This window comes from Leifsonia sp. 10L418 (genome assembly GCF_056395445.1).
In genome coordinates this window covers 1-57,671 of the sequence record NZ_JBFTJN010000010.1, presented here as the reverse complement: position 1 = coordinate 57,671, position 57,671 = coordinate 1, and the positions used below count along the sequence as shown (strand labels likewise).

Annotated in this window: 43 protein-coding genes (1 of these 43 running past the window's edge); 27 read left to right on the top strand and 16 right to left on the bottom strand. The window is 65.9% G+C overall.

The features are described from left to right. Positions 1 to 686, bottom strand: partial view of a LacI family DNA-binding transcriptional regulator gene (locus AC1DCF_RS17475; protein WP_477212089.1) — the 5' portion only. Its footprint begins 310 nt before the window's first position; the window shows 686 of its 996 coding nt (coding positions 1-686); its start codon is at positions 684 to 686; its stop codon lies beyond the left edge, outside the window. 181 nt (positions 687 to 867) lie between these two features. Between AC1DCF_RS17475 and AC1DCF_RS17470 the strand changes: the two genes are divergently transcribed. From AC1DCF_RS17470 to AC1DCF_RS17440, 7 genes are read left to right on the top strand one after another with little or no spacing between them, the layout of a single operon-like run. Then, on the top strand, positions 868 to 2,145 hold the full coding sequence (locus AC1DCF_RS17470; RefSeq protein WP_477212088.1) for an adenosylhomocysteinase: 1,278 nt from the start codon (positions 868 to 870) through the stop codon (positions 2,143 to 2,145). Further along, positions 2,142 to 3,377 (top strand): adenosylhomocysteinase, encoded by a 1,236-nt coding sequence (locus AC1DCF_RS17465; protein ID WP_477212087.1) that lies wholly within the window; start codon positions 2,142 to 2,144, stop codon positions 3,375 to 3,377. The genes AC1DCF_RS17470 and AC1DCF_RS17465 overlap by 4 nt, the downstream gene beginning before the upstream one ends. A gap of 18 nt (positions 3,378 to 3,395) precedes the next feature. After that, positions 3,396 to 4,706 (top strand): ABC transporter substrate-binding protein, encoded by a 1,311-nt coding sequence (locus tag AC1DCF_RS17460; RefSeq protein WP_477212086.1) that lies wholly within the window; start codon positions 3,396 to 3,398, stop codon positions 4,704 to 4,706. Between the two features lie 42 nt (positions 4,707 to 4,748). Next, positions 4,749 to 5,825, top strand: coding sequence for a carbohydrate ABC transporter permease (locus tag AC1DCF_RS17455; protein WP_477212085.1), 1,077 nt, complete (start codon positions 4,749 to 4,751; stop codon positions 5,823 to 5,825). After that, the gene (locus AC1DCF_RS17450) at positions 5,822 to 6,652 is read left to right on the top strand and encodes a carbohydrate ABC transporter permease (RefSeq protein ID WP_441792026.1); all 831 of its coding nucleotides are present in this window, start codon (positions 5,822 to 5,824) and stop codon (positions 6,650 to 6,652) included. Before AC1DCF_RS17455 ends, AC1DCF_RS17450 begins: the two co-directional genes overlap by 4 nt. Continuing rightward, positions 6,642 to 7,967: an amidohydrolase family protein gene (locus AC1DCF_RS17445; RefSeq protein WP_477212084.1), complete on the top strand. Its 1,326-nt coding sequence runs from the start codon at positions 6,642 to 6,644 to the stop codon at positions 7,965 to 7,967. The genes AC1DCF_RS17450 and AC1DCF_RS17445 overlap by 11 nt, the downstream gene beginning before the upstream one ends. Before the next feature lie 4 nt (positions 7,968 to 7,971). Continuing rightward, positions 7,972 to 8,373: a hypothetical protein gene (locus tag AC1DCF_RS17440; protein ID WP_477212083.1), complete on the top strand. Its 402-nt coding sequence runs from the start codon at positions 7,972 to 7,974 to the stop codon at positions 8,371 to 8,373. Between the two features lie 59 nt (positions 8,374 to 8,432). Here AC1DCF_RS17440 and AC1DCF_RS17435 read toward each other — a convergent pair whose 3' ends face one another. After that, the gene (locus AC1DCF_RS17435) at positions 8,433 to 8,840 is read right to left on the bottom strand and encodes a hypothetical protein (RefSeq protein WP_441792029.1); all 408 of its coding nucleotides are present in this window, start codon (positions 8,838 to 8,840) and stop codon (positions 8,433 to 8,435) included. 221 nt (positions 8,841 to 9,061) lie between these two features. Here AC1DCF_RS17435 and AC1DCF_RS17430 point away from each other — a divergent pair, with 221 nt between their 5' ends. Beyond that, on the top strand, positions 9,062 to 10,117 hold the full coding sequence (locus AC1DCF_RS17430; protein ID WP_477212082.1) for an ATP-binding cassette domain-containing protein: 1,056 nt from the start codon (positions 9,062 to 9,064) through the stop codon (positions 10,115 to 10,117). Continuing rightward, entirely contained in the window at positions 10,114 to 10,980 is an 867-nt protein-coding gene (locus tag AC1DCF_RS17425; RefSeq protein ID WP_477212081.1) for an ABC transporter permease, read from the top strand. Before AC1DCF_RS17430 ends, AC1DCF_RS17425 begins: the two co-directional genes overlap by 4 nt. A 137-nt stretch (positions 10,981 to 11,117) precedes the next feature. Here the strand turns inward: AC1DCF_RS17425 and AC1DCF_RS17420 are convergent, their stop codons facing one another. After that, a complete protein-coding gene (locus AC1DCF_RS17420; RefSeq protein WP_477212080.1) occupies positions 11,118 to 11,915 on the bottom strand; it encodes a LysR substrate-binding domain-containing protein in 798 nt (265 codons plus the stop codon). A gap of 86 nt (positions 11,916 to 12,001) precedes the next feature. Here AC1DCF_RS17420 and AC1DCF_RS17415 point away from each other — a divergent pair, with 86 nt between their 5' ends. After that, positions 12,002 to 12,439 (top strand): DUF5997 family protein, encoded by a 438-nt coding sequence (locus AC1DCF_RS17415; protein WP_477212079.1) that lies wholly within the window; start codon positions 12,002 to 12,004, stop codon positions 12,437 to 12,439. Between the two features lie 110 nt (positions 12,440 to 12,549). On the opposite strand, the gene AC1DCF_RS17410 is transcribed toward AC1DCF_RS17415, so the two are convergent. Beyond that, the gene (locus AC1DCF_RS17410) at positions 12,550 to 13,203 is read right to left on the bottom strand and encodes an alpha/beta hydrolase (protein WP_477212078.1); all 654 of its coding nucleotides are present in this window, start codon (positions 13,201 to 13,203) and stop codon (positions 12,550 to 12,552) included. Between the two features lie 150 nt (positions 13,204 to 13,353). Between AC1DCF_RS17410 and AC1DCF_RS17405 the strand changes: the two genes are divergently transcribed. Next, entirely contained in the window at positions 13,354 to 13,935 is a 582-nt protein-coding gene (locus tag AC1DCF_RS17405) for an NUDIX hydrolase family protein (RefSeq protein WP_441792035.1), read from the top strand. A 117-nt stretch (positions 13,936 to 14,052) separates the two neighbouring features. Here the strand turns inward: AC1DCF_RS17405 and AC1DCF_RS17400 are convergent, their stop codons facing one another. After that, positions 14,053 to 15,513: a carboxylesterase/lipase family protein gene (locus AC1DCF_RS17400; RefSeq protein ID WP_477212077.1), complete on the bottom strand. Its 1,461-nt coding sequence runs from the start codon at positions 15,511 to 15,513 to the stop codon at positions 14,053 to 14,055. Positions 15,514 to 15,698: 185 nt separating this feature from the next. Here AC1DCF_RS17400 and AC1DCF_RS17395 point away from each other — a divergent pair, with 185 nt between their 5' ends. From AC1DCF_RS17395 to AC1DCF_RS17385, 3 genes are all read left to right on the top strand, one after another. Further along, positions 15,699 to 16,319, top strand: a complete 621-nt coding sequence (locus tag AC1DCF_RS17395) for a TetR/AcrR family transcriptional regulator (protein WP_477212076.1) — start codon at positions 15,699 to 15,701, stop codon at positions 16,317 to 16,319. Between the two features lie 111 nt (positions 16,320 to 16,430). Then, positions 16,431 to 17,705 (top strand): MFS transporter, encoded by a 1,275-nt coding sequence (locus AC1DCF_RS17390; protein ID WP_477212075.1) that lies wholly within the window; start codon positions 16,431 to 16,433, stop codon positions 17,703 to 17,705. Positions 17,706 to 17,796: 91 nt separating this feature from the next. Beyond that, on the top strand, positions 17,797 to 20,034 hold the full coding sequence (locus AC1DCF_RS17385) for a glycoside hydrolase family 3 C-terminal domain-containing protein (protein WP_477212074.1): 2,238 nt from the start codon (positions 17,797 to 17,799) through the stop codon (positions 20,032 to 20,034). Positions 20,035 to 20,131: 97 nt separating this feature from the next. On the opposite strand, the gene AC1DCF_RS17380 is transcribed toward AC1DCF_RS17385, so the two are convergent. From AC1DCF_RS17380 to AC1DCF_RS17370, 3 genes are all read right to left on the bottom strand, one after another. After that, positions 20,132 to 21,088: a nucleoside hydrolase gene (locus tag AC1DCF_RS17380; protein WP_477212073.1), complete on the bottom strand. Its 957-nt coding sequence runs from the start codon at positions 21,086 to 21,088 to the stop codon at positions 20,132 to 20,134. 201 nt (positions 21,089 to 21,289) lie between these two features. Further along, positions 21,290 to 21,781 carry a GNAT family N-acetyltransferase gene (locus AC1DCF_RS17375; protein ID WP_441791612.1) on the bottom strand — a complete coding sequence of 164 codons (492 nt, stop codon included), beginning with the start codon at positions 21,779 to 21,781 and terminating at the stop codon, positions 21,290 to 21,292. Positions 21,782 to 22,098: 317 nt separating this feature from the next. Beyond that, entirely contained in the window at positions 22,099 to 23,661 is a 1,563-nt protein-coding gene (locus AC1DCF_RS17370; RefSeq protein ID WP_477212072.1) for a DEAD/DEAH box helicase, read from the bottom strand. 433 nt (positions 23,662 to 24,094) lie between these two features. On the opposite strand from AC1DCF_RS17370, the gene AC1DCF_RS17365 reads away from it, so the two are divergent. Continuing rightward, positions 24,095 to 26,398 carry a HelD family protein gene (locus tag AC1DCF_RS17365; protein WP_477212071.1) on the top strand — a complete coding sequence of 768 codons (2,304 nt, stop codon included), beginning with the start codon at positions 24,095 to 24,097 and terminating at the stop codon, positions 26,396 to 26,398. A 162-nt stretch (positions 26,399 to 26,560) separates the two neighbouring features. Here the strand turns inward: AC1DCF_RS17365 and AC1DCF_RS17360 are convergent, their stop codons facing one another. Continuing rightward, positions 26,561 to 27,196, bottom strand: a complete 636-nt coding sequence (locus AC1DCF_RS17360) for a DUF1684 domain-containing protein (RefSeq protein WP_441791615.1) — start codon at positions 27,194 to 27,196, stop codon at positions 26,561 to 26,563. Between the two features lie 111 nt (positions 27,197 to 27,307). Then, positions 27,308 to 27,904 (bottom strand): hypothetical protein, encoded by a 597-nt coding sequence (locus AC1DCF_RS17355; protein ID WP_477212070.1) that lies wholly within the window; start codon positions 27,902 to 27,904, stop codon positions 27,308 to 27,310. Positions 27,905 to 27,946: 42 nt separating this feature from the next. Between AC1DCF_RS17355 and AC1DCF_RS17350 the strand changes: the two genes are divergently transcribed. From AC1DCF_RS17350 to AC1DCF_RS17340, 3 genes are all read left to right on the top strand, one after another. After that, complete coding sequence (locus AC1DCF_RS17350) at positions 27,947 to 28,387, top strand: EVE domain-containing protein (RefSeq protein ID WP_477212069.1); 441 nt, start codon at positions 27,947 to 27,949, stop codon at positions 28,385 to 28,387. 396 nt (positions 28,388 to 28,783) lie between these two features. Next, the gene (locus AC1DCF_RS17345; protein WP_477212068.1) at positions 28,784 to 30,058 is read left to right on the top strand and encodes a coiled-coil domain-containing protein; all 1,275 of its coding nucleotides are present in this window, start codon (positions 28,784 to 28,786) and stop codon (positions 30,056 to 30,058) included. A 201-nt stretch (positions 30,059 to 30,259) separates the two neighbouring features. Beyond that, on the top strand, positions 30,260 to 30,829 hold the full coding sequence (locus AC1DCF_RS17340) for a 2-phosphosulfolactate phosphatase (RefSeq protein ID WP_477212067.1): 570 nt from the start codon (positions 30,260 to 30,262) through the stop codon (positions 30,827 to 30,829). A gap of 134 nt (positions 30,830 to 30,963) precedes the next feature. Here AC1DCF_RS17340 and AC1DCF_RS17335 read toward each other — a convergent pair whose 3' ends face one another. The 5 genes from AC1DCF_RS17335 to AC1DCF_RS17315 form a co-directional block, all read right to left on the bottom strand. After that, complete coding sequence (locus AC1DCF_RS17335; RefSeq protein ID WP_477212066.1) at positions 30,964 to 31,728, bottom strand: CGNR zinc finger domain-containing protein; 765 nt, start codon at positions 31,726 to 31,728, stop codon at positions 30,964 to 30,966. Positions 31,729 to 31,759: 31 nt separating this feature from the next. Continuing rightward, positions 31,760 to 32,254: a SprT-like domain-containing protein gene (locus tag AC1DCF_RS17330; RefSeq protein ID WP_477212065.1), complete on the bottom strand. Its 495-nt coding sequence runs from the start codon at positions 32,252 to 32,254 to the stop codon at positions 31,760 to 31,762. Then, positions 32,254 to 33,504 carry a PQQ-dependent sugar dehydrogenase gene (locus AC1DCF_RS17325; protein WP_477212064.1) on the bottom strand — a complete coding sequence of 417 codons (1,251 nt, stop codon included), beginning with the start codon at positions 33,502 to 33,504 and terminating at the stop codon, positions 32,254 to 32,256. Before AC1DCF_RS17325 ends, AC1DCF_RS17330 begins: the two co-directional genes overlap by 1 nt. 129 nt (positions 33,505 to 33,633) lie before the next feature. After that, positions 33,634 to 34,197, bottom strand: coding sequence for a tetratricopeptide repeat protein (locus AC1DCF_RS17320; protein WP_441791623.1), 564 nt, complete (start codon positions 34,195 to 34,197; stop codon positions 33,634 to 33,636). Between the two features lie 85 nt (positions 34,198 to 34,282). Beyond that, the gene (locus AC1DCF_RS17315) at positions 34,283 to 35,152 is read right to left on the bottom strand and encodes a spermidine synthase (protein ID WP_441791624.1); all 870 of its coding nucleotides are present in this window, start codon (positions 35,150 to 35,152) and stop codon (positions 34,283 to 34,285) included. Positions 35,153 to 35,564: 412 nt separating this feature from the next. Here AC1DCF_RS17315 and rpoB point away from each other — a divergent pair, with 412 nt between their 5' ends. From rpoB to AC1DCF_RS17270, 9 genes are all read left to right on the top strand, one after another. Further along, the gene (gene rpoB, locus AC1DCF_RS17310; RefSeq protein WP_477212063.1) at positions 35,565 to 39,056 is read left to right on the top strand and encodes a DNA-directed RNA polymerase subunit beta; all 3,492 of its coding nucleotides are present in this window, start codon (positions 35,565 to 35,567) and stop codon (positions 39,054 to 39,056) included. 43 nt (positions 39,057 to 39,099) lie between these two features. Beyond that, positions 39,100 to 43,014, top strand: a complete 3,915-nt coding sequence (locus tag AC1DCF_RS17305; protein ID WP_477212062.1) for a DNA-directed RNA polymerase subunit beta' — start codon at positions 39,100 to 39,102, stop codon at positions 43,012 to 43,014. 163 nt (positions 43,015 to 43,177) lie between these two features. Beyond that, the gene (locus AC1DCF_RS17300) at positions 43,178 to 44,320 is read left to right on the top strand and encodes a serine/threonine-protein kinase (protein WP_477212061.1); all 1,143 of its coding nucleotides are present in this window, start codon (positions 43,178 to 43,180) and stop codon (positions 44,318 to 44,320) included. Continuing rightward, positions 44,321 to 50,317 carry an Ig-like domain-containing protein gene (locus tag AC1DCF_RS17295; protein WP_477212060.1) on the top strand — a complete coding sequence of 1,999 codons (5,997 nt, stop codon included), beginning with the start codon at positions 44,321 to 44,323 and terminating at the stop codon, positions 50,315 to 50,317. Between the two features lie 24 nt (positions 50,318 to 50,341). Then, complete coding sequence (locus AC1DCF_RS17290; RefSeq protein ID WP_441791629.1) at positions 50,342 to 51,307, top strand: AAA family ATPase; 966 nt, start codon at positions 50,342 to 50,344, stop codon at positions 51,305 to 51,307. Continuing rightward, positions 51,304 to 52,653 carry a DUF58 domain-containing protein gene (locus AC1DCF_RS17285; protein WP_477212059.1) on the top strand — a complete coding sequence of 450 codons (1,350 nt, stop codon included), beginning with the start codon at positions 51,304 to 51,306 and terminating at the stop codon, positions 52,651 to 52,653. Before AC1DCF_RS17290 ends, AC1DCF_RS17285 begins: the two co-directional genes overlap by 4 nt. Beyond that, positions 52,653 to 55,211 (top strand): TgpA N-terminal domain-containing protein, encoded by a 2,559-nt coding sequence (locus AC1DCF_RS17280; RefSeq protein WP_477212058.1) that lies wholly within the window; start codon positions 52,653 to 52,655, stop codon positions 55,209 to 55,211. Before AC1DCF_RS17285 ends, AC1DCF_RS17280 begins: the two co-directional genes overlap by 1 nt. Further along, positions 55,212 to 56,486, top strand: coding sequence for a DUF5684 domain-containing protein (locus AC1DCF_RS17275; protein ID WP_477212057.1), 1,275 nt, complete (start codon positions 55,212 to 55,214; stop codon positions 56,484 to 56,486). Between the two features lie 278 nt (positions 56,487 to 56,764). Next, positions 56,765 to 57,127 (top strand): hypothetical protein, encoded by a 363-nt coding sequence (locus AC1DCF_RS17270; RefSeq protein ID WP_477212056.1) that lies wholly within the window; start codon positions 56,765 to 56,767, stop codon positions 57,125 to 57,127. Between the two features lie 187 nt (positions 57,128 to 57,314). Here AC1DCF_RS17270 and AC1DCF_RS17265 read toward each other — a convergent pair. Beyond that, positions 57,315 to 57,671: HNH endonuclease signature motif containing protein (locus AC1DCF_RS17265; RefSeq protein ID WP_477212055.1), on the bottom strand; the 357-nt coding region annotated here is incomplete at its 5' end.

Genomic DNA, 57,671 nt, shown 5'->3' with positions numbered 1-57,671 from the left:
ACGGCTGATTCGGCGTCGAAACGATCGTAAGAAACGCGGCGCAGGCGCCCTTCGGTGGGCAACCCTGCCTCGGTGAGAGCGCGCAACCAGCCCAGTTCACGCCGGCCGGCCGGCCCGACGTCGTTGGGCCCGGTCAGGCAGTGGATGTCGGTGTAGCCGTGTTCGATCAGGTGGTTGACCGCCGCATAGGCCCCGCCGGCATCGTCAAAGAGCACGCGCGGCCCCTCGGAGCCGATGGGGGCGGAGTGCAGGTAGATGCGCGGGCAGTCGTCGGCATCGGCGCCGCCCTGGCCGACGCTCGTGACGAAGATTCCGCGGGCACGCAGGTCGGAGAACGCGTTCTCGTAGTCGATCTCGGTCTCGCGCTTGTAGGCGGTGTTGCCGAGCAGCGTGAGCAGCCCGCGGCGGCGGCCCTCGGCTTCCAGATGGCGGGAGAGCTCGCTGAAGAACGCGTTGGACGAGTCGGGCACGAGCAGACCGACGAGGTTGGAGCGCCCGGCGCTGAGCGCGCTGGCGAGCGGGTTGCGGCGGTAGCCGAGTGTGGCGATCGCGCTCTCGACTTTGGCCCGGGTGGTCGGCGATACCGTGCGCGGCCCGTCGTTGATGACATAGCTGACCACCGCCGTCGAAATACCGGCCAGGCTGGCCACATCGGCCAGCGTCGGTCGTCGTGTCGGTGTGCTCACGCAGACCACTCTAGTCATCGCGAGCCCCCGAAAACCGTCTTGACAATGGTGAATCTAAGCGCTTAGTATTTCGATCAGTTTCCCGAATCCTCCTGCTGTGCCGACGCGTTTGTGGCGCCCGGGAGTTTTTCTCACCGACGAGAAGGCGGGCGAGAAGACCGACGAGAAAGTCGAAAGATCGATGAACGAAGTAGCCGCGACGCTCAGTGAGTCGACGACGTCCCCCGTGGGAGACGCATCCGTCGGCCAAGCCAAGATCGAATGGGTTCGGCGCCACTCGCCCGTGCTCAACGGATTCGTTCGCGAGACACTCGCCGACGGAGCCCTGACCGGCGTGCGCATTGCCGTCGTCGTTCACCTCGAAGCCAAGACGGCGTTCCTCGCCACGGTGCTCGCCGACGCCGGAGCCGAGGTCATCGTGGCAGGCAGCAACCCGCGCACGACCAACGGCGACGTCGTCGAGGCGCTGCGCGCACAGGGCCTGACCGTTGTCGCCGAGCCGGATGGCGACTACGACAGCTGGGAGCGCGAGCTTCTCGCCGCAGCCGACTACGCGCCCGACTACATCATCGATGACGGTGCAGAGCTGACGATGCGGATGGCGCAGTTCCGGCCCGAGCTGTACCAGCGTCTGCAGGGCGTCTCCGAAGAGACCACGACCGGCACCTCCCGCCTGCACGCCATGTCGGCGGCCGGCAAGCTGCCGTTCAAGACGCTCACCGCCAACGACGCGCGCTGCAAGCACCTTTTCGACAACAAGTTCGGCACCGGACAGACCACGCTGCAGGCGATGCTCAACCTGACCAACCGTCAGATTGCCGGCGCCCGCGTCGTCGTCGTCGGCTACGGCTACGTCGGCCGCGGCATCGCCCAGTACGCCCAGGCGATGGGCGCTCGCACCTTCGTGATGGAAACCGACCCGGTGCGCGCACTCGAAGCGCACATGGACGGCCACACCATCGGTTCGGCCCACGACGTGCTGCCGACCGCGACGATGGTCATCACCGCCACCGGCGGCATGCGCGCCATCAGCGAGGCAGACTTCCCCTACCTGCGCGACGACGTCGTGCTGGCCAACGCAGGTCACCATGACCTCGAGGTGGATGTCGACGCGCTCGCCGCCGCATCCAGCCTGACCACGGAGCCGCGCACGAACATCGTCACCTACCGTCTCGGCGACCGCGACATCCACGTGCTGAGCGGCGGCGCCCTGGTCAACATCGCCGGCGGCAGCGGCCACCCGGTTGAGATCATGGACCTCACCTTTGCGGTGCAGGGCCTCGGCATCCACTACCTCGCGACCACCGACCTGGCCGACGGGGTGCACATCATTCCGAAGCACCTCGACGACGCGATTGCCGCGGCGAAGCTGGCCAGCCTCGGCGTGACCCTCGACGAGGTTCGCCCCGAGCAAGAAGACGACTCCGCTGACTGGCTCGAAGGGATTCCCAGCGCATGAACGCACTGCTGACCGAAACTGTCACCCCCTCTGCCGGAGCGGGGCGCATCGACTGGGCCCTGCGCGGCATGCCGGTGCTGAAGGCCATTGAGAAGCGCCTGACCGAGGCGGGCACGCTCGTCGGCCTCCGCGTCGGCGTGGCACTCGTCTTGGAGCCGAAGACCGCCAACCTGGCCCTGGCCCTGAACCGTGCCGGCGCCGACGTGAGTGTCTACTGCGTCGGTCGCAACACCGACGGTCGCGTCGCTTCTGCCCTGGCCGACGCCGGCCTGCAGGTCTTCGCCGAAGAGGGCGCCGGCGACGAGCGCGACCTGGAGCTCGCCCGCGACTTCCTGCGCACGAAGCCGGACATCCTGCTCGACGACGGCGCCGCGCTGATCCGTCTCGCACACCGCGAGTTCCCCGAACTCGTCGCCAGCATGCTCGGCGCCGCCGAGGAGACCACCAGCGGCGTGCGTCCGCTGCGCGCGATGAACGACGAGGGTGCCCTGCACATCCCGGTCATCGCCGTCAACGACGCCAAGACCAAGTACCTCTTCGACAACGTCTATGGCACCGGCCAGAGTTGCGTCATGGCCATGCTCGACATCACCAACCTGCAGTTGGCCGGTCGCAACGTCGTGGTCATCGGCTACGGCTGGGTCGGCACCGGGGTGGCCAAGCACGCCGCCGCGATGGGCGCCCGTGTGATCGTCACCGAGCTCGACCCGATCAAGGCTTTGCAGGCGTTGCACGACGGATACCGAGTGCTGAGCCTCGCCGACGCCGCGCCTCAGGCTGAGGTCATCTTCGCGGCCACCGGCATTGCCGGTGTCGTCACCGCCCTGCACCTGACCGGCCTGCCGAGCGGCGCCATCCTCTGCACCGCCGGTGGCGGAGCGTTCGAACTGCCGATGGAGTACCTCGACGCGCTCGGCACCGGCCGCATCGTGCGCGAGGCAGTGACCGAGTACACGCTCCCGTCGGGCAAGACGGTTCAGGTCATCAGCGAGGGCGACTGCCTCAACTGTGCCGACGCCGAGGGCAATCCCATTGAAGTGATGGACCTGTCACTGTCACTCCAGGCGCTGGCCGCCGAACAGATCGCCACCGAAGCCACGAGCATGAAGTCGGGCGTCTACCCGATCTCTGTCGACGCCGAAAACGCCGTCGCTGTGATCAGACTGCACCACGAGGGCGCCACCCTCGAACCAATGACCGATGAGCTCACCGCTGCCATGCGCAGCTGGTAACGAGAGGACACAGCACACATGTTCGGTTCGAAACTTCGAAAGCGTGGCGTTGCAGCAGCCGCTGCGATCGCGCTGTCCGGCCTGCTCCTGACCGCATGTTCCAGCGGTTCGGCAGCACCCAAAGAACTCACCCCCGGCACTGTTCCCGACGCCAAGACCACGCTCACAGTGTGGTCGTTCCTGCCCGGCAACTACGACAAGGGCGTTGAAGCCTACGACGCCATCGCCGAGGGCTTCAACAAGAAGTACCCGCAGGTCACGGTCAAGGTCGTCGACATGCCCTACCCGACCTACTTCGACCAGGTGCGCAACGCCACCGTCGCCCAGAAAGGCCCCGACGTCATCACGATGTACGGCGGCGCGCAGGCGATGAGCTACAAGAACGGCCTGTTCCCGCTGCAGAACGCCATGGAACCCGACGTCAAAGAGAACCTGAAGTTCGTCGCCGACAACTTCTCAAAAGACGGCAACCTCTACATCCTGCCGACCGGAACCTACGGCTACGCGATGATGGTCGACCAGGCGAAGTTCGCTGAAGCCGGCGTCGACCCCGTTGCCGGAATGAAGGACTGGGACAGCCTGCTCGACACCTGCAAGACCCTGAGCGCGAAGGGGATCCAGCCAATCGCATCCGGTTGGAAAGACGGCTTCCTGTTCGAGACGTTCATGTACATGATCTCGAGCCAGATGATGGACACCGAAACGCTGAACCAGTGGATCGCCGGCAAAATCCCGCTGGACGACCCCATGTTCGCCGACGCGACGAGCTACATCACCGGCATGAACGACGCCGGCTGCTTCGGCGATGATGCGGCGCTCGGCCGCAACATGTACGACGACGCATTCAACCAGTACTACGCCGGCGAAGCCGCGATGATGGTGACCGGCTCGCTGAACACCGCGCAGCAGGCCTACGACACGATCCCCACCACCACGGTGATGGCGCTGCCGCAGGTTCCGTCGTCGCAGCACGAAGCACTGATCGACGCCGGTGCTGAAGCCGGCTGGTCGGTGACCAAGTGGACCAAGAGCCCCGAAGCATCCGTCGCCTTCGTCAACTACATGGCGGGCCCGGAAGCTCAGAAGATCCTCTGGGACAAGGCCGGCGTGCCGCCGAACCTGAAGAACGTGCAGGTTGAGCCGACGAGCCCGATGCAGCAGGCATTCTTCCCGCTGCTCGCGAACCCGGAGAACCACACCGGCTTCGCCGCCTTCCCGCTGCCCGTTCTCGCCACCTTTGAACGCAATGCAGCGCCCCTGATGGGCGGCACCATGACCGAGGACAAGTTCCTCGAGCAGGCGCAGGCTGCCTTCGTCAAGGCCAAGTAACCGCCGCGACATCGATAACGACTGACAGCAACAGGAACAGCCATGACACCTGTCCCACTCTCTGGAGGCACGCCCCGGCGGCCGCGGCGGTCGAGCACTTCGCTCGACCGCTCGCGGGTCATGGGCAGCGGACTCTTCCTGCTGCTGCCGGTCGTCATCCTCGAGGTCGCACTCTTCTTCGTGCCGCTCGTCTACATCTTCTTTCGGTCGACGTATGACTGGCAGCCCGGCGGAGAGTCGACCTTCATCGGGATCGACAACTACACGGCACTCTTCGCCGACCCCGAGTTCTGGGAAGTCGTCGGCAACCAACTGTTCTACCTGCTCGGCCTGCCGCTCTGGGTGATCTCCCCGCTGATCGTGGCGTACCTCCTGCGGGAGAACGTGGCCAAGGCCGGCCTCTTCCGGTCGATCTACTTTCTTCCCGCGGTCATGTCGCCGGCGATCGTCGGCCTCGTCTTCCGTTCGCTGCTGTCCGGCGACGGCCCGGTCAACTCCTTCCTGAACAACATCGGCCTCGGCGAATTCGCGCTGCCGTGGCTGACGGATGCCGCGCTGGTCAAGCCCGTGATCATCGTCCTGGTGCTCTGGGCCGGGTTCGGCACCGGCGTGCTCATCTTCTCGTCGGCGTTCGCCGCAGTGCCGCAGAGTCAATTCGAGGCCGCGCGCCTCGACGGTGCCGGGTTCTGGCGTGAGTTCTGGTACATCGCGATTCCGAACATCCGCTCGACCATCGTGCTCTGGACGATGTTTCAGGTCATCTCGATCTTCTTGTTCATGTTCGCCTGGATCTACGTGCTCACCGGCGGCGGCCCCGGCCTCGCCAGTACGACGATGGACTACGCGATCTACCAGAACTTCATGCGCTTCGGCTACTTCGGAACCGCCGCCGCGCAATCGGTGGTGCTCGTCGTGATGATTCTGGTGGTCGCGAGCTTGACTGTCGTGATCCCCGCGCTGGTGAAGTTCGTCACCGGTCGGCTGCACCCCGGCGCCCGGGCCAGCGTCGGAGCGACGGCCATCGTCAGCGAGACGGACATCGCTGTGACGCCCCAGCCGGTGCTCGTGGCTGATCGCACCGCCGAGCTCGCAGATATCGCGGCAGGAGACGCCTCATGACGACAATTGCCACCGAACGCAAGGTAAAGACCGGCATCGCGGTGCTCATCGCGATTCCCTTCATCATTCCGTTCTTGTTTCTCGTCTCGACCACGGTGCGGAGCCCCGCCGACTACGCCGCCAACCCCGGCGGATTGCCCCGCTCGTTCACCCTCGACAACCTCGTGAACGCGTGGAACGACGCCAATCTCGGGATGGCTCTGCTCGCGACGCTGTTCGTGTCGGTCATCGCGTGCCTGGTCTGCGCGTCGACCGCGCTGGCCGGTGCCTACTGGTTCCGGATCCATGAGGGGCGCTACATCGGAATGATGCGGGCCGTCTTGGTTGCCGGCTACGCGATCCCGATGATCGCCTGGCTGATCCCGGTCTTCGTGATCCTGGCGAACGGCAATATGACGGGCAATCTGTTGGTCGCCGGAATCGTCAACGGCGTGTCAAGCCTGCCGTTCGCGCTCTACCTGGTGCACACCTTCTATAAGCAGGTGCTCACCGCCGAAATTCTCGAAGCCGTCACCCTCGACGGGGCTGGCACCCTCAAGGCGTTCTGGCACGTCGCGATTCCGATGTCGCTGCCCGCCCTCGCATCCGTTGTCGCCCTCGTTTTCGTCTGGAGCTTCGGCGACCTGCTCATCTCAGCAACGCTGCTGCAGTCCGATCCCGCCGTTTACACGGTGACCCTTGCCGCTACTTCGCTCTCCACGCGAGAAGAAGTCAATTTGCAGGGGCAGGCCGCGGCGGCCCTTGTCGCGCTCCTGCCGACAATCATTGTGTTCCTTTTCGCCCAGAAGTCTCTGGCGAAGGGTTTCGGAGGCGGAAGTGAAAAGTAAGGTTTTTGCGGCGGACTGGGTACTTCCCATTTCGGCGCAGCCGATTCGAAACGGCGCGGTCGTCATTGGCAATGATCGGGTGCTGTGGCTCGGTGCTGCAGTCGATCTGCCGGCTGAATTTGCCGACAGCCCCACTGAGACACGTTCCGGTGTGCTCATGCCCGGGCTGGTCAACGCGCACACGCACCTGCAGTACACGCATTTCGACGAGGTCGGTCGCGGCAGTTACACCAGCTTCGAAGACTGGTCGGATGCCTTCGGTCTGGTCTACGACGAGGTCACCGACCCGTCGGACTGGCGTGCCGCCGCGCTCGACGGTGCCCGCCAAGGCATCGCGACGGGCACCACGGTGTTCGCCGAAATCGTCACCAACGACGAGGCACGCGGCTCGCTCGACGCGTGCCAGGTCACCGGAATCGAATACCTCGAAGCGATCGGCGAGTTCGGGAACTCTTGGCGCGACGGAGGACGCGACACCTTCCTGGCGCGGTTGGAACAGACATCCGCTGTTCCGTTCGGGGTGTCGCCGCACGCTCCCTACAGCCTCGATGGCGCCGTGATCTCCGACCTGATGCAGATCGCGGCGGAGCGCAACCTGCGGGTGCACTCGCACGTCGGTGAGTCGGCCGTCGAAGCCGACCTGTACCGTTCCGGCGTCAACACCGTTCTGACCGCCTACGGCGACCTGCGCGACGAGTTCGAACTGGTGCGCAAGGGCGGCGTTGGCCACACCACTGCCGAGTACGCCGACTCGATCGGGCTGCTCGTTCCGACCACGCACCTCGCCCACGCCATCTATCTCGACCGGGCCGAGCGCGATCTGCTGCGTGCGCGCGGCACCCAGGTTGCCCTCTGCCCGCGCTCGAACAAGGTCATCGGTCTCGACGCCCCACCGGTTGCGGCGTACCTGGCCGAGGGCCACGAGATCGCCGTCGGCACCGACTCGCTCGCGTCGTCGCCGTCGATGGATCTGATGGCGGATGTCGCGCTGCTGGCCATCTTGGCGCGCGAGCAGGGCTACACCGACGACGACCTCTACGAGCGCCTGGTGCGGGCGGTCACCCTCGGCGGCGCGCTGGCGATGGGAGTTGCCGACAGCCTGGGCTACGGGTCGCTGACCGTTGGCGGGCCGGCCGATCTCGCCGTGTTCGAGGTTCACGTGCAGGGCGACGACGTGGAACGTGCCGTGGTGGAGCAGGCCGCAGGACGCTGCACGCTCACCGTCTCGGCCGGACGAATCGTTCACGACTCGTCGTTGGCCCCGGCTGTGTTGAAGTCCACTGACGCGAAGCTGGCAGCCCATTCGTTAGCATGAGGGTGTGAACACCGCCTTCGACTACCTCGGAAACCTCGCTGAGCTTTTCAGCTGGATCGGGCTGGGCCTCGGAGTGGTGTTCTTGGTGTTGTGGCTCATTGTGCGCTCGGTCAGCGGTCGGTGGATCGAAACCGATGCGGAGGTCGTCAACGACTCCGGCGCCGTCTGCCTGCGCTGGATGTCGCGCGACGGCTTGCACGAGCAGCGGCTCAGTGCCGCCGACCACGACCAGCTTCATCAGGCCGACCGCGTGCGGCTGTTCTACAGTCAGCACGCGCCCGATCGCATCCGTTTTGACCGGATCGGGCACGGTGAGAACACCCTGCGGCTGCTGACCGGGCTGCTGCTGGGACTGGGCGCGGTGGCGTTCGTCGCCTCGATGGTGCTGCTGATCGTCGAGGCCTAGCCGCCCTCAGGCGGCCCCGCCCGCGTTGTTCGGCCTCTGTCGGTCTCTGCCGGCCTCGCTCAGATCGGGAGGTTGGTGGAGGAGTTTCGTGCTTTCTGCACGCCCTTCTTGAGCATGATCATCGGCAGGAAGAAGGTGGCCAGAGCGGTCACCAGCCAGACGATGAGGGTAGCGAGAATCCAGGTCTGCCAGCCGGAGATGTGCAGCCCGCCGGTGAACAGGGTGGCGAGCAGCAGCGCGACAAATGTCGACAGCAGGCCGACGCCGCCGAGGAATGCGGGGGCATTCCGGGCGGTCACCTTCATGATGAACGGCGAGAGCACGTTCTGGGCCAGGGCGAACACGACGATCGTGATGATGAATCCGCTGACCGAGAGCACCACGTCCGGCAGCAGCCAGCTCGCGACCAGAAGGCCGAGCGTGGCGGAGAGCAGAAAGATCAGGGTTCGAAGCAGAAGGCGCACCATGTGCCGATGTTAACGTATGGCCAGCGGGCGGGCGGGGACCCGGGCGGGGAGTCGTTTCGACCGTTGCCTCCCGAGTGACGATTCGTTAAACTTGGTTTTTGCCGCGTCGCCCAGCCCCACGGGGAGCGCGTCGCTGACATGCACCCCGGCATCCGAATCGCGCACAACACAGGCGAGCCGGCGATCACTCATCGATAAGCACCTCTGGCAGGAGCTCACTCATGACAATCATCGAGGCGACAGGCCTCACCAAGACCTACCGCTCGAAGAGCGGCCCCGTTCATGCTCTCGCGGGACTCGACCTTTCGGTGCCACGCGGCACGGTGAAGGCATTGCTCGGCCCGAACGGTGCCGGCAAGACGACAGTAGTCAAAGTGCTGACCACTTTGATCAGGCCGGATGCCGGCACCGCGTTCGTCGACGGAATCGACGTCGCGCAGAACCCGAAGGCCGTGCGCCGCATCATCGGAGTCTCCGGCCAATACGCGGCGGTCGATGAAAACCTGACCGGCCTCGAGAACCTGGAGATGGTCGGCCGGCTCTACCACCTGCGCTGGGCGGTGGCCAAGCGCCGGGCCCACGAGCTCATCGACCTCTTCGATCTGACCGCCGCCGGAAACCGACCCGTCAAGGGCTTCTCCGGCGGGATGCGTCGCCGCATCGACCTTGCCGGCGCGCTTGTGATCAATCCCAAGGTGCTTTTTCTCGACGAACCCACGACCGGACTCGACCCACGCAGCCGCCTCGCCATGTGGGACGTCATCACGAAACTTGTCGCCGGGGGCACCAGCGTGCTGCTGACCACTCAATACCTGGAAGAGGCAGACCAGCTGGCCGACAGCATCTCGGTGATCGACGACGGCGTCGTCATCGCCGAGGGCACCTCCGATCAGCTCAAGGCGCAGATCGGCGGGCATCGGGTGGTCGTGGCTCTCGTTGACGCCGCCGACGGTGAGGAAGCGCGCGAGATCCTCGCACGCTACGGCTCCGGCGAGGCGGTGCTGTCCGCCGACGGGCGCGGGGTCGAAGTGGCCGTGAACGATGGGCCCGGTGCCTTGCAAGCCGTGCTCGGCGACCTGGGCGAGGCGGGCATCCTGTTGCACGATGCCGGGATGCGCCGACCGACACTCGACGACGTGTTCCTGAAACTGACCGGGCACGCGGCGGAGCAGGAGGCAGAGTCGCCCGATGACGCCCCGGATGCGGACGGCACCACCAAGAAAGGGCGGAAAGCCCAGAAAGACGCACGCGACACAAACCTGGAGTCGGTGCGATGAGCGGGGCAACGACAAGCGCGACGACGCAGTTGCCCACGCCGACGCAGCTGGACAATCCGAACACGAACCCACTCGCGCTCTGGTATTCCGACGGCTGGACGGTCACCAAGCGCAATCTGATCAAGATTAAGCGCTCGCCCGACATGATCGTCTTCGCGGTCATCCAGCCGATCATGTTCGTGTTGCTGTTCAGCCAGGTCTACGGCGGCGCAATTCAGGTGCAGGGCACCGACTACACCCAGTTTCTGATGGCCGGCATCTTCGCGCAGACGGTCGTCTTCGGTTCGACCTTCTCGGGCAGCGCAATGGCCCAAGACCTGAAATCCGGAATCATCGACCGGTTTCGCAGTCTGCCGATGAGCTCCTCGTCGGTGCTGATCGGCCGCACGAACAGCGACCTCGCCTTGAACACCATTTCGATGGCAATCATGATGCTGACCGGTGTCGTCGTCGGCTGGCGGGTGAACTCGTCATTCCTCGACTTTCTCGCCGGAGTCGCCCTGCTGCTGCTGTTCAGCTACGCGTTCAGCTGGGTGATGGCGTTGCTCGGCATGAGTGTGCGCAGCCCGGAGGTCATCAACAATGCCTCGTTCCTCATCCTCTTCCCGCTGACGTTCATCTCCAACGCCTTCGTGCCCCTGGAGACGCTGCCGGAGCCGCTCCGCACCTTCGCCGAGCTGAACCCGGTGTCGTCGCTGGTGCAAGCGGCACGTGAACTCTTCGGTAACACGGGCTCGGCACCGGTTCCGGATGTCTGGACGCTGCAACATGCAACACTCACCGTGCTGATCGGCGTGGTGGTCATGCTCGTCGTGTTCGTGCCGCTCTGCATCAAGAAGTTCGCGTCGATCAGCTCCCGCTGAGCTGCGGCCTCCATCTCGGTGGTTGAGGAGCACGCGACGGAGGAGCGCGCGTCTCGAAACCGTGTGAGCCACTCTCGAGACGCGGTCACCGGGTCTCGACAGGCTCGATCAGCGGGTGCGCCTGACCAACGAGAGAGCTAGCTGCGCCGCTTCTTCTTGGGAGCGCCCGAGGTGCGGATGCGCCCGCTGATCACTCCGGGCTTCTTCTTGGCCTGGGCCGGCTTCTTGCGCGCGGCCTCTTCGCGAGCGATCTTGGCCGCGGCTTTGGCCTTCGCCGTCGCTTTTTCCTTCTTCACCGGTTCGCCGCGCACGACGACCGTCGCGCTGCGGGAGCTGGCGGCGCTCCGGCCGCGCACGATCCCGATGAACTCTTCAACGTTTTCGGTCTTCGCGTCGACAGGCCAAGCGAGCGCGATCTGCGTCTCGGCAACGCCTTCGACGGCCCGGGAGACGACATCCTTGCGGCTGTGCAGACGGGCGAGGGAGTGGGGGAGGATGGCGATTCCCACGCCGGCGGCGATCTGTTCCATCACCTCGTCGAGGTCGCGCATGATCGGCAGCGCACGGCGACTGCCGTCGCTCACCTCGGTGGCGATGTCTCGCCATTCGGGCACCGTGTCGGGGTCCTGAAGCAGGTGATCGTCGGCCAGAAGGTCGAGCGATACCGTGCCGTTCTCGGCGATGGCGGCGATCGCATGATCTTTCGCCGCGACGACGACGGCGATTTCGGAGTACAGCGTGATCGCGCCGAGACCCTCACGGTCGATCGGCAAACGCACCAGGCTGACGTCGGCGCGGCCGTCATGGAGCACCTCGATCTGCTCGCCCGGATCGGTGCGAAACACCTCAAGCTCGCGGTCGGGAAAACGTTCGGCCCAGATGCGCGTCCACTTGGTGGGCGTGACGCCGGCGACGAAGGCGATTGAAAAGGTCACCGGCATCCTCTCTTCTTGGTGCGGTTCGGTGTGCGAGGCAGGCATTCAACCAGTTTCGCGGTGCTCCCAGGCTATACGCTTGGACTATGACGTCCGAAAAGAAGCCCCAGACCATGAAGTCCGCCACGGCGGCACAGAAACTCGGGATTCTGCTCGAGGCCGCACCCGAAGAGTTCCAGACCGCTGAAATCACTCGCACCGAGCTGGCCGAGTTCACCGCGAACCCGCCCGCGTGGTTGACCACGCTGCGTGCGGATGGCCCCCACCCGCGTCAGGTCGTCGCTGCGAAGCTCGGCGTGTCGATCTCGGGTCTCGCCCGTGCCGGCGTCGACGCGCCGCTGACCACGGTTGAGATCAAAGAACTGCTGCAGGCTCCCCCCGCGTGGCTCATCACCGAGCGTGCGACCCAGGCCGAGGTGCGTGCCGAGCAGATCCGCGTGAAAGACGCGAAGGTCGAGAAGGCCGCCAAGAAAGAGCGCGCCGACCGCGGAGCCGCTCAGCGCGCTGCGCACCGGAGCGCGTAGCCTTCACCGCTTTCCTGTCGCCGAGTTTGAGACTTGCGGTCGAGTTTGCCTGGTAGAACAGGGCAACTCGACCGCAACGCTCAAGCTCGGCGCAGTGCGTTGACGGCCGGCTACCGCGCGTACTGCTCGCGCAGAAACGCCGAGACATCGGCGAGCTCGGCCTGCGAGATCGAGTGCGGCATCCCTTCGTAGATGCGTTCAGTGCTCCTCGTGTGATTCGCGAGCCAGAGGGCGGTGCGGTCGACCGCGTCGGCCGGAATGACCGGGTCGATCGTGCCGCGGCCCCAGAACACCGGCGGGCGTACGGTACGGAGCTCGGCGTCGCCGGCTGACCCGCCGTCGGCCACGAATCCGGAGAGCTGCACAGCGAACGCGAACCGCTCGGGAGCGTGACGCAGCAGCTGCAGCGTCATGGCGCCGCCCTGAGAGAAGCCGAGCAGACCAACGGACGTCGGCTGTTCCGGCAACGCGTCGAGCCAGGCGAGCACGGCCACCGTCGCCGCATCGACGGCCGACGGATCGGGCCGGCCAGGCTGATTCGAGATCGGAAACCACGCCGCTCCATCGCCGACCGGCAGCGGCGCACGGAGAGACGCGATCACCGGCTGCAGCGGCAGGTAGGGCGAGAGCGAGAAGAGGTCGCCCTCATGCGACCCATAGCCGTGCAGGACGATGAGCAGCGGGCGTCCGACCCGATCTGCTGCGTTCGCTGACCAGAGCACGGCATCCGCGTCGATGCTCAGGATGTTGTCACTGTCGGGCATCTCACACCTCACGTTGGGGAGTCGAGGCGAAGAACCCCGACAGCCTCAATCCTTTCATTCTCTGCCTCCCGTCAGCGCCGCCCGGCGAATCGGCGGCGCGCAGACGAGCGCGCGAACTCAGTTGCCAGCCTGCGGGTGCAGAATAAGCAGATGAGCGTGCGCACCCCCGACCCCGACTGGACCCCGGGCCCCGACGACAGTCCGCTGCCGTCGACGAATCCCGGCTGGCTGAGCGACATCGAGCTGGCCGAGGTGCGCGGGCGGCTGCCGCTGCTCTATGTGGAGGCTGTGCCGGTGCGGGTCGATGGACTCGGCCAGGTCGTCGAAGTCGGCGTGCTCCTGCGCGCGACGCCGACCGGCGAGATGACCAGGATGCTGGTGTCCGGCCGGGTGATGTACGGCGAGACGCTGCGCGAAGCCCTGTTTCGGCACCTCGAGAAAGATCTCGGGCCGATGGCGTTCCCCCAGCTTCCGGCCAGCCCGCTGCCGTTCACCGTGGCCGAATACTTTCCGATGCCCGGTGTCTCGGCCTTCACCGACGAACGCCAGCATGCAGTGTCGCTGGCCTTCGTGGTACCGGTCACCGGCACCTGTGAACCGCGGCAGGATGCCCTCGAGCTGACCTGGATGACCCCGCAGGAAGCGGCAACCGATGCGGTGTCCGCTGAGATGGAAGGTGGCCGCGGCGCGCTGCTGCGTACCGCGCTGGCCACGCTCGGCTGCTTGCGCTGATCCGCCGGCGCGTCCGGTCGTGAGCCCGGTCGTGCGCATGGTTCGCCCCGCACACGACAACGGCGCCCGGCTCAGAGCCGGGCGCCGTTCCAGGAGGGGTGCTTGTCGAAAAGTGGATTAGGCGACGAGTGCCCGCACCGCGGCGGTCCCGTTCGACTCGGTCTTCGACTGCAGGTCGAACACGCGCACCGCGTGGCCTTCGGTGTAGCGCGGCCAGCCCGGGTCGCCGCTCTCGACGAACGACACGGCGTCGCCGTGGATTTCGTCGGCGAGTGACTGGGGCGGGTTGTCGCCGGCAATGACGGCAACGCGGTCAAGGCTCAGGCAGTCGAAGAAGAACGGCACGTCGAGGCAGTGCCCGGCGAAGCCGCTCACCGGGGATCGCCAGGCGAAGCGGTAGAGCCAGGTCGGGGCAGTCCCACGCGCGTCGGCGACGTTCATCGCGGCCACGAGGAACATTTTGTCGGTGACGTACCGACCGAGCACAGCGGCCGTGCCCTTCACATCGCGGTTCGCGGCGCGGTAGGCCGAGCGTGCGCGTCCGCGCAGGCCAAGCTTGCCGAGCAGGAAGTTCGCAGGGATCCACTTGAGCTTGTCTTTGGCCTCGGCGAAGATCATCGAGAACTCGTCGTCGGTGGTGCCGAGCACGAGGGGCTTGTCTCCGCCCACGCCGCTGCGGATCGCCTCAATGGTCGACACCGGGATGAGCTCTCCGTCGATGACCGGTCCGAGCTTGAGGCCGTCGTTGATCATCCCGTTGAGCATGTCCATGGGGTTGCCGCCGGCGAGGCCGCCCTCCATGCCCGTCACCTTGTTCTGCACCTTCATGAGGCGCTCCTCAGAGAGAGTGCTGAGCCCAGCGCGCGTGGGTGCGACACCGGCTTCGGCGGCCAGGCTACGCCCGAGCTGTTCGGCAGCTTCGAGGGTGAGTGCGCCGAGCGCGCCGGAGATTGAGTACGCGCTGTGGAACAGGGGCTGTGCCGCCGGCATCCCGAGCAGGGTGAACACGGCGCCGCCGCCGGCCGACTGGCCGACGATGGTGACCCGCGACGGGTCGCCGCCGAAGTTCGCGATGTTGTCGCGCACCCACTCGAGGGCCAGAAGCCAGTCGCGCACACCACGGTTGTGCGGGGCGTCTTCGATCCAGCCGAAGCCGTCAAAGCCGAGGCGATAGGAGACGGACACCGTGACGACACCATCACGGTTGAAGGAGGCGCCGTCGTACCACGGGCTGGCGGGGGATCCGGAGAAGTAGCCGCCGCCGTGGATGTAGACGAGAACGGGAAGACCGCCGGTGCCGCTAGGGGCCGGGGTGAAGACGTTGACGTTGAGCGTTGATTCGCCCTCGACTGACGGCTCGGGGATCAGAGTGATTTCGCCGTTGCCGCGCTGCGGAGTGGCCCCGTGCTCCAGCGCATCTCGGACTCCCTCCCACGGCTTGTGCGGCACCGGTGCAGCGAAGCGCAGGTCGCCGATCGGCGGTTCTGCAAACGGAATTCCCAGGAAGGCGGCGGATTCTCCCCGCCAGAATCCGCGCACGCGGCCGGCGGTGGTCTGTGCTTCGATGAAGTCTGTCATGCCCTAATCCTTGTCGATGGTGAGGCTGTGGCCGGGAGAAAAGCGGCGAACTCCAGGATCGGATGTGTGGCATCCCGGCTCATCGAAATGATGGCATGCATGTGCGCCTCCTCCCTGAGGGTTCCAAAACCGTACCTCATTCTGTTTTCGACTGCAAGAGGCTTGCGTCTGGCTAAGCTTGCTCCATGAAAGCTCGAGGTTCGTATGCGAAGGGTGTCGCCAAACGCGACGAGATACTGCAGACCGCTCTGGCTGTGATCGCCCAGAACGGATACCGCAAGACATCCATTCGGGATCTCGCCGCCGCGGTCGGCCTGTCACAGACCGGACTGCTCCACTATTTCGGCACCAAAGAAGAGCTGTTCGCCGCAGTGCTCCGCAAGCGCGACGAGATCGACGGCGGTGGCTTCCTGGTGATCGACGACGCCAACGAGGTGAGCTTTCCGGATCGCGATGAGTCCGACTTGGGCGACGTCATCGAGGTCATTTCCCGGGTCGTCAAGCACAATGCCGAAGTGCCGGGGCTGGTGCAGCTCTATGCACAGTTCTCCACCGAGGCCGCAGAATCGGGGCACCCGGCGCAGGCCTATTTCCAGAAGCGCTACGAGGCTTTCCGGAGCGCCGTCGCCGGGGCGATCCGCGCGAAGCAGGAGGCCAAGGAATTACCGGCCTCGCTCGACGCCGATCTCAGTGCGACCCTGCTGGCGGCGGCGATCGACGGCCTGCAGACCCAGTGGATGCTGGACGATTCGATCGACATGGTCGCCAACGTTCAATACCTCTGGGAGCGTCTCACCGCGGCGTAGTTGGAAGCAGAGCGTCGCTTGATTTCGAAAACCGAGCGTCGCTTGATTTTGAAAACCGAGCGTTGTACTGTGTTCGGAGCCGCTCATCGGTGAGCGCTCCGAGAGGAACCCATGACAACGACGTCCCTAGACGCAACACAGACCACCGACGGTCTGGAAGAACCACAGCCGCTGGTCAAGGGCACCATCCGGCGCTTGCTCGGCTGGATCATCCCGACCAACATCAGTATCTTCATCATCTGGGGCGCCGTCCCCGGCATCCTGTTGCCCCTGCAGGTCTCGGCGATCGACCCGGTAAACAAGGTCGCCAACCTGACAATCGTCATGACGGTCAGCGCGTTCGCAGCGATGCTTGCCCAGCCGATCGCCGGCCTCCTGTCCGACCGCACGCGCTCCCGCTTCGGCCGACGAGCCCAGTGGATGGTCGGTGGCGTGTTCATCGGCGGCCTGGCGCTGATCGGCATGGCCATGGCCAACAGCCTCGTGCAGATCGCCATCGCCTGGGTGATCGTGCAGGTCGCTTACAACTTCACGCAGGGACCGCTCAGCGCCGTCCTACCCGACCGGGTGCCGCGTGCCGCTCGCGGCACCTTCTCGGCAATGGCCGGGCTGGGCTCGATGCTCGGTGCGATCGGCGGCCAGATCGTCGGCTCGATGTTCGCCAAAGACATCCCCGCCGGTTACATGTTCTTCGCCGGCCTTGCGCTCGTCGTGATCACCCTGTTCGTCGTCTTCAACCCCGACCACTCGAGTGTCGACTACGAGCGCGAGCCGTTCTCGCTCAAGGTCTTCCTCGGAACCTTCTGGGTGAGCCCCAAGAAGCACCCCGACTTCTTCTGGGCGTTCACCGGGCGCCTGCTGCTCTACACGGGCTACTTTGCCGTCACCGGCTACCAGCTTTACATTCTCGCGGACTACATCGGTCTCGGTGAGGCCGGCGCGGCCGCGGCCATCCCGATCTTCGGACTGGTCAACCTTGCCGGAATCATTATTTCGACCGTCGTCTCCGGACCGCTCTCCGACAAGCTCGGACGCCGCAAAATCTTCGTCTTCGTCTCCTCGGTCGTCGTCGGCCTTGCACTGCTCGTCCCGCTCTTCATGCCCACTTTCCAGGGCTGGCTCATCTTCTCGATCATCGCCGGTCTCGGTTTCGGTTGCTTCTCCGCCGTGGACCAGGCGCTGATGAGCGAGGTGCTGCCCTCGAAGAACTCCTTCGCCAAGGACCTCGGCGTCGTGAACATCGCGGCGACGCTCCCGCAGACTCTCGCCCCGGGCGTCGCCGGCTCAGTCATCCTCGCCTTCGGCTACAGCGCCTTGTTCCCGATCGGCATCATCCTCTCGATCCTCGGCGCGTTCGCGGTCTGGTTCATCAAGGCCGTGAAGTAGCAATTCCCTTTCTGTCGCATGAACCGGCGTATCGTCGGCACACACGACTTCTCTGCACCACCCACCCCGCGGCATCCACCAAAGGAGCATCATGAGCAACACCCCCAACGAATCCGTTCTCGACGGCCTGACCCTCGAACAGAAGGCGGGCCTCACCAGCGGCGCCGACTTCTGGACCACCAAGGCTGTTCCCGGCGTTCCGTCGATCATGCTGACGGATGGACCGCACGGTGTGCGCAAGCAGGAAGAAGGCTCTGACCACCTCGGCCTGTCCGGCAGCATCCCGACGACCTGCTTCCCGCCCGCCGTCGGCCTCGGCTCGACCTTCGACGTCGATCTGCTCGAACGCGTCGGTGTCGCACTCGGCGAAGAGGCTCGTGCGGAGAGCGTGGGCGTGCTGCTCGGCCCGGGCATCAACATCAAGCGCTCACCGCTCTGCGGTCGCAATTTCGAGTACATCTCCGAAGACCCGCTCGTCTCCGGTGTGCTCGGTTCGGCACTCGTGCGCGGCCTGCAGTCGCAGGGCGTCGGAGCGTCGCTCAAGCACTTCGCGGCAAACAACCAGGAGGCCGACCGCATGCGCGTCTCGGCCGACATCGACGAGCGCCCGCTGCGCGAGATCTACCTGCGCGGCTTCCAGCGTGTCGTCGAGCAGGAGCAGCCGTGGACGGTCATGTGCTCGTACAACAAGATCAACGGGGTCTACGCTTCGCAGGACTCGTGGCTGCTCAACACGGTGCTGCGCGACGACTGGGGCTTCGACGGCCTCGTCGTCTCCGACTGGGGCGCCGTCTCCGACCGCGTTGCAGCACTGGCCGCAGGTCTCGACCTCGAGATGCCGGCGACCAACGGACGCACCGACGCCGAGATCGTCGCGGCGGTACGCGCCGGTGAGCTCGACGAGTCAGTGGTCGACACGGCCGCCGGCCGGGTCGCCGAGCTGGTGCGCAAGGCTGTCGCCGGTGCGAGCGACACCCCCTACGACCGCGACGCCCACCACGCGATCGCCCGTGAGGCGGCTGCGGCCAGCATCGTGCTGCTCAAGAACGATGACGCCGTGCTCCCGCTGGCCACCGACGCGTCGGTCGTCGTGATCGGTGAGCTCGGCCAGAACGCCCGCTACCAGGGTGCCGGCAGCTCGCAGGTCAACCCCACCCGTCTCGACAACGCACTCGATTCGATCCGTGAACTGACCGGCACCGAAGTTCCCTTCGCCGCGGGTTACACCACCGATGGTGCCGACTCGGTCGAACTCGCGCAGGAAGCCGTGGCCCTGGCCGCGACGGCCGACACCGTGCTGCTCTTCCTCGGCGTTCCGGCCGATCAGGAGTCTGAGGGCTTCGACCGCACCGACATCGAACTGCCGGCCACGCAGCTGGCCCTGCTCGACGCCGTGGTCGCGGTCAACCCGCGCACGGTCGTCGTGCTGTCCAACGGTGGCGTGGTGCGCCTCTCCGGCTTCGCCGACCGCGTGCCCGCGATCGTCGAAGGCTGGCTGCTCGGCCAGGCCGGCGGCAGCGCCGTGGCCCAGATGCTCTACGGGGTGACCAACCCGTCCGGTCGCCTCACCGAGACCATCCCGGTGCGTCTGCAGGACAGCCCCGCCTTCCTCGACTTCGGTGGCGAGAACGGTCACGCCCGCTATAGCGAGGGCCTGTTCGTCGGTTACCGCTGGTACGACGCCCGCGACATCGCGGTCTCGTACGCTTTCGGTCACGGTCTGTCGTACACGACGTTCGCCTACTCGGATGCATCGGCCACCGTCGACGCCGACGGCGTCACGGTGCGCGTGACGGTGACCAACACGGGCAGCCGTGATGGTGCCGAGGTCGTGCAGGTCTACTCGTCGCTCGCTTCGTCTGCCGTTGTGCGGGCACCTCGCGCCCTGGCCGGTTTCACGAAGGTGGTCCTGGCCGCCGGTGAGAGCCGCGAGGTTGTGGTTCAGGTGCGTCGCGAAGATCTCGCCTACTGGGAGACGCGTATCGGCGGCTGGGTCGTCGAGGGCGGGGAGTACTCCTTCGAGGTCGGCGCCTCCAGCCGCGACATCCGTGCCGCCGCGCGGGTCGCCATCGAGGGTGACCTCGTGCTCAGCCCGCTGAATGCCGAGTCCACGATGGGCGAGATTCTCGCAAACCCCATCGCCGGACCGATCGTCATGCAGACGTTGGCCGGAGCCGGTGGTGAAGCAGGCGGGATGCTGGCTGACCCAAGCGTCTTCAAGATGCTGGCATCGATCCCGATCGCCCGCTTGGCGATGTTCCCCGGTGTCGACATCGACATGGCAGAGCTCGACCAGCTCTTCGCTGCGGCCAACGCGGCGCAGGGCTAGCCAGCCAACGCAAACGCCGCGTGTCGCCCGGAAGGGCGGCACGCGGCGTTTGTCGTTTCGAGGGCGACTCGGGGCCGGAACGGGGCCGGTTCGCGGGTTAGGCGAGCCCGAGAGTGTCGAGGAACAGCGTCGTCAGGCGCGAGGCGTCGACATCGAGGGCGATCTCGGCGGTCTCCCAGACATCCGCGGTGCCGTGCATGGCGTCTTCGCCCGGCCGGGACCGCATGTCCACGAGGGTCTGCCCGCGACCGTAGCCGGCCAGTTCGACGCGCACCGGGCGAATCTCGGTGTAGAGCGCCCCCGGATCGACAAGTGCGCAGACCGCGCCGGCGTCACCGATGAGTCCGGAGTGGTGGGTCTCGGCGTCGGTGCCGGCGAAGACGCGATTGGTCAGCAGCGAGCCGACCGTGCGCCCGACGAGGGTCTCGTGTGAGAGCAACGCCGTGGCGGTTTCCTCGTCGACGGCGACGCGATTGAAGACATCGAGGCCGTACATGTAGGTCGGTACGCCGGAGTCGAGCACGATTGCCGCGGCTTCCGGGTCGTGCCAGACGTTGAACTCGGCGACGGCCGTTGCGTTTCCGACGCTCGCCGAGCCGCCCATGAAGACGATGCGTTCGATCTTGCTCGCGATGTCGGGGTACTGACGCAGCAGCAGGGCGAGGTTGGTCTGCGGAGCGAGCGCGACCAGGGTGACCGGCCGGGCGCTGTCCTGGAGCAGTGAGTGCATCAGCTCGACCGAGCTGACCGGCACCGCGGTGCGCTCGCTCGGGGGCAGGCGCAGGGTGCCGAGGCCGCCTTCGCCATGCACGTGCGAAGCGTCGCGGGCCGGTTCGATCAGCGGGCGACGGGCGCCGGCTGCCACCGGGATATCGGGAGCGTCGATGACGTCGAGAATGCGCAGGGTGTTGTCCACCACGCGCTCGAGTGAGGCATTGCCGGCGACGCAGCTGATGCCGAGCACCTCGATGTCGGGGTGCGCAACGGCGAAGAGGATGGCGAGGGCGTCGTCAACGCCGGTGTCGACGTCGAGGATTACGGGAATCGTGGTCATCTGCCCAGCCTACTTGGGCGGCATTCGCGGGCTTAGCTTCCGGCTCAGCTTCCGGCTTAGCTTCCGCGAGACTGCAGTTGTGGTCGGAATAGAGCCCCCTCAGCGGCCACGACTGCAGTCTCGCGGGCGGGCATTAACGACGGATGGCGCCGACTCCAGGGTCAGCGCCATCCGTTCAGAGGTGACGGTGTTGAGGAGCGACTAGCGAACCAGTCGCACCTCGTGGATTTCTTCGCCGAGGAACGGCTGCGTCTGCTCGGCTCCGTCGGCGGTGAAGCCGTTGCGCTTGTAGAAGCCGTGGGCGCGGGGGTTGTCGGAGGCGACCCAGAGGTAGGCCGGTGCGTCGCCACAGGCCGCGTCGAACAGCTTCTGTCCGATGCCGGTGCCGTGGTAGGCATCCAGCAGATAGATGAAGTAGAGCTCGCGCGACCGCGGAGCCTCGTTGTCGCGGGCCGGGCCGGAGCCGGAGAAGCCCACGATCTCGCCGTCGACGAGCGCGGCGTACTGGTGGAACTCTTCGCCCTGGTTCATCCAGTGCGTCCACAGCTCGGCCATGCGGCGCGGGGACAGATTGGCGAGGGTTGCCTCGCTGATCAGGTGGTCATAGGTCTCGTGCCAGCAGGTTGCGTGAACGCGTCCTAGGGCTTCTGCGTCGACGTCTCGTACTGGTCGAACAACTGCTTCGGTGCTCATGAAGTGAGACTAGGCCAGCCCGCGCCCGAAAAGGAAATCGAGCCGCCGCGCGCCTGTGCGTCTGCCCCGGCAATGGTGCAGCTGGCAGCAGTTGCGGTCGTGCGGGGCTAATTCAGGAAATCCCAGAATCGTGCATTCGGCAGGCCAGTGCAGGCGCGAATGTTGTGACGTGGGCGGAGAGGATTTCCTGAGTTAGCCACCAGGTCAGGCTGGATACGACTCGACGTCCGGCGTAGCGCGACGTCGACGCATCCTGAAACGACCAACGGGCTGGCCTCCGAAGAGACCGACCCGTTGGGTTCAAAGGATGCTGCTGGCTAGCCCTGCGCGCGACGGGGAGCCGAGCGGCGTGCGCCACCGGACGAGGCGCCGCGAACGAGGCCTCCGACCTGCAGGCCTCCGGAGCGTCCGCCGCCCTGGCCACCCTGTCCGCCCGAGCGGCCTGAGCCGCCGGCCGAACCGGAACCGTGAGTGCTGGCGCCCTGTGACGAATTGCCGCCACGAGCCGCAGCGGGACGACCCGAACGGTCACGACGTGCGCCACCGGCGGCAACGGCGTCGCCGCCACGGCCTCCACGCGATTCGCCATCGCGAGCACCGCGTGACTCGCCGCCACGGCCGCCATCGCGCTCGTCGCGGTTGGTGCGCTTGCGCTGAGCATTGGCGCCCTGCGAGCGACCACCCTGCGACTGGCCGCGCTGCGGCTGCTCCTGGCGCGGCAGCGGCTTGACGTACGCTGCGACCTCGCCGATCAGGGCGGTCACAGCCGGGGAGGTCGCGTTCACGCGCTGCGGGGTCACCTTGATGGCGGCCTTCTTCAGCAGCTGCTCGGTGTCTTTCTTCTGGTTCGGAAGCATGACGGTGACGACGTCTCCGGCGCTGCCGGCACGGGCGGTACGGCCCGAGCGGTGCAGGTAAGCCTTGTGCTCTGCCGGCGGGTCAACGTGAATGACCAGCTCGATGTCGTCAACGTGCACGCCGCGAGCCGCGACATCCGTTGCGACCAGAACGCGCACATCGCCGGCCGAGAAGGCGGCGAGGTTGCGGTCGCGAGCGACCTGCGACAGGTTGCCGTGCAGGTCGACCGAGGGGATTCCGGAGTCGGTGAGCTGCTTGGCCAGCTTCTTGGCGTGGTGCTTGGTGCGCATGAAGAGGATGCGACGGCCCTTGCCAGAGGCGAGCGCCTGAACGAGGTCCTTCTTCGCGTCGACGCCGTCGACCTCGAAGACGTGGTGGGTCATCGCGGAGACGTGGCTGGTGGCCTCGTCGACCGAGTGCAGCACCTCGTTCTGCAGGAAGCGACGAACGAGCTTGTCCACGCCGTTGTCGAGCGTGGCGCTGAAGAGCAGACGCTGTCCGCCGGACGGGGTCTTGTCGAGGATGCGCGTGACGACGGGCAGGAAGCCCAGGTCGGCCATGTGGTCGGCCTCGTCGAGCACGGTGATCTCAACGGAGTCGAGGTTGACGAAGCCTTGCTTCATCAGGTCTTCGAGACGGCCGGGGCAGGCTACGACGATGTCGACGCCGGCCTTCAGCGCGGTGACCTGACGGCCCTGCGAGACGCCACCGAAGATGGTGGTCGTGTTGAGGCCGTAGGCCTCGGCCATCGGGGTGAGCGCGGCGGAGATCTGGGTGGCCAGCTCGCGGGTCGGCGCGAGGATCAGGCCGAGCGGGCGGCCCGGGCGGCGCTTGCCGCCGGCGAGCTTGCCGCCGAGGCGGGCGACCATCGGAATGGAGAAGGCCAGGGTCTTACCCGAGCCGGTCTTGCCGCGGCCGAGCACGTCGCGGCCGTTCAGGGTGTCAGGAAGAGTGTCGACCTGGATGGGGAAAGCGGTGTCGATTCCCTGGGCCGAGAGAACGGCGACGAGGGGAGCGGGCACGCCGAGCGCGCCAAATTTAATTTCAGATTCAGACAAAAGCGGTGCCTTTCAGGCATCAGAGTCCTGCCTTGAAGCGATCCGCACGCAGCGGTAACCGAAACCAGGAGGATTCACGTGGCGAAGGTGCCGAAGGGCACATCCGTTCGCCGTAAGAATTTTTCATTTCCTGGATCGGGGCGGGCGACGGTCAGTGTGATGACCGACGCTGTCTCGATGAGAAGAGGGCGTTCTACGACGCAGGGAGCGCGGCTTCGCACTCGCAAGTTCTTCTAGTCTACCGGGCGTTGTCAAATTGGCTGTTCAGGGGCGAAAGGAACGGCCGTCGTTTGGGCCCAGAGGCCGGCCGGCGCAGCCAAAAACCAGGTGGCACGCGGCGTCGGCTCGACCCTAGTAAAATCGATGGGCGGACAATCGATCGCCGCGCGGGAGCCGAGTGACAGACAACGAACTCGATCGCGAGCGGGCGCGCGTCGCCCGGCTCTATGCACGCCTCGACGCGTTGCGTGCCGACGAAGCCCATCGCCTCGCCACCGTGCGCTCGCAGAAGGTCGGCGGCAACCACCAGATGCGCAGCGAACGCGACGCTCTGGCCCGCATGCACGAGGATCGACTGCTGCAATTGCGTGAGGTCGACGCCCGTCTCGTTTTCGGACGCCTGCAGCTGCCGCATCTTCCGACCGAGGATGCCGAGGCCGGCTTCCGTTACATCGGCCGGATGGGCCTGCGTGATGAAGAGCAGCGCAGCCTGTTGCTGGACTGGCGTGCGCCCCAGGCGAGCGCGTTCTACCAAGCGACCGCAGCCCGCCCGCACGGCGTGCTCGCTCGCCGCCACGTGACCATGCGCGAGCGCGAGGTGATCCGCCTCGACGACGAGGTGTTCGACGCCGACCTGCTGGCCGAAGCCGGAGCCGAGCACAACGTGCAGGGCGAGGGCGCCCTGATGGCCGCTCTCACCGTGCACCGCACCGGGCGGATGCACGACATCGTCGCGACGATCCAAGCTGAGCAAGACCGCATCATCCGTTCAGACATGCGCGGCGCGCTCGTCGTGCAGGGCGGTCCGGGCACCGGAAAGACCGCCGTCGCGCTGCACCGCGCCGCCTACCTGCTCTACACGCACCGCGAGCGGTTGGGGTCGGCCGGCGTGCTGATCGTCGGGCCGTCCGGGGCGTTCTTGCGCTACATCGAAACCGTGCTGCCCTCACTCGGCGAGACCGGCGTAGTACTGCAGTCCCTCGGCGAGCTCTACCCCGGCGTGATCGCGACCGACGACGATGTGGCCGAGGTCGCGTTGCTCAAGGGTTCGACACAGTTGGCCGACCTGATCGCGCGCGCCGTCAAGTCGCGTCAGCGTGTGCCGGAGCAGCCACAGCGGATCGAAGTGAACGGCGATGTGCTCATCGTGGAGCCTGCGCTGATCGCGCGGGCGATCGCACGAGCGCAGCAGAGTACCAAGCCGCACAACGAGGCTCGGGTCACCTTCGTCAACCACGCCCTCGACGCGCTGGTCAACCAGCTGGCGACGCAGTTGCGGGCCGGCGGCTACCCGGTCGACGACACCGACCTGGGATTGCTGCGCGAAGACATTCGCGCCTCCCACGACGCCCGCGTCGTGCTGAACACCGCGTGGCTGCCGATGACCGGCGAGAAGCTGATTCAGGACCTCTACGCGCGGCCCGAGTGGCTGGCTTCGCTCACCCCACGGTGGACGCCCCTGAAGCGCGCGCTGTTGCTGCGTTCTCGCGACGAACCGTTCACCGTGTCAGACATCCCGTTGCTCGACGAGGCCGCCGAACTGCTCGGCAGCCCGCCCGCCGCTCCTGAAGCCGGGCAGCGCGAGCGTGATCTGCAACGCGCACACGACATCGAGAACGCCGAGGACGCCATCCGCAATGCGGGTGTCGAGGGAATGGTCAGCGCCGAGCAGCTCGCCGACAACTTCGCCGAAACCACCGTGCGTGCGACGACGGCCGAGCGGGCCGGCGCCGACCGCACCTGGACCTACGGTCACGTGGTCGTCGACGAGGCACAGGAACTCTCGCCGATGCAGTGGCGCGTGCTTGTGCGCCGATCGCCGATGCGTTCGTTCACGATCGTCGGCGACATCGCTCAGGCCAGCTCGGCCGGGGCGTCGCGCAGCTGGCGGTCGGCACTCGATCCGTTCTTCCGTGGCCGCTGGGATCTCGAAGAACTCACCGTGAACTACCGCACCCCGGCGCAGATCGCCCGCGAGGCAGAGCGGATCGCGACCGAGCACGGTCTGCCGATCACCCCGACGCAGTCGGTGCGCGAGGGCGACTGGCCGATCAGAAATCTGACCGTCGACGTCTCGGTCAACGTCTCAGATGACCTCTCAGATGAGGGGGCGGATGCCGTCGCAGTCGTTGTCGGGGCAACCGTCGCCGCAGCCGTTGAAGACGCCGTGCGTCACGACCGTGGCATCGACGCGTCGGGCACCCTGGCGGTCATCGTTCCGCGGGCCGCACGAGACTCGATTCTGGCTCATCTGGTCGGCGCATTCGGTAACGAGGTCGGCGCCGGAGAACGCGGACTCGAGCGTCCGATCGCCGTTCTCACCGCGCACGAGTCGAAGGGCCTCGAGTTCGACAGCGTCATCCTCGCCGACCCCGACGCACTCGTGGCCGAGTCGCCGCGCGGCCATGCGGCGCTCTATGTGGCGATGACGCGTCCGACACAGCGGCTCACGATGGTGAGGGTGGCTGAGCCGCAGGGCTGACCACTCGGTGGTTGAGGAGTTGCCCATCGCATCCGTGCCCGTCGTACCCGCGCGTGCGCCCAAGTCGTCGGGTCGACGGATGAGCAGGCGACGATTCGGGCGCACACGCGTCCGGTTTCGGGCGCACCGCTGTCATTCGAGCAACTGCGGAGTTCAGCACCGTCAGTGCGTCGGGTGATACAGCTCCCCGACGGGAACCTCCACCGCAACGATGTTCCCTGCCTGAGCGAGTGGGCACGCCCACATCGGGTCGTAGGCGCACGAGGGGTTGTAGGCGAAGTTGAAGTCCAGAATCAGGGTGTCGTCGTCGGCGCCGGGGCCGAGATCGGCACCCTTGACCGTGTCGAGCAGGTAACGCCCGCCACCGTAGGTTCCGCCTGGCTTCCCGGCGAGGGCATCCTTCACCGGAAGAAACAGTCCGCCGGCGTAGCTGGCCAGACGCCACAGGTCGAGCGAGCCCAGGTAGGGGATGCGCACCGAACCGACCAGATCGAACGGCACCGTGCCATCCGTTCCCGTCTCGACGCTGATGCGCAGGGGCTCCTCAGCGCGGTGTACCTCGACTTCGAAACGCCAATCCGGGTCGTAGGCCGCGATGGGCAGCCCGGTGAATGCGGCGCGGTCATCGGGAAGCAACGGCGAAGACGGATGCCCGGCGAACAGTTCGTCACGCCCCGAACGCCAGAGTTCGTGGCCGGCAGCCGGATTCCTCACGCTCAACTGCCGCACGCCGGCGTAGAGCCCGAAGACGCGGCGGCGCCAATCGGCAATCTGCAAGGCTCCGAGGGATGAGCTCATGCGCTCAGGCTAGCAATGGGATCTCTCCGGCGGCAGGGCGGGTCGCAAATCGGGAGTTCCCGCCTCGAATGCTTTCGTGTCGGAACTTCACCTTGCGGGCGGGTACCCAATTCAGGACGGGAGCGGCGAGTCGCCCTCTTCCGGTGCCCGAAACGGCTGCGACACGCCCTCCGTTCCTGAATTGGGTCCCGCTGGATCGTCAACAAAGTTCGGGTCGTCGACCCCGATGTCGAGCCGCCAGGTCGGTGCGAGGCGCTTGAGTTGCCGCATCCGCCATTGCCAGAACGCCCAGAAACTCGGCCAGAGGGTGAGCGTCGCCGGGCCGGCTTCGAAGATCAGCTGGTCGCGGTAGAGCGTCTTGCCGGTGCCGGCCGGGTCGGCCGAGATCGCCATGCTGTGGTCCCAGCGGGTGAGAACCGCAAGCGGGCCCGAAACGCCGCGTCCGGTGTCGCGCAAAATCCGCACGCTGCCGTGCTGCCGTGTCGACTCCGTGAGGTTGATGCGTTGGCGGCCGAACGGGATCAGCCCGAGCGCGTGCAAACCGACCGGATGGGGCCCCTCGGCCCAGATGGTCGGAAAGCCTGTCGCCTCCTCGGAGTGCAGGGCCATCAGGGGGGAGCTGACCTCCTGCAAGACTGCCGGGCTGCGCAGGGCACGCCAGGCGGCATCCGGGTCGCAATCGAGGATCTCTTTGAGCAGCACGCGCATGCCCCCAGTCTGCGTGCATGGCCGATGCAGTACAACTGAAGCGTGGCAATCAGATACTGGCTCGGGGTCGTGCAGCGTGAAAACGTGCTGCGCGGGGTCGCGCACGGTTTTGCGCAGACGAACCATGGCGCGCGCGGGTTGCTCGAGCGGATGCAGGAGGCCGACGGCCTCGTATACTACTCGCCCCGCACACAGGTTGACGGCCCTCCGCTCAAACAGTTCACGGCCATCGGGCGCATCGTCGATGGCGACGTGTTTCAAGCCACGGACTCTGACTATCGCCCGTGGCGCCGCCGGGTCGACTACGACCATGCCGCGGTGGCCACCGCGATCCGGCCCCTGCTGCCGGTGCTCGATCTGAGTCGCGGCAACCCGGACTGGGGGTACCAGCTGCGCCGAGGCCTGCTCGAAATCACCAAGCATGACTTCGAGGAGATCCGTCAGCAGATGCGACGACCGTCGGCTGACGACCGCCGCCGGTAGCGTCGGCCGCTTTCTTCGCCGAGTTTGACACTTACGGTCGAGCTTGACCGGCACAGCAGGCAAACTCGACCGCAACGCTCAAACTCGGCGCATGCACGTGAGCGGATGCTGCGCGCAGCAGGTCTGGTGCCTCGCGACCGCGTGGGGCGAGCTCGTCGAAGCGTGCGCCCTGCCCTCCGCTGCCCTCCGCTGCCTTCCGCCGGCCTCCGCAGGCATCCGCTGCCCTGGGCGCGGGGTATCCCGCGGGGCGAGCGGAAGACACCGCGCCCAGCGGGATACCCCGCGCCGGACTGCTCGGCAGCGCCGTGCCCGCCCGCTTGCCCACCCGCTTGGCAGCGCGATCGGACGACCGCCCCCGCGGCACGGCGCCGCTCCCGGTTTCATTAGACTCGAACCATGGCTGGCGAACTCTGGTGGGTACCCTCGCTCATCGTTCTCGCGGCCGTTGCAGCGGGAGTGCTGGCGCTCGTTTCGGTGCTGCGCCGACGCACCCGGGCGCGGATCGCTGCCGAGAAAGCGGATGCCGCCGAACTCGCACGCACTGCGGCGATCAGCCTCGTGCGTGCCGATGATCTCGTGCAGTCCGCTGCCGACGAGTTGAGCTTCGCGATCGCGCAGTTCGGCGAGAACGCCACCCACGAGTTCGCGACCGCGCTCACGACGTCACGTCGACAACTCCGCGACGCGTTCGCCCTCCAGCAGAAGCTCGACGACGCTGTGCATGATTCCGATTCGGAACGCCGCCGTTGGAACGAGCAGATCATCACCCTGGCGACCGAGGCGACCGCCCGGATCGACGCCCAAACCCGCACGTTCGACTCCCGACGCGGAGTTGAACGCGAGGCGCCGGCGTTGCTCAACCAGCTCCAGCGCCGTCTGCTTCGTGCGGCCGACCGAATCGAGAGCGGAAAAGCCACCCAGGACCGCCTCGCCCTGACGTACGCGGCACCGGCGCTCGCCGCAATCGGCGCGAATCTTGACCGGGCCATCGCCTCACTCGATGAAGCGCGCACGGCCGCCGACGAGGCATCCGCTCGGGTCAGCCGCGGCGCCAACGAACCAGTCGGCGACCAGATGCGCGCTGCCGAGCACGGCCTGTTTCGCGCCACCCAATTGCTCGACGCCATCGAAACCGGCGAGGACCAGTTGCACATCGGCTACGCCACCCTGGGCAGCGCGCTCGCGGCAGCGGATGCCGAGCTGGCCGAGGCCCGCGCGCTGCGTGACACGCACGAGGAAACCGCGGCGCGTGCCACCCTCAACGATGTGATCGCCCGGGCCGACCGGGTTGTCCTGGAGCTGCGCGATCCGGCGCGCCTGTCCGACCCGGCAGCGGATCTCGTGCGCTTGCGTGAAGCCATGGATGGCCTCGATGTGACGCGCTCGGAGGCGCGCAACCGGCAGCTTCGCTTGGACAATGCGCGGGATGCGCTCACCGGCGCGCTGCTCGCGGCGCGCAGCCAGATTTCTGTGACCCGCGACTACATCACGACCCGCGCCGGTCGCGTCGGTGCTCCGGCCCGCACTCGGCTCGCGGAGGCGGAACGTCAGCTCTCCCTCGCCGAGGCGGAGGCAGACCCGGTGACGGCGCTCGACACGGCCCGGCGAGCGATGACCCTGGCGACCGACGCCGACGCTCTCGCGCGCTTCGACGCGCTCGGCGTGCAGTAGTCCTCGGTGCGCAGGCGCCTCGGCGTGCAGTAATCCTCGGCGAGTAGACGCCTCGACGTGCAGTATTCCTCGGTGCGCGGGCGCCTCGGCGTACTGTGACTTAGCCACACATCGGCTCGAGAACACGGGCGGCTGGGGCGACGAGACGCCGCGTGACGGTGCGACCCCCACGCAATGCAGAGTGCCGAGTAGCCTGAAACCGTGAACGAGACGCAGCAGGCATATCAGGTCAGATTCGACTGGGGAACCGCCGGGTTTCAGAGTCTCTCCACTAGCGCCGACCTTGTCGTAATTGCCGACGCGCTGCCGGCCACCACGACCAACGGCGCTCATTTCGCCGGTGCCGCCGGCCGAGCGCCGGACGGGCGTGCCCAGCACATTATCCCGGCCAGCTTGAACAATCGCACGGCCGTCGCCGACTGGGTGCTTGCCCGTCAGGCCGAAAAGGGTGCGCGGTTCTCGGTCGCCGTCATCGCTGCTGGTGAGCGTCGCGCCGACGGGAGCCTCCGCTTCGCGGTCGAGGACCTCTTCGTCGCCGGCGCCGTCATCGACGCACTCTCGACCCTCGGTATCGACCACTGCTCGCCCGAAGCCGCCGCGGCATCCGCCGCGTTCGTCGGTCTGAAACAGGCGATTCGGCACCTCGTCAGCGCCTCCGAGACGGGGCTGGCGCTGGCCGCGCTGGGTCGCCAGGAGGAGATCCGTGCGGCAAGCCAACTGGATTCCAGCGCCGTGGTCAGCGCCACCGGGGAATTCCACTTTCTCGCCTGATCAGTTGACCTTCGTCAGCTGACCCGCGCACAAGCCGGCGCAAACAGCCGACGCACGAGCCGCAGCTGGCCGGAGCCGCAGCTGGCCGGAGCCGCAGCTGATTGGAGCCGCCGCGGCCGAGTGGCCGACCCCGACTAGGGCAGAAGCGGTTTCTCGAACGCGTGGCGCGCGACCCGCGGCCGCGACAGAGTGCTCGTGCGCGGAGCGTCGGCCGCCGACTCGGACGTCGGTGCAGGAGCGGCTGAGGCAGCGTTCCGCTCCCGGAACGCCCGCACCTTCGCCCGGTTGCCGCACCGCTGCATCGAGCACCAGCGGCGGTTGGCCGAACGCGAGGTGTCGAGATACAAAATCGTGCAGTCGTCGGCCGAGCAGTAGCGAATTCGTCCGTCGGTGTCGGGTCCGAACAGCTCGACGGCCGTGCGCGCCAGTGTCGACAGTGCTTGCCCGGCGCGTGGCGAGGTGCGACCGGCCTGACGTGATCCGCCGGTTAGCGCGGGCGGGATGTCGGGGGTCGCCGCAAACAGATTGACGATGTCGATGTCCTGCCCGTCAACATCGCGGCCGTCGGCCGCCGCCCGGGCGAGACGCGCGATCGCGCCGCGGAGGGCCAGCGCATCGGTGAGGTCGCGATCCTGAGTCTGGATGCGTGGGGTCGGCGCTGCGGAGGGCGCGGACGAGTCGGCGACCTCGACCTGAGGGGAGTAACGTTCATTGAGCCAGTCAGCGAGGTCGCCCGCCGCGTGCAGGAGCTCTCCGGCCGGGTTCTCGCCAAGAGCGCCGGTGTAGGCGAAGTCGAGTGCGATCGACCCCGAGTCAAACCACCACCGCTGTCCGTCGGTTGAGACCAGCCATTGGCCTGTCTGTCCGGTGCGAGCGGTGTCGTGGTTCACAAGCGTCATGTAACCAGTGTATCTGGTTACCGCACGCCTCTCAGCTCCCCGTTGCCGCGGCAGCCCGTCGCCGCGCGGCCGCCGTGATCTCACGCCGCGACCAGGTGATCAGGTGAGCGGCGCTGAAGCCGCGTCCGCAGAGTCCGCAGGCCAACGGGCGGGTCGGTTGGCGATAGCGATAGTGCGTGTGCCCGGCCGGGCAGATACCGACCCAGGGGGCGAGTTCGTCGGCGATCTCGCCGTCGTGCGTGCGTTTTCCGTCGTAGCCGATGTTCGCCGCCACGACCTTCCAGCGTGGACCGTGCCCGGCCCGCGGGCCGGCGAGGGCGTGCGCCACTTCGTGCAGCAGAATCTGGTGGATCTCATCGTCGTCATACCGGGCGGCAAGGTAGCGGGACACGGTGATGTGCTTGTCGGTGAAATTGCACAGCCCGGCGCGCTTCTTCGCATTGTCGTAACCGAATGACCAACTGCGGTCGAGGTGCAAGGCGATGAGGGCGTCCGCCCAGACGCGCACCCGGTCGAGGTCGGCCATCAGGGCGCCACCTGCACCTGGTAGAGGCGATCGTCGCCCGCAGCGGGGTCGCCCCGGCCATCCGTGTTGTTGCTCATAAACCACAGTGTGCCATTCGGGCCTGACGTCACGTCACGCAGTCGGCCGTAGGCGTGGACAAACCAGTCATCGACGTTCCCTGTGGACAATTGGATGCGCCACAGTCGTTCCCCGCGCAAACTCGCCATGAACAGGCTGTCGCCCACGATCGCGATCCCGCTGGGGCTGGCCTCGTCGGTCGGCCACTCGTGTACCGGGTTCACGAACGTGGGGTCACCGGCCCCGGCCTCAGCGATCCCCTCGACAATCGGCCAGCCATAGTTGCCGCCGGCGACGATGCGATTGAGCTCATCCCAGGTGTCCTGGCCGAACTCGCTCGCCCAGAGCTGCCCCTGGGCATCCCAGGCGATCCCCTGCGGGTTGCGATGCCCGTAGGAGTACACGAGCGTGCCAAACGGGTTGCCGGCCGGCACCTCGCCGGTGGCCGTCATCCGCAGAATCTTGCCGCCGAGCGAGCTGAGATCCTGCGCATTGGCGGTGTTTCCGGCATCGCCGGCCGTCGCATAGAGCAGCCCGTCCGGTCCGAACGCAATGCGGCCGCCGTCGTGATTTCCCGCCTTCGGGATGCCCGCCAGCACGACCTCCGGCGCCCCCAGCCCGTAGCCTCCCGCAGAACCGGTCAACGGCATCCGCAGGATTCGATTGTCGTCGGCGGCGGTGACATACGCGTAGAGCCAACCGGACGCTCCGGGAGCGAGGCCGGACGGGAGGTCGGGCGGCGAGCCGGGAGCGGCAGACGCGGCAGACGCGGCAGACGCGGCAGATGCTGCAGATGCGGCCGTCGCGGGCAGGAACGCGAGCCCGAGCAGGCCGCCTTCGCCGCCGGGACGCGCCTCTGGAACGGCGCCCACGTCTCGAAGGGTGCCGTCGGGCAGCAATTCACGAACCGTCGCGGTGTCACGTTGACTGATCAGGGTTCCTCCGTCGGGTGCCGGCAGGCGCAGGATCGACCACGGTGCGTCAAGGCCGGAGGCGATCGCGACGGGATCGCCCACCGGGCGCACCGGCAACGCCACGGGTGCGGGCGGCATCGTCGACGAGGGAGTGGCACGCTCGGTCGCGGGCACGCCGCTCGACGGGGTCGCGCGCTGACCGCTGAGAGTGCAGCCGCCCAGGAGCACAGCGACACTCACGCAGATCGCTGTCGCGACACCGAACGCTCGCTTGGGCATTGTCACTTTCTTCCTCGCTGTGAGGTCAGAGGGGACTGCTGTGCATCAAGCATGCCGCAACTCAGGAGGCGAGGCCAGGCAGGCGAGACAGGCGAGGCGCAGCGACGCGAGAGCCAGGAAATCGACGAATCAGCGGGATGCGTTGTCCGCGGCGATGAACTTCTCGATCACCGCGACGGCGAGCAATGAGTTCTCGAGTTCTTGGGCAGACGCTCCGGCCCGCTCACGCAGAAACAGGGTTGCCGTGAAGTCGGCTGCGGCTGCCTCGTAGTTGCCCTGATCGAAGTGAACCTTGCCCCGGTTTTCGCGGGCAGAAGCTGCGACATCCAGCCAGTCGTGGGCTTCGGCTTCCTGCACACAGTGGCTCAGTTCGGCCTGGGCCTCGTCAAGCTTGCCCTGGTACTGCTGCACCTGGGCGCGGCGGATGCGACTGGAGGCGAGCTGCTGCCGGTCGCCGGTGAACCGTGACAGACGCACGGCCTCGTTGGCGATCAGCGCCGCTTCGTCGAGGCGATCGATCAAGCGCAGCAGGGTGATCTTCTCTTCGAGCGCGGACAGGCTGCGCAATTCGCCGAGTTCGTCGAGCCGTGCGAGGGCCGCCTGTGGGTCTGCTTGCTCGCGCAATGTCGTTGCGTCATAGCCGATGATGATGCTCAGGATGAGTCCAGTCTTGAGAGCGGCGGCGTGAGCCACAGGGGCGTCCGGGTGGTCTTCAGGATAACCCGCAACTCGGCGAGAATCACCCGCGAATGGGGGATACCGCGAAATCGCCCGGCGCTCAGCGCCCGATCTGAAAGACGGTGCGTCCGGGCAGCGGTGAGGGCGTGGCGGTCTCGTCGGTCACAACCTGAGCGCTGGCCATGAATTGCTTCAATTCGGTGCCCTCGATCACCTTGGCCGGATGCGGTCCGCCGGCCAGGAGGCGCGGAATCCAGTCCAGGTCGATCGGCGTGTGCGCGGCGACGAAGACGATGTTTCCGAACCGCCGACCCTTCAACACCTGCGTCTCGGCCAGGCCGATCACATGACCGAAAACCGCCGACAGAGTGGCGGCCTGGCTGCGCGCGAACGCCAATCCCGGACCGTCTGCCACGTTGACGGCGAGCACTCCGCGCTTGGACAGCAGGGGAGCGGTGAGCTCATAGAACTCGCGGCTCGTCACGTGGGCCGGGGTGCGCGCCCCCGAGAAGATGTCGACGACGACGAGGTCGACGGCGCCGTGCAGGCCGGCCGGTAGCTTCGCCAGCACCTCGCGCGCGTCGCCGTGCCGCACGCGCAGCTGAGCCTTCTTGTCCCAGGGGAGTTCGGCCCGCACGAAGTCGATCAGGTCGCTCTCCAGTTCGACGACCTGCTGGCGAGAACCCGGCCGGGTCGCCTCCACATAGCGGGGGAGAGTCAAGGCTCCGGCCCCGAGGTGCACGGCCGTGATCGGTTCGCCGGGATCGCCGAGCAGGTCGATCACATGCCCGATCCGCTGGATGTACTCGAAGAACAGCTCACCTGGGTTGTCGAGATTCACATGTGACTGCGGCGTGCCATCCACCACCAGCTGATAGCTGCCCGGGGTGAACCGGTCGGGTTCGACGATGGCCGTGTGTCCGCTCAGTTTCAATGTGACTGACGGATGCTGCGTCTCGCCTCTACTCATCCCTCAAGTCTGCGGCATCCAGACCCTCGTTCACCCCGCGAGCCTGCAGTTGTCGGTGCCTCCCGCGCGCTGAGGCTCCGACAACTGCAGTTTCGCGGGAGAGGGCGGGAGACGAGGGGAGGGGGAGAGAAGAAGGAGGGAAACGGGTGCGAAGCCTGGGTTATACCCGAGAATCCAGATGAGGTCAAGAAAAGAGTAGACATGGGGGTTACAAGAGCATATAGTTGTTCTTTGCGCTCCCAGACATACCTCTGCCTTCATATTGCGGTCGGCTTTGCGTGCTCAAGCCACCTTGCGGCACTTCTTCATTGAGATTTCACCGATTAAACACCGGCGAATATCTCCGAGGGTCTGTGGAGTACTCCATTACTAACAGTAACTAGACCTGACGGGGTCCACGGAGGTTATTTCCTTGGCTGCTGCGCGCAACGCAACCACCAATTCACCCAAGAACGGCCGCTCTGCTGGGCGTCTTTCGTTCGCAAAGATCACCGATACTCTCACTGTTCCGGATCTGCTCGCTTTGCAGACCGAGAGCTTTGACTGGCTCGTCGGAAACGACGCCTGGAAGCAGCGCGTCGCCGAGGCACAGGCCGAGGGTCGTCACGACCTGCCGAGCCGCACCGGACTCGACGAGATCTTCGAAGAGATCAGCCCGATCGAAGACCTCAGCGAAACCATGCAGCTGTCGTTCACCAATCCGGAGCTTGAGCCGGAGAAGTACACCATTGACGAGTGCAAGGAAAAGGGTAAGACCTACTCCGCACCGCTCTATGTGAACGCTGAGTTCATGAACCACCTCACCGGTGAGATCAAGACCCAGACCGTGTTCATGGGTGACTTCCCGCTGATGACCCCCAAGGGCACATTCGTGATCAACGGCACCGAGCGTGTCGTCGTTTCGCAGCTCGTGCGCTCCCCGGGTGTCTACTTCGACCGCCAGCAGGAGAAGACGTCTGACAAGGACATCTACTCCGCTCGCGTCATCCCGAGCCGTGGTGCATGGCTTGAGTTCGAGATCGACAAGCGCGACCAGGTTGGCGTGCGCATCGACCGCAAGCGCAAGCAGTCGGTCACGGTCTTCCTGAAGGCCCTCGGCCTCACCAGCGAAGAGATCCTCGAGGAGTTCAAGGGCTTCGCGTCCATCGAGCTCACCCTTGAGAAGGACAACATCCTCACCAAGGAAGAAGCCCTCAAGGACATCTACCGCAAGCTCCGCCCGGGCGAGCAGGTTGCTGCTGAAGCTGCCCGCGCTCTGCTCGACAACTTCTTCTTCAACTCCAAGCGCTACGACCTGGCCAAGGTTGGTCGTTACAAGATCAACCAGAAGCTGGGCCTCGAGGCACCGCTGACCGACTCCGTGCTGACGCTCCAGGACATCCTGGCCACGATCAAGTACCTGGTTGCTCTTCACGACAACCAGACCACGATCGCCGGCACCCGCGCCGGCAAGGCCACCGACATCCGGATCGATATCGATGACATCGACCACTTCGGAAACCGTCGTATCCGCGCCGTTGGTGAGCTCATCCAGAACCAGGTTCGCACCGGTCTGTCCCGCATGGAGCGCGTCGTTCGCGAGCGCATGACCACGCAGGACATCGAAGCGATCACCCCGCAGACCCTGATCAACGTGCGCCCCGTCGTCGCCGCGATCAAGGAGTTCTTCGGAACCAGCCAGCTGTCGCAGTTCATGGACCAGAACAACCCCCTCGCGGGTCTGACGCACAAGCGTCGCCTCTCCGCGCTGGGCCCGGGTGGTCTGTCCCGTGACCGCGCAGGTGTCGAGGTGCGAGACGTTCACCCGTCGCACTACGGCCGCATGTGCCCCATTGAAACCCCTGAAGGCCCCAACATTGGTCTGATCGGTTCGCTCGCATCGTTCGCACGCATCAACGCGTTCGGATTCATCGAGACCCCGTACCGCCGCGTGGTGGATGGCGTCGTCACGGCGACCATCGACTACCTCACGGCCAGCGAAGAAGACGAGCACATCGTCGCGCAGGCCAACGCCCCGCTGACCAAGGACGCCCGCTTCGCTGAAGACCGCGTTCTGGCCCGCAGCAAGGGTGGAGAGGTTGACCTCTTCCCCAAGGACGAGATCGACTACATGGATGTCTCGCCGCGCCAGATGGTGTCGGTCGCGACCTCGCTCATCCCCTTCCTCGAGCACGACGATGCTAACCGCGCACTCATGGGTGCCAACATGCAGCGTCAGGCCGTTCCGCTTCTGCGTAGCGACAGCCCGCTGGTCGGAACCGGTATGGAGGGCTTCGCGGCCATCGACGCCGGCGATGTTCTCACCGCCGACAAGTCCGGTGTCGTCATGGAGGTGTCGGCTGACGTCGTCACCATCCAGCTCGACGAGGGTGGAACCCAGGATTACTTCCTGCGCAAGTTCGCTCGCTCCAACCAGGGCACCAGCTACAACCACCGCGTTCTCGTCAACGCCGGTGAGCGTATCGAAGCCGGCGAGGTTATCGCCGACGGCCCCGCCACCGACAACGGTGAGCTGGCACTCGGAAAGAACCTCCTCGTGGCATTCATGCCGTGGGAGGGTCACAACTTCGAGGACGCCATCATCCTGAGCCAGAACCTGGTGAAGGATGACGTTCTCTCCTCGATTCACATCGAAGAGTACGAAGTTGACGCTCGCGACACCAAGCTGGGCAAGGAAGAGATCACTCGCGACCTGCCCAACGTTTCGCCGGATCTGCTTGCAGACCTCGACGAGCGTGGCATCATCCGCATCGGTGCAGAGGTTCGCCCCGGCGACATCCTCGTCGGCAAGGTCACGCCCAAGGGTGAGACCGAGCTGTCCGCCGAAGAGCGCCTGCTGCGCGCGATCTTCAACGAGAAGAGCCGCGAAGTTCGCGACACCTCGCTGAAGGTTCCCCACGGTGAGCGTGGCACCATCATCGGTGTCAAGGTCTTCGACTCGCAGGATGGCGACGACGAGCTCGGCTCGGGCGTCAACCAGCGCGTTGTGGTCTTCATCGCTCAGAAGCGCAAGATCACCGAGGGCGACAAGCTCGCCGGCCGTCACGGTAACAAGGGTGTCATCTCCAAGATTCTGCCGGTCGAGGACATGCCGTTCCTCGCCGACGGAACCCCGGTCGACATCATCCTGAACCCGCTCGGTATCCCGGGTCGAATGAACTTCGGTCAGGTTCTCGAAACCCACCTCGGCTGGATCGCCAAGCAGGGCTGGCAGGTTGAAGGCAAGCCCAAGTGGGCTGGCCGTCTGCCCGAGGCCGCGCACAGCGCCGCTCCGAACACCAAGGTCGCGACCCCCGTGTTCGACGGTGCTCTCGAGGAGGAAATCGCCGGTCTGCTCGACTCGACGATCCCGACTCGCGACGGCGACCGCCTGATCGACTCCACCGGTAAGGCGCAGCTGTTCGATGGCCGCTCCGGCGAGCCGTACCCGCGCCCGGTCTCGGTCGGCTACATGTACATCCTGAAGCTGCACCACCTCGTTGACGACAAGATCCACGCGCGTTCGACGGGCCCGTACTCCATGATCACGCAGCAGCCGCTGGGTGGTAAGGCACAGTTCGGTGGACAGCGTTTCGGTGAGATGGAAGTGTGGGCGCTCGAAGCGTATGGCGCCGCTTACGCACTGCAGGAACTCCTGACCATCAAGTCGGATGACATCCTCGGCCGCGTCAAGGTGTACGAAGCCATCGTCAAGGGCGAGAACATCCAGGAGCCCGGAATCCCTGAGAGCTTCAAGGTTCTGATCAAGGAAATGCAGTCGCTCTGCCTGAACGTCGAGGTTCTCTCGGCCGACGGAACAGCAGTGAGCCTGCGCGACACGGATGACGAGGTCTTCCGTGCTGCGGAAGAGCTGGGCATCAACATTTCCACCCGGTTCGAGTCGTCGTCGATCGACGACATCTAAACCTGGCCGCTGAAGAGACTCGAAAACTTTCCAAGGAGAGAAATTGCTCGACGTAACAACTTTTGACGAGCTTCGCATTGGCCTGGCTACCGCTGACGACATCCGTCGTTGGTCGCACGGTGAGGTCAAGAAGCCCGAAACCATCAACTACCGCACCCTCAAGCCGGAGAAAGACGGTCTGTTCGGTGAACAGATCTTCGGACCGTCCCGCGACTGGGAGTGCTCCTGCGGCAAGTACAAGCGTGTGCGCTTCAAAGGCATCGTTTGTGAGCGTTGTGGCGTAGAGGTCACGAAGTCGTCGGTGCGCCGTGAGCGCATGGGCCACATTGAACTCGCCGCCCCCGTCACCCACATCTGGTACTTCAAGGGTGTTCCTTCGCGTCTCGGCTACCTGCTGGACATGGCGCCGAAGGACCTCGAGAAGGTCATCTACTTCGCTGCGTACATGGTCATCACCGTGGACGAAGACGGACGCCACCAGGACATGCCGGGCCTTGAGAACGAGCTTCGCCTCGAGATCAAGACCCTGGAAGGCCAGCGCGACACGCGTATTGCCGACCGCCTGCAGCGTCTCGAAACCGACCTCGCAGCCCTCGAGGCTGAAGGCGCGAAGAGCGACCAGAAGAAGCGCACCAAAGACGCTGCTGAAAAGGAGATGAGCCAGACCCGTAAGTCGATTGACGAGCAGATCGCTCACCTCGAGCGTGTTTGGGAAGACTTCCGCACCCTCAAGGTCGGCGACCTGAAGCCGGAAGACTCCGTCTTCCACGAGCTGCAGGACCGCTTCGGCATGTACTTCGAGGCGTTCATGGGCGCCGAAGCCATCAAGAAGCGCCTCGAGGCCTTCGACCTGGTCACCGAAAGCGAAAACCTGCACCTGCAGATCGCCGAGGGCAAGGGCCAGAAGAAGATCCGTGCGATCAAGCGTCTGCGCGTCGTCAACGCCTTCATCACGACCGGCAACTCGCCGGCCGCGATGGTGCTCGACGTCGTGCCGGTCATCCCGCCGGAACTGCGCCCGATGGTGCAGCTCGACGGTGGCCGTTTCGCCACGTCTGACCTCAACGACCTCTACCGTCGTGTGATCAACCGCAACAACCGTCTGCGTCGTCTGCTTGACCTCGGTGCCCCCGAGATCATCGTGAACAACGAGAAGCGGATGCTGCAGGAGGCCGTCGACGCACTGTTCGACAACGGTCGTCGTGGCCGCCCGGTCACGGGTACCGGAAACCGCGCACTGAAGTCCCTGAGCGACATGCTCAAGGGCAAGCAGGGTCGTTTCCGTCAGAACCTGCTCGGTAAGCGTGTTGACTACTCTGGCCGTTCGGTCATCATCGTCGGCCCGCAGCTGAAGCTGCACCAGTGTGGTCTGCCCAAGCAGATGGCTCTGGAGCTCTTCAAGCCGTTCGTGATCAAGCGTCTGATCGACCTGAGCCACGCTCAGAACATCAAGGCCGCCAAGCGCATGGTCGAGCGTTCACGCCCGCAGGTTTGGGACGTGCTCGAAGAGATCATCCGCGAGCGCCCCGTGCTGCTGAACCGTGCACCCACCCTTCACCGTCTGGGCATCCAGGCGTTCGAGCCTCAGCTCGTTGAAGGTAAGGCCATTCAGCTTCACCCGCTCGTCTGTGCTGCGTTCAACGCCGACTTCGACGGGGACCAGATGGCAGTTCACCTGCCGCTGTCCGTCGAGGCGCAGGCTGAGGCCCGCATCCTGATGCTCGCGTCGAACAACATCCTGAAGCCGTCAGACGGTCGCCCGGTGACCCTGCCCACACAGGACATGATCATCGGTCTGCACCACCTGACCATGCTCAAGGAAGGCGTCAACGGCGAAGGCCGCGCGTTCTCCTCGATCGCCGAGGCGATTCTCGCCTTCGACCAGCGTTCAGCAGACGGCACTCCGGCGCTCGACCTGAACGCCAAGGTGCGCATCCGTCTGACCGACAAGTACTTCGCCGAGGGCACGCAGCCCGAAGGCGTCGAGCTCGTCAACGGCCAGGCTGTCGGAACCGTGCTGGTCACCACCACGCTCGGCCGCGCCCTGTTCAACGAGACGCTGCCGACTGACTACCCGTACTTCGAGCAGGTCGCCGACAAGGGCACCCTCTCCGCGATCGTCAATGACCTCGCTGAGCGGTACCCCAAGGTGGAGGTTGCTGCTGCACTCGACAACATCAAGGACGCCGGTTTCCACTGGGCAACCCGTTCCGGTGTGACCGTGGCGCTCAGCGACGTTCTGACCCCGCCGAACAAGCCGCAGATCGTTGCCGGCTACGAGAAGCAGGCCGCCAAGGTTCAGTCGCAGTTCGAGAAGGGTCTCACGACCGACCTCGAGCGTCGTCAGGAGCTCATCCAGATCTGGACTCGCGCAACCGAAGACGTTGCCGCGGCCATGCAGGCGAACTTCCCGACCGACAACACCCTGAACCGCATGGTCACCTCTGGTGCTCGTGGTAACTGGCTGCAGGTTCGTAACATCGCCGGTATGCGAGGCCTGGTGAACAACCCGAAGGGTGAGATCATCCCTCGCCCGATCATCTCGAGCTACCGCGAAGGCCTGTCCGTCGCCGAGTACTTCATTGCTACTCACGGTGCTCGCAAGGGTCTGGCCGACACCGCTCTGCGTACTGCAGACTCGGGGTACTTGACGCGTCGTCTCGTTGACGTCTCGCAGGATGTCATCATCCGCGAAGACGACTGCGGCACGACCAAGGGCCTCGAACTGCCGATCGCAACCGTCGACTCGACCGGGACCCTGGTTCGCCACCCCAACGTCGAGAACGCGGTTTACGCTCGCAGCCTGGCTGCAGCAGCGGTCAACGCCAAGGGCGAGGTCGTCGCTGAAGCCGGCGCCGACGTCGGTGACGTGATGATCGACAAGCTGGTTGCGGCCGGCGTCGAGAACATCAAGGTTCGCTCGGTACTGACCTGTGAGTCTGCAGTCGGTGTCTGTGCAGTCTGCTACGGCCGCTCGCTCGCGACTGGTCTGCTCGTCGACATCGGTGAGGCCGTCGGTATCATCGCCGCACAGTCCATCGGTGAGCCGGGAACCCAGCTCACGATGCGTACCTTCCACACCGGTGGATCGGCATCCGCCGATGACATCACCCAGGGTCTTCCCCGGGTGCAGGAGCTCTTCGAAGCGCGTACCCCCAAGGGTGCATCGCCCATCGTCGAGGCCGCCGGTCGCATCACCATCGAAGACACTGACCGCAGCCGCAAGGTGATCCTGACGCCCGACAACGGCGACGAAGCGATCGCCTACCCGGTGCTCAAGCGTTCGACCCTCCTCGTTGAGGACGGCCAGCACGTCGAGCTCGGTCAGCAGGTCATCGTCGGTGCCGTCGACCCGAAGGAAGTTCTTCGCGTCAAGGGTGTCCGTGAGGTGCAGAAGCACCTCGTCGGTGGTGTGCAGGATGTCTACCGCTCGCAGGGTGTGCCGATTCACGACAAGCACATCGAGGTCATCGTTCGTCAGATGCTTCGCAAGGTCACCGTCGTCGAGCACGGCGACACCGGCCTGCTGCCGGGTGAGCTGGTCGACCGCCTGAAGTACAACGAGCTCAACCGTGCTGCGTTGACCGAAGGCAAGAAGACGGCTTCGGCCCGTCAGGAAGTCATGGGTATCACCAAGGCTTCGCTGGCGACCGAGTCCTGGCTGTCGGCCGCTTCCTTCCAGGAGACCACCCGGGTTCTGACCCAGGCGGCCATGGAAGGCAAGAGCGACCCGCTGATGGGCCTCAAGGAGAACGTGATCATCGGTAAGTTGATCCCGGCCGGTACCGGTCTCCCGCGTTACCGCGACGTCACCGTCGAGGCAACCGAAGAAGCCAAGGCTGAGCGTTACCCGAACCGCATCTTCACCGATGATGCAGCGTTCAACGAGGGTGACCTGAGCTTTGTCGACTTCGACAGCTTCAGCTCGGACGACTTCACGCCCGGTACGTACAACTAAGTAGTCAGTTCTGCTTCACGACTGACTGAGTGAAACAAAGGGCCCCGGCATCTGCCGGGGCCCTTTGTCGTTGCGACGCGCGTGCCTCTACTCGGTAGGCTAGATCCGGATGTCTCACCACCGTTGGTGGCAAGCAGACGACTGAGCAGATGAGGGGGAGACGATGGCAAGTCGGCTGCCTTCTGCCCCGCCGGTGATCTCCGGCTACACCTACATTCGCCCGCTGGGCACCGGCGGATTCGCCGATGTTTTTCTGTTCGAACAGGACCTGCCCCGCCGCTCGGTCGCCGTGAAGGTGTTGCTTCACGACATCGTCGACAGCGACGTGCTGCGCATGTTCAATGCCGAGGCCGATGTCATGGCCCGGCTGAGCTCTCATCCGTCGATTCTCACGGTCTACAACGCCAGCATCTCGGCGGATGGCCGTCCCTACCTGGTGATGGAATACTGCCCGAGCTCGCTTTCCGGTCGATTCCGGCGCGAGGTGCTGCCGGTCGCCGAGGTCTTGAACGTCGCAGTGAAGATTGCCTGCGCGCTGGAGACCGCACACCGCACCGGCGTGCTGCACCGGGACATCAAACCGTCGAATATTCTGACCACGTCGTTCGGCACCCCGGTGCTCGCCGACTTCGGAATCGCCACCTCGCTCGCCGCCACCCAGCAGGAGCAGCTCTTCGCGATGTCGGTGCCGTGGAGCGCCCCGGAAGTCGTGCGCGAAGAAACGACCGGAACCGTGCAGACCGAGGTGTGGGCGCTTGGAGCCACTGTCTATTCGCTGCTCGCCGGTCGGTCGCCGTTCGAAACGACCGATGGTCAGCGCAGTTCTCGGCAGCAGCTGCGGCAACGCATCGTGCGAGCCGGCTACACGCCGATCGGTCGGGCCGATGTCTCCGTCGAACTCGAACGAGTCCTCGCCCGGTCGATGAGCAAAGACCCCGCCATGCGTCAGGCAACCCTGCTCGAGTTCGCGATGGAGTTGCAACGCGTCCAAGGCGAAATGGGAATCCAACCGACGGTGCTCGACGTCGCCGCCGACGACTGGGCAGCAGCCGGAACGCTCGTCGACTTCAACAATGCCTCCCTGCGCGGACCGGTGCGCTCTGAGGTGGTTGTCCCCTCGAAGCGGATGCGCCGCGGCCGCTCCACCCCGGTGGCTCGATCGCTCACCGATGAAGAGGCCCTGCCGGACAAAGCCGAACGCCCGCAACGGGGATCGGGGCTCCGGGTGGCTCTCTTGCTTTCCGGAGGGCTCATCGTGGGTGCCGGTGCGGCCGTGGGTGTGCTCGTCCTGGCCGGCGTGATCTAGATGACTCGGGGGCGGAGGGTCGCAGAGCGTGGGGGCTCAGAACCACGTCGGCGGGCGGCCTGGATCAAACTCTCGGCGGTTCTGGCGCTGACCGCACTCTGCGTCGGCACGGCCATTGTCGCCGCCGGTTTCGACGTCAAGCAGACGCCGTTGAACGGAAGCTCGATCTGGGCCGTGCAGAGCGGAGCAGGCAACCGCTATGCCAGAATCAACACCGATTTGGCCGAGCTCGACACCATCAAGAGCGTGCGCAGCCCCAGCGGGCTCGTGCAATCGGACACCGCCACCCTGCTCTTCGCCCAAAATTACGAAAAAGTGGTCGACGTCGATCCAGCGCGTCCGGCCGACCTCGGCGACGATTCGTCGAGCTACGCCAACACCCCAGCCGGAACGGTTCACGTCGTCACCTCGGACACATCGATCGGATATCTGACTAACACCGGAACGGTGTTCGTCGCACCGATCGTCGACGGCGCCGCGGCCGTGCCCGTTCAAATCGATCCCTACGCCGATGCCGCCACGGCCGGCGGGGACGAGACGTCTCGCTTTCGTAGCGACGCGATCGCGATCGGGACTGACGGCGTGCTCTACAGCTATTCGCTGGCAACCAGCACCGTGTTGCGCTACCAAATTGACGCGCAGCGTGTGCTCGGCGAAGACCCCGTGCCCGCCGCTCCGACGGACGCCGGAACCCAGCTGACCGCCGTCGGCGACACGTGGGTGCTCGCCAGCGCGACCGGCGACACCCTGTGGGTCAAGGATCGACGCCCGGTGGCCACGGCACTGACCGAGGTCTACCTGCTTCAGCGACCGTCGGCATCCGCACAATCAGTGATCGTTGCCGACGACTCCGGCCTTGTCTCCTTCTCACTCTCCGACGGCTCGGCGACCCGCCGGGTCGGCACGGAAGGGAGCCGACTCGGCACTCCTGCTGTGCCGACCAGTTTCGACGCTGCACAGTATGCGGCCTGGGTGCCGGCGGCCGGTACGGCCGGAACCCTGTGGAGCAGCACGCAGGGCGAACGCAGCCTTGACTTCGCCGGCCAGAAGCCGAGTGGCGACCCGGTTCCGGTTTTCCAGAGCAATGGTCAGCGCATGATTCTCAACGACACCGAGAGCGGCTGGGTCTGGACGATTCCCGACGGCGCCCTCGTGGCCAGTTCGCAGAACTGGGGGATCGCGACCGAGCAGCAGCAGCAGAAAGACAACACCGTCGACGAGGTGGCCCGGGTTGTCGAGCCGCAGGCGCCCGTCGCCGAAGCGGACAACTTCGGGGTGCGCGCAGGGGCATTGGCGACTCTCCCGGTCTTGCTCAACGATCATGATGCGAACGATGACGTTCTCACCGTTGTGCCGGCATCGCTCGGCGGCCTCCCCCCTGAGTTCGGAACGCTGAGTCTGACCGATCAGACGCAGTCGATCACCGTTGATGTGGTTCCCGGCGCCAGCGGCACGGTGACCTTCAGCTATGCCGTCACCGATGGAACCCGACAAGACGGACTGAATTCGGCACCCACCACTGTCACCTTGACCGTGAAGGAGCCGAGCACGAATTCAGCACCCGCCTGGTGCGGGGTCGACGGATGTCTGCGCACCTGGCCGTCGCCGGAGGTCGCCCCGGGCGGAACCGTCAGTGTTCCGGTGCTGCCCGGCTGGGTCGACCCAGAGGGTGACCCGCTTTTCGTCGCGTCGGTGGTCAATCAGTCAGGCGTCGGCTCGGTCAGTGCGACCCCGTCGGGAACCCTCGTCTATCGCCATCCGGACCCCAGCGCGTCCGAGTCTCTGACGGTCTCGATTGTGGTGACGGTCTCCGACACTTTCGGTGCAACGGCCGAGAAGGTGCTGACAATTCTGGTCACCCCGACCCCTCGGCTCACGGTCACACCGTTCGCTCAGGTGTCGTCGGTCGGCGAGCACCTCACGATCAACCCGGCACCCCATCTCACCGGTGCCGCCGGGGTCTATCGCATCGTCTCGGCGACGACCCCGTCGAGCGTCGATGGGGCAACAACCGAGGTCAACAGCGGCAGCGCGACCTTTGACTTCGCCGCTTCGACGCCGGGCATCTACCGCGTCGATTTCACGGTCGCCGACGACCTCAGCGAAGTGGTCTCGTTCGTGCGCGTTGAGGTGTTGGCCACGGATTCGACGAGGCTGGCCACCTCCCCGGTCACCGTTTTCGTCAGGCCACGGGCGGATACCAGCGTCGATGTGTTCACCGCGGTGTCGAACCCGGCCCGGCGGGTGTTGCTGCTCAGCGAGGCACTCCCCAATCCGATGCCCGGCGCTTCGCTCGATGTCGACGTGGTCGGCCAGAGCCAGCTGCGCGTGCGCGGCACCACCGCCACTGAGCAGCCCGGCAAATTGGGCGTCGTGGGGTACACCGTCTCCGACGGCACGGGCAATCCGGCATACACGGTGCGCGGCTCAGCCACGGTTTATCTGCTTCCGGCATCGGTGCCACACAGCCCGATCGCCGTCGCCGACCGCATCGTGGTGCGGGCCGGCGCGCAGACCGACATCCCGGTGCTGGCCAACGACGTCGCTCCCGACGGCAACGTGCTTGTGCTGAACCCTGATTCAGTGCAGAACACGTCCGGCGAGGGCCTCGCCTTCGCCTCCGGCGGCACACTGCGCTACCTGGCGCCGAATGCTGCGGGCCACTACGAACTCCGCTACACAATCTCAATCGCCGGGTCACCCGACCTGGTCGACACCGCGACGGTCAGCGTGGAGGTGCTGCCGAACGGTGAGAACCGGGCGCCTCTCCCCAACACGTTGACGGCGCGGGTGCTGTCCGGGGAATCAGTCAGCATCCCGTTCGCGGCGTTCGGAATCGACCCCGATGGCGACGAGGTGAGTCTCGATCGAGTGCTGGGCCAGCCGGTCAGCGGCACCGCGTCGCTGTCCGCTGCCGGAGACGCCATCGTCTACAACAGCGTCAAGGGCTTCAAGGGCGCTATCGAGTTCAGCTATCGCGTGCGTGATTCCGGAGGAGAAACCGGCGAAGCGCTCGTGCGCGTCGGCGTGCTCGACCGACAGTCTGACCCCAGCCCGATCACGTTCAGCGACTACGTCGAGGTGCAAGCTGGGGCCGGCAATCAGGTTGTCGTCGCGCCGGCCGCCAACGATATCGACCCGACCGGCGGCACATTAACGGTCAAGGCCGTGCGTCCGGATGCGGTGCTCGGCACCGCCGAATACACTGCACTCGTCGCACGAATCGGCGCAGTGGATAAACACCACGTGGTGTTGACCGCCGGCGAGGAGCCCGGCCTGATGACCTTCGTGTACGAGGTGGCCAACGCGCAGGGCGACGTCGGAGTCGGCCTGATCGTGATGCGGGTTGTGCGGAGCTCGGTTCCCGATCATCCGGTGGTCAGCGACACACTCGTGACTCTGGAAAACAGGGCTGCGTTCGCCGATGGCCTCGATGTGGTCACCGACAAGGTGTCCTGGGCGTCGGGCGACGTGAAGGATCTGAAACTCAGCCTCTGGGGAGACACTCACGGCGCGAGCGTCTCCGGGTGGAAGATTCGTGGGCCGGTGCCCGATGAGGGCATGCTTCTCGTGTTTGCCGTGACCGGCCCGAACTTCGCGGGTGTCGAGGTGACCAGCTATGGGTTCGTCCGGATTCCGGCACAGAACGAGATCATCCTCGCCCTCAAGCAGGGCGGGCCGCAGAAGGTCAAAGAAGACGCCTCGGTCAGCTTTGCCATGGCCAACCTGGTGTCGACTCCCGAGGGGGAGACCCTGGAGGTGGGAACCGCCGGATTGCGCACTTCGGGCCAGCGTGCCGATGCGCGTTGCCGGGTCGAAAACGGCACGACCGTCACCTACTCGGCGGGCAAGGGCGCACCCTGGACCGACACCTGCACGGTGCCGGTGCGAGTCGTCGGCCAAGACGAGTACACGCAGCTGCCGGTGCAGATCAGCATCCAACCCCTCGACGCCCAGCCTGAGCTCCGAGCCGCCTCCGTCACGCAGAGCCCGGGTGCCAAGGCCTTGACCTACGATCTCGGTCAAATGGTCGTCTGGCCGGGCAAGAATGACCGTTCGTCTCTGGTCTTCGAGACGACCTACAGCGGCGACCAGTTCGAGGTGACTCAGAACGGCGCCAGCCTGAGCGTTCAGGCCATCGACTCTGCGCGGCCGGGGCGCGAGAACACGGTGACGGTGCGGCTGTCCAGCCATCCGGAGGCCGCCCCCGCGGTGCTGTCGCTCAAAGTCGGCCAAGCACCGAGCGAACTGCCCAAGGGAGCGACAGTCTCCCGCGTCTGCTCCCAGGCAACCGGCTCCAGCTGCACCATCGATGTCATCGGTGGCCCCGGTGAGGTCAATCTGTTTCCGTCAACCCCGCTGAGCGTCGTGTCGGTGTCATCGTCGGCGAACTGCGCCGGCGTGAGCTTCAGCGTCGCCGAAGGCAAGATCAAGGCCAGCTGGGCCAGCGACTCGGCCGGTGGCACCTGCTCGGCCAGTTTCGTGGTCGCCGACGCCCAGGGGCGACAGAGCGCAGGAGACCGCACGGGGTCGGTCACCCTCGACCTCCAGGGTTTCCCTCTCGCGCCGAACTCGGTCACCCAGGTGGCGTACGACGACGGTTCACTCACTCTCGCGGTCAATCCCGGCAGCGCCGCGGCTTCCTACCCCGCACTGCAGGGATTCACCCTGTACCGCGGGGGAACAGAGGTCGGCTCCTGCGACGCATCCGGCAGCTGCACGCCGCTGACCGGGCTGACGAACGGCGACAAGCAAAGCTATGAGGTGCGAGCCCGCAATGCCGTTGGCGCCTCGCTTCAGGCGGTCGGCGTTGTCGCCTGGTCCTACGGGGTTCCGGGAATCGGAGCGGTGAAGGCGACGACTGTTTTCGACCCGAAACGCACCACGGCGAGCGCGGGCGCCGTCGATCTGAGCATCGAGAATACGGATGCCGGCACGCGCGGCTACCTGATCAACGGAACCCAGGAGGTGCCTCGCAGCGCCAGCGGCCGCGGCATCACGGTCGCCAAGCTCAGTCTCCCGGTCGGCCCGAATTCGATCAGCGTACTCCCGCTCAGCTCATTCGACCGCCCCACCGGAACCGGACCGGCCGACAAAGCCGCCCAGACAACGGTGAGGGCCGCCGGATCGCCGTCGATGTCGAAGGCAGCCGTCGACCCGGTGGTCACCGCCAATTCGATCACGGTGACGCCGCCGGCCCTCGAACCGAACGGCGGTACCTCCGAACCAGTGATCTACGCCGCCACCCCGGCGGGAACGAAGTCGCCCACCTGCGAGATCGACGATAAGGGTGGAAACCTCGAGGTCTCCGGCGGCACGACCTCGACCACGATGAGTGGGCTGGACTCAAACCAGGTCTATGTCGTCACCGCCTGCTATTCGAACGGATTCGGCGTCGTGCAGGCCGAACTCGGCAGCGGCTTCACCTGGAATGCCCCGCCGGCCCCGACGGACTACACCTTCGTGATCTCCGACAGCTCCGGTGGCGAATACACGGCCAAGGCGCCGACCTCCCCGACAGGGCCGCCGAATGGATTCAGCGAATCAATCGAGAACCCCGCCGAAACGATCTGGGGAGCCGACCCGGGAATCCGGGTGAAATTCTGCTCGACGCTCCGTCCGGACATGTGCGGCCCGTCGAGTGCGGCCAAGCCGGCAGACGCGGCTCGTGCCTGGCAGGTCAGGGTCGACGCCGTCACGGTGACCAGCTGCATCCCGGGCGACGCGCTGGGCCTCGGCGTGGCCGGCCTCGGAACGGCTCTCACGGCCACGGCCCGGCCGACCTCGGCCGAGTACTGGGTGCCGACACCTCCCGTCGTTCCGGAGGATCCCGCAGCCCCGCTCGGCGAGTGGGTGGCCGGTAACGGTCCGACCGTTCCCGTCGGCGCCACTCTGGTGCGGAACGTCGGCTGGACGGTCACCTTCGACGGCGCACCGCAGACCAAGAAGCTGCAACCGTATTCGGGATCCACCGCCGCTACGCTCGAGTGCGGTTAGAACAATGAGAGAGACAACACAACGATGACACTCGCACCGGATGAATCAGCCTGGTTTGCTTCGACATTTTCGGCGATGGTCAGCAACGTCGAACGGGTCGTGCTGGGCAAGCGGCATGTCATCGAACTGGCGTTCACCGCGATGGTCTCCGAAGGGCACCTGCTTCTCGAGGACTTTCCCGGCACCGGCAAGACCTCCCTGGCCCGCGCGATGTCGCAGAGCGTGCAGGGCGTGAGCTCCCGCATCCAGTTCACCCCCGACCTGCTTCCCGGAGACATCACAGGCATCACCGTCTACGACCAGAAGAAGGGTGAGTTCGAGTTTCACAGCGGCCCCATCTTCGCGAACGTCGTGCTCGCCGACGAGATCAACCGGGCAAGCCCGAAGACTCAGTCGGCGCTGCTCGAGGCCATGGAAGAAGGAAAGGTCACCGTCGACGGCGTCACCCGGTCGACGGGCTCCCCGTTTCTCGTCATCGCTACCCAGAACCCGATCGAGCAGGCCGGCACCTATCGTCTGCCCGAAGCCCAGCTTGACCGGTTCATGATGAAAACCTCGCTCGGTTACCCCGACCTCGCCAGCACCATACGCATTCTCGAGGGCACGAGCGTGGCTCACCACGATCTGTCGCCGGTGATCACTCCGCAGGTTCTCGTCGGGATGAGTGACATGGCCCGGACGGTGTTCGTGCACCCGCTGCTGTTCGACTACATCGCACGCATCGTCGAGGCGACCCGCAGCGCCCGCCAGGTACGCATGGGCGTGAGTGTGCGTGGCGCACGCTCGCTGACCAAAGCGTCGAAAACGTGGGCAGCGGCCCAAGGGCGAACCTATGTCACTCCGGATGATGTCAAAGGTCTCGCCGAGCAGGTGCTCGCGCACCGCATCGTGCTGGATCCGGAGGCCGAATTCGACGGCGTCACCGCGAGTGCCGTCATCGGCCAGATTCTGCTCGACATCATTCCTCCCAGCCGAAGCGATCTGATGTGACCTTCGAAACCGATTCGCGATCGCACACCGCCACCTCCGAAAACACCTCAACCCACACCCGCTACTCGAGCACGCGATCCAGCACGCTCATTGAAGCGGTGGTCTGGTGGGTCAGGATCTGGCGGGCAGCGCGCGCATACAGCCTCGCCGCCGCGCGCTGGGTGCAGGAGACTGTCACACCGGCCGGTTGGGTCGTCATTGCGGTGATCGCGCTGTTTCCCATCGGGCTCGTCTTCGGCTGGGCTGAATTCATCGTGGCGGGCAGCATCGGAATGGTGTTGCTGCTCCTCGCCCTCCCGTTCCTGCTCGGCGGTCGGGCCTACAGCGTGAAGTTCTCGATGCCGGTCGACCGGGTAGTGGCCGGCGGTGAGGTCACCGGCACGCTGCGGGTCACCAACGTGTCGTCGCGGCTGGAACTGCCGGGTCGCATCGATGTGCCGATCGGGCAAGGGCTCACCGACGTTCACGTGCCGCTCATGCGTGCCGGGGCGGTGCACGAAGAGCTGGTTTCTGTGCCCGCTTTCCAGCGCGGAGTCATCGATGTCGGTCCGGTGACGACGGTGCGCACCGATCCACTCGGTGTGTTGAAACGTGAAGTGGCCTGGGCTGATATCCATCGGCTGTACGTGCACCCGGTGACCGTGCCGATTCCGAGCACCAGCGCCGGATTCGTGCGCGATCTGGAGGGAAACCCGACGAGCGACATTGTTGACTCCGACATGTCGTTTCACGCGATTCGCGAGTATGCCTCGGGCGACGGTCAACGCAACATCCATTGGAAGTCGACGGCTAAGACCGGAAAACTCATGGTGCGCCAGTTCGAGGAAAGCCGCCGGTCGCGCCTCGCCGTCGCGCTCAGTCTCCGTGCCGACGAATATGCGACGCCTGACGAGTTCGAGATGGCGGTGAGTGCGGTCGGTTCGCTGGGTATCCGTGCGATCCGCGACGGCAGAGACGTCGCAGTATTCACCAGCGACGACATCCCCGAGTTCACGCGCGGCTCAATCCGCTCGATTCGCACACTCAACGTGGTCTCGACGCGCACCCTCCTCGACGATCTCAGCGCGGTATCGTTCAGTCAGAGGGCGATGCCGATTGAGGATGTCTGTCTGTTCGCCTCGCAGGTGATCCCCGATATCTCGATCGCGTTCGTGATCTGCGGGTCGACGATGACGGCATCCCGCATCCACTCACTGGCACTCAAATTTCCGCCCTCCGTCTCGATCGTCGCCGTGCTGTGCGACCCGACGACGGAGCCGAGGTTTCGGCGTCTCGCCGGAACCGGTGTGCTGAACATCGCTGTGCTCGATGACTTTCGTTCGTTGCTTGCCCGGAAGGCGGGCTGATGCGCACCACATCGGTTGCGGCGAAATCTCGGCGTTTCGGCTTCGTGCTGATCAACGCTCTCTTCGTGTTCGGCATGGTCGCGGTCGGGCTCTGGGCGGCCTGGCCGATCTACCAGAGCGACTACTTCTTCGTCACCGCCGGCGGTGCAGTGCTGGCGGCCACGGTTATCGCCGCTGTCGGGATGCGTCGGGCATGGTCGTGGTTCACCCTGCTGCTCGTCACAGTCGGCGTCTACCTCGTGCTCGGTGTGCCCCTGGCCATCCCCGACGCCCTCACCAGTCTGCCGGCGTTCGGCAGCGGTTTGGTGAAGCTTGTTGCGGCGTCGGCGTTGAGCTGGAAAGAACTCGTCACGATCTCGATACCGGTCGGCAGCTACCAGACCATGCTCGTGCCGCTTCTCATTCTGACGCTCGGCGTCACGACGGCCGCGTTGTCGCTTGCCTGGCGTGCCGAACGGCTTCACGCACTGGCGATACCCGTGGTTTTCGTGCTTCAGCTCTTCGGCCTCGTGGCCGGATCAAGTCGAGTGAGCGACGAGCTGACGCTCGGGTTAGTGACCATTCCGGCCCCGCGGGAAAGCCTCATCGGTGTGGCGGCGTTTCTTCTCGCGGTTGGATTTCTGGTTTGGCGCGCGTACTACGCCCGGCAGTCGGCGCTGCGTCAGGCAACCCAGGCGACGGGCGTTCGCCGGATTGCGCACGGCTGGCTTCCGCGTGCCCGGCGCGGCGCACTGGTCGGGGGAACCCTGATTCTGGCGACGGTTCTGGCGGTGCCGCTCGTCTCATCCGTGATTCGCCCGGCGGAACGAGACGTGCTGCGCACGGGTATCGACCCTGCCGTGACGCTGCGCGAGTATGTCAGCCCACTCAGCCAATACCGCGGCTATGTGACCGGTGATCTGTACAACACCCCGTTGTTCACCGTCTCCGGGGCGAGTGCCGACATGTCCCGACTGCGGATGGCCGTACTCAGCCATTACGACGGCCAGGTCTTTCGAGTCGTGGACCCGGTGACCGGAGACAACGACCAGTCGACCGCCTTCGCTCGTGTTCCGGGGGTCCGGGAGGTCGGGGCGACCGGTGGAGCTGCCGCCTCGGCCACCATCACCGCCGGTTCCGGTTCCGACGTCTGGCTTCCGCTTGCCGGGTCACTCACCCGGATCGACTTTTCGGGGCCGCGCCGCGACGCGCTGACCGATGCGTTCTATTACAGCGACAACACCGATGCTGGCGTCGAGTTGCAGGCGTTGGCCCCGGGGGACAGCTACAGCTTTGACACACGGATCGACACAAACGCAGCACCTCTGAGCTCGCTGAAGCAGCCCTCGACGGGCGGAGAGTTGGTCGATTCCGCACTGATTCCCGACAGTCTGGTGAACTGGGTTCAGGCACAAGGGGTCAGCGCCGACGGCGCCGGGCTGGCCGAGTTGATCACCCGGCTGCGAGAGCGGGGCTACCTCTCGCACTCGCTCGATACTCCGGCGGCGGGGAGTGGTTGGGCGAGCGAATTGGCGGGCTACAGTTTCGCCCCGTCATTGGCCGGGCATTCGGTCGACCGCATCGACAGCCTGTTCACGTCACTGCTCGAGAAGCAAACAGCGAGCGGCTCGGCCGACAACGCGAAACTCGTCGCGGCAGTCGGTGACGATGAGCAGTTCGCCGTTGCCGCAGCGCTGATCGCGGCACACCTGGGCTTTCCCGCCCGGGTCGTGCTCGGCTTTTCGCTCTCCAACCCTGACGGTGACCCCGATGCGATCCCGGCGTGCTCCGGCGGTGTCTGCGCCGGCAAGAACCTCACCGCGTGGCTTGAGGTGCAGGGTGCCGACGGACGGTGGACGCCGGTGACGGTGACTCCGCAACACGACAACCCGCTGGCACCGAGCGACGAACAGCTGCGTGATCCTCAAATTCCGACCACCGTGCTGCCGGCCGAAGCCTCGGAGCAGACACCGCCCGAGGCGAACCCGACAACCGGAGACGCGACGGCGACGAACGACAAACCGGATGTCGCTGATCTCGGATGGTTGGTCGGCATCCTCAAAGCTGTGGGCATCATCCTGCTCGCGCTGCTGATCCTGCTCACCCCGGCGCTCGCGATCCTCGGTGCCAAGAGGCAGCGCCGTCGTGAACGAAAGCGCGGGCGCGGCAGTGCTGCACAAATCGCCGGCGGCTGGGACGAGTATGTCGACACGGCAGTCGATCATGGGCTGGCGGCACCGGCCAACCTGACGCGCACCGAGCTCGCCGCCCTGCACCAGAGCGCCCGCGGCGCCGTCCTCGCCACCCTGGCTGATGAGGCCGTTTTCGGTCCGATTTCACCCGTGCAGGCCGACAGCGACTCATTCTGGGATCTGGTCGACTCGGAGCGGGACGCACTGGGCCAGGACGCGACACGGCGCAATCGTCTGCGAGCAGCGCTCTCGCTGCGATCGTTCGCGCGGGTCCTGGGCCCGCAGCGAAGTGTGCGGTTCGGTTACAGTGGTGGGGGTTCGCGTCGGGTACGACGCAGTAGTCGCGGAAATGGGGGAGCGTCGGTCGCACGACCGGCGCGTAGCTAGATGGAGAATTCAACGGGAGTCATCGTCGCGGCCATCGCGGTCGCGGCTGTGCTCAGCATCGGGCTCTACATCTGGATGGCCGCCGCGCTCGGAGCCGTCTTCGCGAAGATGGGCGAACCCCGCTGGAAGGCCTGGGTACCGATCCTGAACGCCGTCACGATCTACCAGCTGGGTGGATATTCGGGACTGTGGGTGCTCGCGCAACTGCTGCCGCTGGTCAACTTCGTGGCAGCCGTGTTCATGATTCTCGCCCTCCTCAACATCAACCGACGATTCGGCCACGGCGGCGGTTTCACCGTGCTCGCCTTTCTCGTGATGCCGGTCTGGGCCAGCATCCTCGGATTCGGGCGGGCGACGGTGATCGACCTCGACGACGAGGGCGACCCGGCCCCGGCCTTCGTCCCGTCGCTCCCGCCGGTGCGGTGGGGCGGCCCGCCCGCTGCCGTCGGGCAGCTGTCCGTTTCGCCGACGGCGACGGCGACTCATGAGCTGGCTCCTGCTCCGATGCCGACACCGATGCCGGTCGCGACGCCGACACCGATGCCGGTCGCGACGCCGACACCGATGCCGGTCGAGACGCGTCCGCCAGAGCCGGTCGAGTTCAGTGCACCGTTCGAGCCGGTTGACGAGCTGGAGATTCCTCTGTTCCTTGAGACTCCCGTGCCCGTGCCCGTTCAGGCCCCGCCTCCCGTAGCAGAGCAGCTGTTCGTGCAGCCTGAGCCCGCACCGGCAATGTTTCTTGTTCCGCCGGAACCGACCGACGCCCTGGTCTCGCCGGTCGCAGAGAGTCTCTGGGCTCCGTCGGGAATCACGTCGGCTCCGGTGTTCAGAAACCAGTCCGATTCCGACGTGGTCGACGGTGCCACCGTCATCACGGGCCGCACACCTCTCTTCGACGAAGACGAGAACGACTTCGATGCCACAGTGATTTCTGCTCGTCGAGTGCAGCCGTGGGTGTTCGAAACCCACGACGGACAGAGGGTGTCGCTGACGCATCCTGTCGTGCTGCTCGGACGCAACCCGTCGCGTGGCCGCACGCACCCGGATGCCCAACTGGTCGTCGTCGTCGACGCCGGCAAGACGGTGTCGAAGACTCATGCGCGCCTCGAACTCGTCGATGGCACGTGGACGATCACCGATCTGCACTCGACGAACGGCGTCATCCTGCTGGGCGACAGTGGGCACGAGATCGAGCTTGACGCCGGTGCCAGCGGTGCGGTGACCGACGAGTTCTTGCTCGGCGAGTTGCCGGCCCGGATCTACCAGGAGCGGTAGAGATCGTGACCGCTGCTACCCCGCCGTCCGGCGACGCTGAAGGCCCTGACGACAATCGGCTTGTGCGCCGGGATGGTGGTGAGGACACTCGATCGAGCGACACTGCGAACGACCAGACCAGGGTGGTCGATCGTCGTCCCGTCGGTGACACTCGAGTCGTCTCGGACGACGAGGCGACCCGGCTGAGCAATCGGACAACGGATCCCGCCCACGAAACTGACCCCGATCGCACGCAACTGAGCACACGGTCGCCGGGAGAGTGGCGGAAGCGGAGCCGCGTGCGTGTTTCGCCCGCAGTCCCGGTGACCCCGCCGGCCACGCCCGCTTCGGCCACGAAGGCCGCGGATGGCAGCGGCGCGGCGTGGACTGGCGTCTCCCGGCCGCCCGATGCCCCGGTCGGATCGATCTCCAGTTACGGCGTGCGTGCAGCAGAGCCGCCCCCCGCAGCGCCGCTTCGACGCATCGAGCAGAGCGCCGCAGAGCCCGAGGTCGCGCTGCCGGCGACGGCAGAGCAGATCAGGCACGCCGACAGCGCACACGCACGACGTCGAGGCCTGATGGCAATAAGTCTTGTCGTGCTCGCAACCGTCCTCGTCGCGGGCCTAGCGATCGTTGCGATCTCGGTCATCTCCAGCCTCTAGCCTCGGCGTCCGGCGCTTCTTCGGCCCGGCGGCCGTTCGGTGGTCGACCCCGCAGAGACCGAGTCTCGGTGATCGAGGAGCGCCCGACGGAGTCGGACGTGTCTCGAAATCCCGTGAGTCGATCTCGGGATCGCGGCCGTCTCGGTGGTCGAGCCTGTCGAGACCCCGCGAGCCGATCTCGGTGGTGTTACCGGCCGAGTGTGGTGTGGGCGCGGTGCTGGTTGGCGGGGATCCAGTCTCCGCCGAGTCCCAGCCAGGGTGGTGCCTTGATCTGCACGGCGCCGTTGAGGATGCGGATCTGCCAGCCGGAGGTTTCGATGGTGGAGTGGTGGTACCAGCAGAGGGCGACGCCATTGTTGACGGTGGTTGTGCCTCCGTGCCGCCAGGGGATGACATGGTGCAGTTCGGCCCAGCCGGGCGGTGAGGTGCAGCCGGGGATGATGCAGCCGCCGTCCCGGGCGATGATCGCCTTGCGTTGCCCGGAGGAGAAGAAGCGTTGTTTGAGGTCGAAGGCGACGATTTCACCGGCGTCGTCGGCGAAGAC

Bases quoted from the DNA above. Each gene is read 5' to 3' on its own strand.
- AC1DCF_RS17470 (WP_477212088.1), top strand. From the start codon at position 868: ATGAACGAAGTAGCCGCGACGCTCAGTGAGTCGACGACGTCCCCCGTG.
- AC1DCF_RS17465 (WP_477212087.1), top strand. From the start codon at position 2,142: ATGAACGCACTGCTGACCGAAACTGTCACCCCCTCTGCCGGAGCGGGG.
- AC1DCF_RS17460 (WP_477212086.1), top strand. From the start codon at position 3,396: ATGTTCGGTTCGAAACTTCGAAAGCGTGGCGTTGCAGCAGCCGCTGCG.
- AC1DCF_RS17455 (WP_477212085.1), top strand. From the start codon at position 4,749: ATGACACCTGTCCCACTCTCTGGAGGCACGCCCCGGCGGCCGCGGCGG.
- AC1DCF_RS17450 (WP_441792026.1), top strand. From the start codon at position 5,822: ATGACGACAATTGCCACCGAACGCAAGGTAAAGACCGGCATCGCGGTG.
- AC1DCF_RS17435 (WP_441792029.1), bottom strand. From the start codon at position 8,840: ATGGTGCGCCTTCTGCTTCGAACCCTGATCTTTCTGCTCTCCGCCACG.
- AC1DCF_RS17430 (WP_477212082.1), top strand. From the start codon at position 9,062: ATGACAATCATCGAGGCGACAGGCCTCACCAAGACCTACCGCTCGAAG.
- AC1DCF_RS17425 (WP_477212081.1), top strand. From the start codon at position 10,114: ATGAGCGGGGCAACGACAAGCGCGACGACGCAGTTGCCCACGCCGACG.
- AC1DCF_RS17415 (WP_477212079.1), top strand. From the start codon at position 12,002: ATGACGTCCGAAAAGAAGCCCCAGACCATGAAGTCCGCCACGGCGGCA.
- AC1DCF_RS17410 (WP_477212078.1), bottom strand. From the start codon at position 13,203: ATGCCCGACAGTGACAACATCCTGAGCATCGACGCGGATGCCGTGCTC.
- AC1DCF_RS17405 (WP_441792035.1), top strand. From the start codon at position 13,354: ATGAGCGTGCGCACCCCCGACCCCGACTGGACCCCGGGCCCCGACGAC.
- AC1DCF_RS17400 (WP_477212077.1), bottom strand. From the start codon at position 15,513: ATGACAGACTTCATCGAAGCACAGACCACCGCCGGCCGCGTGCGCGGA.
- AC1DCF_RS17395 (WP_477212076.1), top strand. From the start codon at position 15,699: ATGAAAGCTCGAGGTTCGTATGCGAAGGGTGTCGCCAAACGCGACGAG.
- AC1DCF_RS17390 (WP_477212075.1), top strand. From the start codon at position 16,431: ATGACAACGACGTCCCTAGACGCAACACAGACCACCGACGGTCTGGAA.
- AC1DCF_RS17385 (WP_477212074.1), top strand. From the start codon at position 17,797: ATGAGCAACACCCCCAACGAATCCGTTCTCGACGGCCTGACCCTCGAA.
- AC1DCF_RS17380 (WP_477212073.1), bottom strand. From the start codon at position 21,088: ATGACCACGATTCCCGTAATCCTCGACGTCGACACCGGCGTTGACGAC.
- AC1DCF_RS17375 (WP_441791612.1), bottom strand. From the start codon at position 21,781: ATGAGCACCGAAGCAGTTGTTCGACCAGTACGAGACGTCGACGCAGAA.
- AC1DCF_RS17360 (WP_441791615.1), bottom strand. From the start codon at position 27,196: ATGAGCTCATCCCTCGGAGCCTTGCAGATTGCCGATTGGCGCCGCCGC.
- AC1DCF_RS17355 (WP_477212070.1), bottom strand. From the start codon at position 27,904: ATGCGCGTGCTGCTCAAAGAGATCCTCGATTGCGACCCGGATGCCGCC.
- AC1DCF_RS17345 (WP_477212068.1), top strand. From the start codon at position 28,784: ATGGCTGGCGAACTCTGGTGGGTACCCTCGCTCATCGTTCTCGCGGCC.
- AC1DCF_RS17335 (WP_477212066.1), bottom strand. From the start codon at position 31,728: ATGACGCTTGTGAACCACGACACCGCTCGCACCGGACAGACAGGCCAA.
- AC1DCF_RS17330 (WP_477212065.1), bottom strand. From the start codon at position 32,254: ATGGCCGACCTCGACCGGGTGCGCGTCTGGGCGGACGCCCTCATCGCC.
- AC1DCF_RS17325 (WP_477212064.1), bottom strand. From the start codon at position 33,504: ATGCCCAAGCGAGCGTTCGGTGTCGCGACAGCGATCTGCGTGAGTGTC.
- AC1DCF_RS17315 (WP_441791624.1), bottom strand. From the start codon at position 35,152: ATGAGTAGAGGCGAGACGCAGCATCCGTCAGTCACATTGAAACTGAGC.
- AC1DCF_RS17300 (WP_477212061.1), top strand. From the start codon at position 43,178: ATGGCAAGTCGGCTGCCTTCTGCCCCGCCGGTGATCTCCGGCTACACC.
- AC1DCF_RS17295 (WP_477212060.1), top strand. From the start codon at position 44,321: ATGACTCGGGGGCGGAGGGTCGCAGAGCGTGGGGGCTCAGAACCACGT.
- AC1DCF_RS17290 (WP_441791629.1), top strand. From the start codon at position 50,342: ATGACACTCGCACCGGATGAATCAGCCTGGTTTGCTTCGACATTTTCG.
- AC1DCF_RS17280 (WP_477212058.1), top strand. From the start codon at position 52,653: ATGCGCACCACATCGGTTGCGGCGAAATCTCGGCGTTTCGGCTTCGTG.
- AC1DCF_RS17275 (WP_477212057.1), top strand. From the start codon at position 55,212: ATGGAGAATTCAACGGGAGTCATCGTCGCGGCCATCGCGGTCGCGGCT.